The following is a 55,824-nucleotide window of genomic DNA, read 5'->3' as shown; positions in this document are numbered from 1 at the left end:
TGGGCGCCGACCTGGCCGCCGCCAAGGAGCGCGGCGACGTGGTGGCCACGCTCGCCGCCGCCGAGTACCGGATCTACGGCCGGTACGGCTTCGGCCCGGCGGCCGTGCTCACCGACCGCCGGGTGGACAAGCCGCGAGCCGGTCTCGACGCGCGCTGGACGCTGCCCGAGGCCGAGGGCACCGTGGCGTTCGTCGACGGGGCGGAGATCCGCAAGGAGGGTCCAGGGGTGCACGACCGGTTCCGGCGCACCAGGGCCGGCGCCGTCGACCTCAACTCGACGTTCTGGGAGCGGCAGACCGGTGAGCTGCGCTGGGAGCCGGACGGTTGGAAGGAGCCCTTCTACGCGCTGTTCCGGGATCCGGAGGGGGTGGCGCAGGGCGTCGTCGTCTTCGACGTCCAGGACGCCTGGAAGGACGGCCAGCCCGCCAACGTCGCCAAGGTCCGCAAGCTGTACACCGCGACGCCCGGCGCCGAGCGGGCGCTGTGGCGGTTCCTGCTCTCCCTGGACTGGGTGACCGAGCTGCGCGCCGACGAGCACGACCCGGACTCGCTGCTGCCGCTGCTGCTGCCGAACGCCCGCGCCGCCGCGATCACCGGCGAGTCGGACCTGCTGTGGATCAGGCCGCTCGACGTGCCGGCGATGCTCACCGCACGTCGTTACTCGGCCACCGGAGCGCTCGTGCTGGACATCCACGACCCCCTGGGGCTGTCCGACGGGCGCTACTTGTTGGATGTCTCGGAGGCCGGGGCGAGCTGTGAGCCGACCACCAGGAGCGCCGATCTGACGCTGGACACATGCGTGTTGTCGAGCCTTTACCTGGGCGACGCCTCTGCGGCGCGGCTGGCCGACGCCGGCCTGCTGGACGTGGAAACGACGGGAGCGCCGGACCGCGCGGACTCGCTCTTCCGCACGGGCCGACGCCCTTGGTGCCCGGACACCTTCTGATTCGCTACGCGGTCCGCACCGTCGTCAGACCGCTACCACGACCAATGTCACCAGCACCGTCGTGCCCACGCATGCGCAGGTGAAATTGCGCTTGCGCAGCCCTGTCCGCAGGATCAGCAGGCCGATCAGCCCCGGCAGACCCCACTGGATGTCGACTGCCCGCTCCACCGCGATGCCGAGGGCAGCCAAGGCGATCGTCGAAACCATCGTGACCTCTCCTCACATCACGTCAACCCGGGAGAACTTCCCGGAAGTTGTCTAAGTTGTACGCCAACTATACGCTTGTTTTCCCCAGTTGGCGGCCAACTAGAAACGTCCTCTTATCAACCTTCCGGATCTGGCCGAAAGTTGTATGGTGACGGCGTGAGTCAGGAGATCGCCCCGGACAGCGATGCCCCGGAACACCCCGGTGACCTGCTCTCTCCCGACCACCTGGCGGGGGTGCTGCGTGACCGGATACGCAAGGGGGAGCTGCGACAGAACGCCCGGCTGCCCACCCAACGGGCGCTGGTGGAGGAGTTCGGCACCAACCGGACCACCGTGCGCCAGGCACTGGCCATCCTGGAGCGGGAGGGGTACGTCAGTACCCGGGGGCGCGGCGCGCCGGCCCTGGTGGCCGCGCCGAGCCGGGACAGCCCACGGCCGGCCAGCGCCGAGGTGGCCGACCGGATCGCCGTCGCCTTCCACGCCGAGGACATCTCGATCGACGCGTTCTGTCTCACCACCGAGACCCTGAACTCGGCGCTCGCCGGCCCGCTGATCGCCATCTCGGCCGGCGAGCTGACGCCCCGCTCGATCTCCATCCGGGTGCTGCTGCCCAACCCGGACGCGCCGCTCGCCTACCCCCGGCTGGTCTCCGACCCCTCGGACCGCCGCCCCCTGGCACGGCTGCGGCAGATCACCAGGACCTTCTCCACCTCGCTGCGCCACCAGCTGACCTCGCTCGGCGAGATGCGGCTCGTCCCCAAGGTCAACGTCGAGATCAGGGCCGTGCCCATCACTCCCGTCCAGAAGCTCTATCTGCTCAACGGCACCGAGGTGCTCAGCGCCTACTACCAGGTGGTGCCCAGGGTGGTGGAGTACGAGGAGCAGCAGATGGAGATCTACGACGTCCTGGGCCTCAACTCGAAGGTTTTCAGGTCCTCCTCGGACACCGCGTTTGTTGAAGAGTCACAGCAGTGGTTCGAGTCCCTCTGGTCAACGCTTGCACAACCGCTCACACTCGGTTAGATGAGGGGACTCATCAGTAACGCTCACTGTGTTCTCTTCGACTTCGACGGTCCGGTGTGTCGCCTGTTCGCCGTCCGCTCCGCGGAGTCGATCGCCAGGCGGCTGCGCGAGCTCGCCACCGAGTTGGCCCTGTCGGCGCTGCTGACCGCCGACTTACGGGACTCGGCCGACCCGCACCACGTGCTGCGGGGGATCGCCGGGCAGCGCCCCGGCCTCGGAGTCGTACAGCGTCTGGAGGCGGCGCTCACCCGTGAGGAGGTCACCGCAGCCGCCTCGGCCCAGCCAACTCCCTACGCGGCGGCCCTGATAGCGGCCCTGTCCACCCGCGGCCGGCAGGTGGCGATCGCCACCAACAACTCGCCGCTGGCCGCCGAGCACTACCTCAACCAGCACAAGCTCTCGGGATACATCGGCGGTCGGGTACACGGCCGCACCCGGGACGTCACCAGACTCAAGCCGCACCCCGACTCGTTGCTGCGCGCTCTGGCCTCGACCAGAACCGCGCCCGGAAACGCCCTGATGATCGGCGACAGCATCGCCGACCTGGCCGCCGCGCGAGCCGCCGGCGTGCCGTTCCTCGGCTACGCCACCAGCCAGGCGGGCGGCGAGGACTTCCGGGTGGCCGGAGCAGAGCACGTGGTGACCTCGCTCGAGCAGGTGTTGACGGCGTTGATCACCCCGACACTGGGCTGAAGCAGGTCTTTTTGAGCCATCGGCAGCCGCACTGATCGGGGCGTACCGTGCTGTCACTCGTACCAACGGCTCCCGGGGGAAGCACATCATGAGCCAACCGCTGCCACGGCCCACCCTTCGCGGAAACCACCGCGACTGGGAGGTCGTGGAGGCGGAGGGCGAACTCGCGGCGCTCGGTCGGCTCAAGACCGGCCGAACTCGTCCCGGTGTCACCCGTTTTGACCCGCGCTGCTTCGTCAACGAGGAGGACGTGCTCATCGAGCTCGCCCTCCTCGGCATGCAACGCATCGCGCCCGTCTACAAGTTGGTGGGCGCGGACGACGAGCTCCGGGTGCACGGCTACATCGAGGGACAGCCGCTGTCCGCCATCCGACCTCCAGGAACGGCCCTGACCGGATCCGAACTAGCCCAGATCGTCAACCTGTTCGGCGAGCTGGCCACAATCCAGCCAAGCGCGTTCGCACTCGCGCACCGCTGTCCACCGGTGTTACGTCCGCACACGAGCACCCAGTTCCTCCAGACCCTGATCCGCTTCACCAGACGCCGGGTCTACGCCGTCCACCGCCCGCTGCTCCAGGACCTGTTCACGGCGCTGCGCATCGGGCCCACCGTCCTGTCCCCCAACGGGCCGCTGGCCCGCGAGGCGGCCAGGCTGACCGACCGCCCCTTCTGCCTGCTTCACGGCGATTTGCACCGCGACAACCTCATCGTGGCCGAGTCGGACGGCATGATGTGGACCATCGACTGGGAGCTGGCGCTGATCGGCGACCCGCTCTACGACCTCGCCACCCACCTCCATCTGATGCGCTACCCGCCCAAGCAGGAGCACGCGCTGCTGCTGCGCTGGGCCAGGGTGATGGACGCGGTGCTGCCCGGCAGCGCCGACGCCCTCGCCAGGGACCTGCCGCGCTACCTGGCGTACAAGCGGGTCCAGTCCGTGTTCACCGACGTGATCAGACAGGCCCACCTCGTGCAGGCCACCCCGCCGGCGCAGTTGGCCGAACAGCTGCCGCGCACCGTCGAGATGGTGCACGGCGCGATGCGGCGGGCCGCGCGGCCGATGGGGCTCGGCCGGGTGCCGAGCCCCAGGGCGGTCGAGGCCGCCTACGCCGCCTGGTACGTCAGCGCCCCTCCGGTCGCACCCGCGGCGCCACTCGACCGGGAGCGGCGGGCGGCCACCAGGCCGGGCGGCCCGTGACGACCGGCCGGCTCTTCTCACACCGCACCCGAACCTGCTCTGATAGACCGGACACGTCGAAGCCGGGGGGAGGCCTGCGCGGGTGGCCGGTGAGCGGGATTTCGTGGTCGAGCTGGCACGGGACGGCGAGGTGTTCCGCGTCGGGATCCGGTCGCCCGCCGGGGAGTTCACCGGCTCCGCCAGGCTCGACGCCCAGGAGATCAACGCCGATCTGGAGGCCGTCCAGGCCAACGTGCTGGCCTCCAGCGCGCGGGTCAGGTCGCTGGTCTCCGGTCTTGAACGCCCGCTGCGCCGGATCGGCAGCGAGCTCTTCCGACGGGTGCTCGGCGGCCCGGCCCAGGGGCTGCTGGCCGCCAGCCGCAACGAGGCCGAACGGCGCGGCGAGCCCTTCCGGATCGTGCTGCGCCTGCCGGCCGAGCTCGCGGTGCTGCCCTGGGAGTTGCTGTTCGACGACCATCGCGGGGAGTACGTGTGTCGGCGCAGCACCCTGGTGCGGTACGTCGACGCCCCGGAGACGGTGCGGCAGGTGGAGACGGCGGGCCCGTTACGGGTCCTCGGCATGACCGCGCTGCCAGGCAACCTGGCCGCGCTCGACGCCGGCACCGAGCGGGAGCAGCTCACGGAGGCGCTGGCACCGCTGCGGAAGCGAGGCCTGGTCGAACTCGACTGGGTGGCGGGCCAGGGGTGGAGCGATCTCATGGACGCCCTGCTGGCGGGCGGGCCCTACCACCTGTTCCACTTCATCGGGCACGGCGGCTTCGACACCGCGCGCGGGGAGGGCTTCGTCGCCTTCGCCGACGCCCGGGGCCGGGCCCAACTGATTCCGGCGCCGCGGCTGGCCGAACTCCTCACGTCCGCCCAGCCGTTGCCGCACCTGGTGGTGCTCAACAGTTGCAGCACCGCCACCGCGGTCGCCACGGACGTGTTCTCCAGCGTCGGCGCCACACTGGTCCGGCGGATCCCGTCGGTCATCGCGATGCAGTTCTCCATCACCGACGACGCCGCCAAGGAGTTCTCCCGGGCCTTCTACCATGCGCTGGCCTACAACCGCGGCATAGACGAGGCGGTGCGTCTGGCCCGCATCGCCGTCTCCTCCTGGCACCCCGACACGCTGGAGTGGATCACCCCGGTCCTGTACATGCGCAGCCGGGACACCCACCTGATCACGGTGAACAGGGGCCAACGCCAGCCCCCCGCCCCGCCGTCCCCCGACGTCACCGCCGGCACACAGCCCGCGCCCACTTCCGGCCGCCGCGCCGAGGCGGACACGGAGGCCGCGCCCGACGGGCCGGCCTCGCGGCACGAGGACGAGGCCACCGAGTCGCTGGCGGACCTCGACCGCGCCATCGAGCTCGACCCGGACGACGTCGCCGCGCTCACCGCGCGCGGCGAAATCCACCGCCTCGCGGGCCGCTACAACCAAGCCCTCGCAGACTTCGACCACGCCCTCCACCTCCAGCCCGACAGCGCCTACGCCCTCGGCAGCCGAGGACAAACCCACCGGGCCCTACGCCACGACGACGAAGCACTGGCCGACCTCTACCGCGCCATCGAACTCGATCCGAACCTCCCGTGGGCGCTGGTCGAGCGCGGCGAGATGCATCGGCGCGCCGGTCGCGGGGCCCAGGCCCTCGCGGACTTCGACCGCGCCATCGCGCTCGACCCCGACTTCGCCCGGGCCCTCGAACGGCGAGGATACGTCCATCGCGTGGCGGGCCGTTACGCCGAGGCGCTGGCGGACTACGACCGCGCCGTCGAGCTCCGGCCCGCCTCCGCCTCCGTCTTCGCCCACCGCGGCGAAACCCTCCGCCTCCTCAAGCGCTACTACGGGGCCCTGGTGGACCTCAACCGCGCCGTCGAGCTCAGCCCCGACTATGCCTGGGCCCTCATGCAGCGCGGCGAGATCCACCGGGCCCTCGGCCACGACGAGCAGGCGCTCGACGACTTCGAGCGCGCCCTCCGGATCAACCCGCGCAGCACCTGGACGCGCAGGCGCCGGGACGAGCTACGCGAGCGTGTCGAACGGCACCGCGCGGAGTGAGGCGGCCCGCGCCGCCCGGTGCGTCAGTGGCCCTCGAGCCGCACCCGCGGCAGCACCCGGCCGAGGCCGGCGGGCAGCCACCAGGCCGCGCGGCCCATCAGCCGCATGGCCGCCGGCACGATCAGGCACCTGATCACCACCGCGTCGACGAAGATCGCCACCGCCATGCCGAAGCCCATCTGCTGGAGCATCCGGTCGGCGCTGAACATGAAGGAGCCGAAGACGACGATCATGATGGCGCCCGCGGCCGTGATCACCGAACCGGTGTGCGCCAGGCCCTCCCGGACGGCCGCCCGGTGGTCGCCGCTCCGCACCCACTCCTCGTGGATCCTGGACACCAGGAAGATCTCGTAGTCCATCGAGAGCCCGAACGCGATGGCGAAGATCATCACCGGCATGAACGCCTCGATCGGGCCCGGCTCGACGCCGAACGCGCCCTCCTGGAAGACCAGGGTCATGGCGCCGAGCGCGGCACCGATGCTGAGCAGGTTGAGCAGCGCGGCCTTGAGCGGGATCAGCACCGAGCGGAACACCGCCATCAGCAGCAGCACGGAGACGCCGACCACGATGCCGACGAACAGCGGCATCCGCGCGCCGACGGTGGCCGCGTAGTCGTCGACGGCCGCCGTGGCACCGCCCACCAGGTAGTCGGCCCCGGTGTTCTCGGCGAGCGCGGGCAGCACGGCGTCGCGCAGCTCGGTCACCAGGTCGGCGGTCGCCTCGTCCTGCGGCGCCGAGTCGGGGAAGGCGATCACGGTGGCCACCGCGCCGTCCTCGGTCGGGATCGGCCCGACGGCCCCGGCGACGCCCGCGGTGCCGTTCAGCGTCTCCACGGCGGCGGCGCCGGCTGCGGTCGCGCCCTCGGTGCCGCCGTCGACGACCACCACGAGCGGTCCGTTGAAGCCCGGCCCGAAGCCCTCGGCGAGCAGGTCGTACGCCTGCCGGCTGGTGTTGGCCGCCGGGTCGTTGCCGGCGTCCGCGAAGCCGAGCCGCAGGCCGAGCGCGGGGGTGGCCAGCGCGCCGAGCGCCGCCACGGCCACCAGCAGCACCGCGACGGGCCGGCGCTGCACGGCGTCGGCGATCCGCCGCCACGTCCGCCCCTCGGTGGCCTTGCCGCGCGCGGCGCGCTTGGCGGCCTTGGCGGTGAACTGGCGGGCGAAGCGCTTCCCGAAGACGCCGAGCAGCGCGGGCAGCAGCGACAGCGAGGCGAGCACCGTCATCAGCACGGTGACGGCCACGGCGAGCGCGGTGCCCTGGAGCGAGCCGAGGCCGAGCGTCATCATGCCGAGCAGCGCCACGACCACGGTGCAGCCGGCGAAGAACACGGTGCGTCCCGCGGCGTCGAGCGCGGTGGCGGCGGCGCGCTCCGGGGTGACGCCGGCGATCAACTCGGTGCGGTAGCGGGCGAAGATCAGCAGCGCGTAGTCGATGCCGACGCCGAGGCCGACCAGCAGCATGACGTACGGCGTGTAGTCGGCGATGGTGAACGCGTGCGAGGCGAGCACCACCAGGCCGACGGCCGAGCCGACCGCGAACACCGCGGTGATCACCGGGAGTCCGGCGGCGATGACGGTGCCGAAGAGGAAGACGAGGATCACCAGGGCGGCCATGATGCCCATGCCCTCGGCGGCGCCGCCGCTCTCCTCGGTGAGCTCGCGGGCCGCGTCGCCGCCGAGCTCGACCTGGAGCCCGTCGCCCTGGGCGGTGCGCGCGGTGTCCAGGACGGCCTCGGTGTCGGCGAGCTCCATCCGCTCGGACGGCACGTCGAGGACGACGGTGGCGTAGCCGATCGTGCCGTCCTCGGACATCGCCGTGGGATCGTCGTAGGGGCTCACCACCCCGTCCACGCTGGGCAGTTCGGCGACCTCGGCCAGCATGGCGGCGACCCGCCGCTCGGCGTCGGGATCCCGCAGCCCGGCCGGGTCGTGCAGCACGACGCTGAGGGTGTCGCCGGCCTGGTCGGAGCCGTGCTCGGCCAGCAGCTCGGCGGCGCGCTGCGAGTCGGTACCGGGCAGCGCGTAGTCCTCGCGGTAGTCGTCGCCGAGGGCGGACGCGCCGGCCCAGACGCCGACCAGCACCAGCACCCAGAGGAGCAGGGCCACCGCCCGGTGCCGGGAGGAGAACCCGGCTATCCGGGCGAACGCGCCCGGCCGGTCCGGGGGTTGGGCTGAGGGTGGGGCGTCCGAGGTGGTCGGGGCGGCGGTACTCATGTGAGGTTCTCCTTGGAACTGTGCGAAGTGTGCGAAGTGTGCGAACTACGGACGGGTGGGCGGTCGGCGGCCCGGCGCAGCCAGTACTGGGCGGCCACCAGCAGGGGCAGGACGGCGACGATCGGCGGCAGTTGGACGAGCAGCGCGGTGCTGCCCGCGGCGTGCTCGGCCAGCGGCAGCCGGGAGCCGGCCAGCAGCGGCAGGCCCGCCATCACCGCCGAGGTGAGCACCCGGGTCGAGCCGGCGTTCCGGCCGCCGGTCAACTGCCAGGCGCGGCGGAGCGGTTCGCCGGTGAGGCGGCGGCCGGCCAGCCCCAGGCCGTGGGCGGCGAACAGGGCGGCGGCGCCCGCCGCAGTGATCGCGCCGGTGGCGGGCGGCGCGGGCGGGTAGCCGCCGCCCTCCGTGGCGACCAGCAGCGAGGCGAGCAGCCAGCCCCAGGCCCCGGCCAGCAGCCAACTGCCGCCGACCACCAGCGCGTCCAGGGCCCTGGCGTCCGACACCCGCCGCCACCACAGGCCGGCGTCCCGCAGCAGCCAGCCGGCCAGCAGCGGCACGAGCACCGGCAGCAGCCCGCTGAACAGCTCCCCCTCCAGGGCCGGGAAGCAGCCGACGAAGACCCCGGCCGCGGCGACCAGCCAGACCTCGTTGGCCATGAACAGCGGCCCGATGGCGGCGATCACGGCGCCCCGTTCCGACCGGTCGCGGCCGAGTGCCGGCAGCAGCATGCCGAGGCCGATGTCGGCGCCGCCCAGCACGAAGTACCCCGCGACGAAGACCCCGAGCACGAGCGCGGCCAGCGTCTCCACGGCGTCCTCCCTTCCGTCGTTGTCGGTGTGTGTGCCTCGGTGTGTGTGCCTCGGTGTGATGGCTCGGCGCGGCTCAGGACATCCGGAGGTCCTCCCTGCTCGGCCCCCGGCCGGCGGCGCGCAGCAGCAGCCACCAGTTGCCGGCGAGCAGCAGGGCGAAGAGCGGCACGAAGACCGCGAGCGAGAGCCGCATGGTGCCCGCGGACACCTGGGAGACGGCGTCCTCCGTGCGCAGCAGCCCGTACACCACCCAGGGCTGGCGGCCGGCCTCCCGGAAGACCCAGCCGGCGATCATGGCGACGAAGGGCAGCGGCACCATGGCCATCAGCGTCAGGTGCCAGATCCGGAGCCGCCGCACGGCCCACGGCCACCAGGCGAGCAGCGCGCTGGCCAGCAGCGGCAGCAGGAGCAGCGCGAAGACGAAGATCATCACCAGGCCCGCGCCCCGGGTCAGCGCCTCGTGCGGCAGGTAGTCGCCCGGGCCGAAGCGTTCGGTCAACTCAGCCTGGACGCGGTCGAGTTCGGCCTGGTCGCCCTCGAAGGTCGCGAGCTTGGCCGGCTGCCAGGTGCGGAGGGCGTTGAGCTGCACACCGCCGAACGCGACGGTGACGAAGAGCGCCGGCAGCGCGGTGTGGATCCCGATCCGCAGCGAGCGTGCGAAGAAGCCGTCGGGCTCGTCGGCGCGGCGCCTGAACAGGTGGTAGGCGCTGACGCCGGCCAGGAAGATCCCGGCGGTGAGCAGCGCGCCCGCGACGACGTGGCCGAACGCGACCAGCGTGTTGGGGTTGGTGAACAGCGCCACCGGGTCGGCCAGTTCGAGCCGGCCGTCGGCCGTCTCGGCGTGCCCGGTGGGGTGGTTGAGGAAGCCGTTGGCGACCAGGATCCAGTAGGCGGAGAGGTAGGCGGTGAGCGTGACCACCCACAGGGTGCCCAGGTGCACCCAGCGGTTGAAGCGGTCCCAGCCGAGCAGCCAGAGCGCGAGGAACGTCGCCTCGACGAAGAAGGCGAACACCGTCTCCAGCGCGAGCGAGGCGCCGAAGGCGTCACCCGCCTGGTGGCCGAGGCCGCTCCAGGCCATGCCGAGCTGGAACTCCATCAGGATGCCGGTGACGATGCCGACGCCGTAGTTGATGACGTACAGCCGGCCCCAGAACCTGACCATCCGCCGGTGGACGGCGTTCGTGCCGCGCAGGGTCGCCCAGGTCTGGAGCACGGCGAGCACGGTCGCGAGACCGAGGGTCAGCGACACGAAGAGAAAGTGCCCGCCGGCGGTCAGGGCGAACTGCCACCTGGCGAGGTCGAGGGTCTGGGCTTCCACGTCGTACACCCTCGCGGCCGGGTTCCGGGGCGCGCGTCCCCCGCCGGCCGACACCGGAGGTACCACCGGGGTTGCGTCCCGCGCGCCCCGCGTACCACCCAGGTAGCGTCCGCGTGCCGTTACCTTCACACACGTGACGGCGCCGCCCCGGACGGTGTCCTGGGCGGCGCCGTCACGTCACGCGCGTCGGGCGGCTACCGCGGTTGCCGCGGCTACTGGCCGTCGAAGAGCCAGACGGCCTGGGCGCCGGGGCCCACGGTCAGGGTCGACTGGCCGATCCGCTCGATGTGCTGGTAGTTCACGGACTCGTTCAGCGACATGGTGACCTGCCGCAGGCCGGCGTGCCGGCGCTCCACGACGTCGAACTGCACGGTGGTGAGGCCGTCCCGCAGGATGACGCCGGTGTCGGTGTGCTCGATGTCCAGGCCACCCGCCTCGAACAGCGGCAGCTGGGCGTCGAGGTCGCTCTGGGTGACGCCGACCTGGATGCGGGTGATGTCCCGCAGCTGGTGGTTCTGGTAGTCGTCCGAGTGGTAGCGGTCCCGGCTGACGTCGCCCGGGTAGCTCTCCGGGCCGGTGCCGCCGCGCGCGTCGGCGAAGTACTCGGGCCGGTACTCCATGGCCCACATGTCGAGGGAGTCGTACCCGGCGACGGGGACCCCGAGGCCGTCGAACCACGGCACGCGCACGCCGTCGCCGAAGTCGCGGGTCTGGCGGAACGTGTTGGGCGTCTCGATGCCCTGTTCCCGCAGGCCATCCGCCACCTGGGCGAGGTCGCCGGCGTTCTCGGTCGAGAACGCCACCGCGCTGGAGCCGAACTGGGCGTCCTGGCCCGGCAGGTCGCCCTCGCCGAACAGCTCGAGGTAGGTCTGCTGCCCGTACAGGTAGCGGCCGGTCCAGCTGTAGGTGGAACCGACGGTGTCGCGGACCTCGAAGTTCGAGAACTCCCGCAGGAACTCCGAGTTCTCGATGGCGTCAGCCGTCTCGTGGTCGAGCACCCCGTAGGAGTGATTATAAAAGAGCAGTTGCTCGTCGGCCGAGGACTGGTTCTCCCCGGTCTGCGCGCCCGCCTCGACGGTGGCGGTAAGGGCGATGGTGGCCGTCACGGTGAGGCCGACGGCGGCTCGTAACACATGCCGAATCATGGGCGTGATCATAAAGTGAAGATCGTCGCGAGAGAAGCTGCGAACGCAACTTTGTGCGAAGGTCCGAACCTTCGCCTCAGCTGAGCCAACCAGGCGTGATCATTCCGGACTCGTAGGCCAGGATGACGAGTTGGGCTCGGTCACGTACGTCCAGCTTGGTCATGATCCGACTCACATGTGTCTTCGCGGTTGCCGGGCTGAGCACCAGCCGCCGCGCGATCTCGTCGTTGGTCAGGCCGGCCCCGACGAGACCCATCACCTCGCGCTCCCGCTCGGTCAGCGCGTTGAGCCGGGGGCTGGGGTCCGGCTGCCGCGCCCGGCGGCTCGCGAACTCGGCGATCAGCCGCCGGGTGACCGCCGGCGCGATCAGCGCGTCGCCCCGCGCGCAGACCCGCACCCCGTGCAGCAGCTCCATCGGCTCGGTGTCCTTCACCAGGAACCCGGACGCGCCGGCGCGCAGCGCGCCGTAGACGTAGTCGTCCACGTCGAAGGTCGTCAGGATCACCACCCTGACCTCGGCCAGCCGCTCGTCCGCGACGATCGCCTCGGTGGCGGCCAGGCCGTCCATCTCCGGCATCCGGATGTCCATCAGCACCACGTCGGGCCGCGTCTCCCGGGCCAACGCCACGGCCTCCACACCGGTCGCGGCCTCGGCGACCACCTCGATGTCGTCCTCGTCCTCCAGGATCGACCGGAAACCGGCCCGGACCAGGCGCTGGTCGTCGGCGAGGAGAACACGTATCGGAGGTGTGGCCGTCATGCCGGCCAGCGTAGACGGGCGCCGCCGCGGCCGCCCCCGGTGAACCGGCGGCCGCCGGCGTGCGCACGTGCACCTAGGCCCTGTCCTGCCGATCTTGCCGGGCCCGCGTCGCCAGCTACGGCACCTCGCTGCGTTACCGAATCGCGCGAATACGGCGAGTATGAGCTGCGATCCGGCGCCTTGCGATCCACCGCATCTGACGACGCGGGCTGATCCGACAAGATCGACAGGACAGGACCTAGGGTGGGCCGCATGGGGGAATCCACCGACGAACTCGGCCTCGTGCCGCCGAACATCGCTCGTCGCCGCGCGCGCCTCGGGCTGGCCCTGCTGCTGCTCTGGCTGGTGCTGCCGCTGGCGCTCGCGCCGCTGCTGCCGTTCGTCGTCGTGGTCGCCTGGTGCCTGATCGCGGGCCCGGTCGCCCTGATCTATCCGCAGGAGGCGTTCCTCGCGCGGCGCCAGGTCGACCGCACGAAGCGGCACCTGTCGGCGCGCACCTGGACCGGCCGGCGGACGATCGACCTGCGGCAGCTGCGGAGCGTGCGGCTGTGGCCGTATCTGACCAGGAGCGACATCGGCAGCGTCGTCGTGGTGACGGACGCGCACGGCGTCCGGCTGGCGGTGAGGGGCGGGGCGGAGCTGCGGGCGCTGCGCCTCGCGCTGGGCCGCCGCCGGCACGGCGCGACGGTGACGCCCGCCGCCCACCGCCACGTCTTCGAGTCGCGGGGCACCAGCCTCCTCGGCACCTACCTCACCGTGCTGTTCGGACTCGGCCTCGGCACCCTGGCCTACTCGATGGCGGGCGCCGCGCTGGCCGGGTGAGCCCGGGCGCCGGCCGGCATCGTGGTGGTGAGGAGCTCGGCCAGCGGGTGCCAGGGCCGGTCGGCCGGGCCGGTCAGCGACAGGTGGCGGGTGACGGTCCCGCTGAGCGGCACCAGCACCAGCCGGTGGTCCAGCAGCCTCGCCGTCAGGCTCGGCATGATCGCGACGCCGATGCCGCCGCGGATCATGATGAGCAGCGTGCCCATGTCCCGGACCCGGTGGGCCGGGCGATGGGGGCACCTCCCTGGGAGCGCCTCCCAGCCTCCCCCAGACTCCGTCCGGGGGGACCCCCATGGCTGGGGGAGGGTCGTCGTCCAGATCGGCCAGCTCGATCCTGGCCTCGCCGGCCAGCGGGTGGTCGCGGCGGAGCAGCGCCTGGAACGTGTCGCTGGCCACCGGCACGCCGGGCGGCGGCTCCCGGCCGACCAGGACGGCGAGTTCGACGACGCCGGCCCGCAGCCACTCCTCGACCTCGTCGTCGTCGCCCTCCAACAGGACCACCCGCACCCCGGGGAAGTCCTCCTTCCAGCGGGCGAGGAGCGCGGGCAGCACGCCGAGGCAGGCCGTGGCGGTGGCGGCCAGCCGCACCGTGCCGGTCGGCTGCCGGTCGCGGCCGGCGGCCAGCGCGCAGAGCGCGGCGTGCGCCTCCACGGTGCGCCGGGCGTAGGGCAGGATCCGCTCGCCGAACGCCTCCACCGTCACCTACGTGACCCCGCTCTGTCCATCGCCCTCGGCACCCTGTTCCTCGCCGAACCCCTCACCTGGCGCACCGCCGCCGGCGGCCTCCTGGTCCTCAGCGGCGTCCTCCTGACCAGGGCACGCCCCGCCGCCCAGGTGCCGAGGCCAGCCCCGCAGTAACCGACACGGCATGGCCGGCGGCGGGTGCGCGGTGAGCGGGGCGGGGCGTGATATCGCCGTGGCATGGCCGTGCAAACCGTCACCTTTCGCCCCGCGTCGACGTCGGCCGCCAGGCCGACGCGGCGGCCGTTGGCCGTCGTGGCCTTCGGGTTCGCCGTGCTGTCCCTGCTGCTGGTGCCGCCGACGCTGGCGCTCGGCTGGGACGAGATCGTGTACGTCAGCCGCTGGCCGGAGTTCGGCCCGGCCGCGCCGTTCAGCGCGCCGCGGTCGCGGGGGGTGCCGCTGCTGGTCGCGCCGGTGGCGGCGGTCACCGACTCGGTGGTGGCGCTGCGCTGCTACCTCGCGGCGGCCGCCGGGCTCGCGCTCTACCTGGGGTACCGGCCGTGGGCGGCCCTCCTTCCCGGCCGCGCGGTGCTGCCGGCCGCCGCGGCGGCGTACGGCACGCTCTGGTTCGCGCTGTTCTACGGCGGCGCGGCCATGCCGAACCACTACGTGGCGATGGCGGCGGTCGGCGCGGTCGGCGCCTGCGTCCGTGGCCGGTGGACGGCGCTGGCCCTGGCGGTGGCGGCGGCCGGCCTGATGCGGGCGAGCGACGCCGTCTGGCTGGCGCTGCCGCTGTTCGCCTGGCCGCGGCGCGCGGGGCTCGCGCCCCTGGTCGCCGGCGTCGGCGGCGGCCTGCTGGCCGGCGTCGGGCCCTGGCTAGTGGAGGCGGAGCTCGGGTTCGGCGGGGTGTGGGCGCGGCTCCGGGAGGCCAGCGAGATCCAGGGCGGCACGGGGCTCACGTTCTCGCTGCTCGAACACGCCGCCGCGCTCGACGGCCCGCTGCTCTGCCGGCCGTGCGAGGGGGACCACGTCTCGTGGCCGATGCTCGGCTGGTGGCTGCTGCTGCCGCCGCTGACGGCGGCCGGCCTGTACGCCACCCGCCGGGCGCGGCCCGAGGCGCGGGCGGCGGTGCGGCTGGCCGTCGGCACGGCCGGCTCGCTGGCCTTCACCTACCTCTTCCTCATCGACTACGCCGCCACCCGCTTCCTGTTGCCCGCCTACGCGCTGCTGGCCGTTCCCGCGGCGCTCGGCCTCCGGTACCTCGCCGCGCGGCTGTCGTCCCGCGCCGTGCCGCTCGGGCTCACGGCGCTGGCGCTCGCCCAGCTGGCCGTCCAGTTCGACACGCTCCGCACCCACGCCAGGATCCAGGAGCGGGCCCGCGCCGACTGGGAGCGGGTCGCCGAGGCGCTGCGCGCGCACGACGTGCACCCCCCGTGCGTGCTCGGCGGCGGCCAGGCGATCCCGGTGGCGCACACGCTGGGCTGCCGGGCCGCCGAACCCGGCGAGACGCCGACCGCGTTCGTGCTGCGCGACGCCCCCGCGCCGCGCCGGGCGCGCGACTGGCCGGTGGTCGACGTCGGCGACACCTACAACCCCGACTGGCGGGTGGCCGTCCCGCCGACGCCCTGAGCCAGGACCCATCTTCCGGATCTTCGTGGGGCCGCGCCGCCATACACGGCACCTCGCCGCGTTACCGCATCGCGCGAAGCGACTGGGGGCTCTCCCCCGAGCACTCCGTGCAGGGGGCGCCCCCACCCCGAGCACTCCGTGCAGGGGGCGCCCCCACCCGGACGAAGTCCGGGGAGCACCGCGTCCGGGCGAGCCAAGACCTGATCCACGAAGATCCGGAAGACGGCCCCTACGCCGGCTCGTCCGGCAGCGGCAGCGGCAGCGGCAGTCGGGCGGCGACCCGGAAGCCGGTGCCGTCGGCGGCGTTCGCCGCCGTGAGGTCGCCGCCGAGCGCGCGGGTGCGGGCCACCATGCCGGCGATGCCGCTGCCGAGCGCGCCGGCGTCGGTCGCGCCCGCGCCGTCGTCGTCGACCCGCAGCCGCAGCTCGCCTGGCGCGTAGCTGAGGCGGACCTCGGCCCGGGCGGCGCCGGCGTGCCGGGTGACGTTGGTCAGCGACTCCTGGACGATGCGGTAGGCGGCGAGCGAGATCTGCGCCGGCACCACCGGCGGCTCGCCCTCGGTGGCCACGGTCACCCGGAGCCCGGCCACCGAGGCCCGCTCCGCCAGCTCGGCGACCCGCTCCAGACCGGCCGGGGCCGGCGCGGTCGGCGCCTCCTCGTCCACCTGCCGCAACACCCCGAGCGTGGCGCGCAGTTCGCGCAGCGCCTCCTTGCTGGCGTCCCGCACGGACTCCAGCGCCCCGGTCAACTCGGCCGTCTGGCCCGGGCGTTTGGCGCTCCGGTGCAGCGCGGCGGTGGACTGCACGTTGATCAGCGAGATGTTGTGGCCCAGCACGTCGTGCAGCTCGCGCGCTATCCGCAGCCGCTCCTCGGTCGCCGACTGCCGCGCCCGCACGTCCCGCTCCCGCTCGGCGGCCAGCATCCGCTGCTCCACCTCCGCCTGGTAGGCGCCCCGCACCCGCGTCGCGTGGCCCAGCGCGATCAGGCTCACCGCCCAGCCGCTGAGCATCGCGATGGACGCGTTGTCCACGTGCCGCTCCCCGGCGCCCGCGAACAGCTCGCCGTAGCCGAGGCCGATCATGGCCACTGCCACCAGCGTGACGGCGGACGCCAGCCGGCCCGCGCGGGCGACGGTGTAGAGCGCGATGACGAAGGCGAACATCGGCATGACGCCGTCCACCGTGGACAGCGGGTAGTAGGCGCCGGTGACCACCAGGGTGAGGGTGGCCACCCCCACCGGCCAGCGGTGCCGGACGCCGAACGCCGCCCAGATCCCGGCCCGCGTCAGCAGGTCGGCCGCGATGCCGCCAGGGCCCACGCCCGGCGCACGGAAGAACAGCGAGCCTGCCTCGACCACCAGCACCGCGCCGAGCAGCGCCATGGCCGCGTCCACCCGGAACCAGTCGCTCCGGAACCAGCGGCCGGCCGCGCCAGGGGACGTGCGGGGGAATATGAGGGGCATGCCCGCAAGAGTACGTAGGCTGGACGTCAGCAGCGCGGACCCGCTCCCGCCTGCCGTTCTACCGAGGAGGCGTCCCCTATGACCGGCCCGGCACCGGAGAGCAACGAGCCCGCGCACGACCCCGAGGTGCTCCAGCTCGCCGCCAAGGTCTTCGACCTGGCCAGGCAGGGCGACACGGACACCGTCGCCGCCTACGTGGACGCGGGCGTCCCGCCGAACCTGAGCAACGAGAAGGGCGACACGCTGCTGATGCTGGCCGCCTACCACGGGCACGCCGACACCGTGCGGGCGCTGCTCGAGCGCGGCGCCGACGCCAGGCGGGTCAACGACCAGGGGCAGACGCCGATCGCGGGCGCCGTGTTCAAGGGCGCATCCGACGTGGTGCGGGTGCTGCTCGACGCGGGCGCCGACCCGGCGGCCGGCCAGCCGTCGGCGATCGACACGGCCCGGATGTTCGGCAGGACCGAGCTGTTGGCGCTGTTCGGCGCGAGCTGACCTGCGGCGCCGAGCCGACCCGCGGCGCCGAGCCGACGAGACCCCAGCCGGTCGCAACGTCCGGCTACGCCGCGCCCGCCCCGGTGGGCTCGCCGCTCGCCACCCGGCCGGCCGGGCCCCCGTACGCCAGCCGCCGCAGCAGCGCCTCGGCCGGCCCGGGGCGGCCGCCGCCGAGGCGTTCCTGGCGGTCGGCGGCGAGCACCGTGAGCAGCCACACCGCGCCGGCGAACAGCGCCATCGTCGCGCTGGTCAGCCGCGCGCCGAGGCCGAGCCCCCAGGCGGCGAGCACCGGCGAGAACAGCAGCGAGTGGGCGAGGTAGCCGGAGAGCGAACGCTTGCCGAGCGCGGCCACGGCCCCCGCGGCCCGGCCCGGCGCTCGCCCGCGCCGCTGGAGGCGGGCGGCGAACAGCCCGAAGAGCGCCACGTAGCCGAGCCCGGCGAACGGGCCCGTGGCCTCGGCTATCGCCCGCAGCGCCCCGCCCTCGGACAGCGCGTCCGCCGGCACCGCCCACAGGCCGACGTGGGCCAGCGCGCCCGGCAGGCCGCCGAGCCAGCCGACCGTGACGCCGATCCCGGCCGTCCACCGCAGCAGCGCCAGATGCCGCTCCGGCTCCTCGAGCACCCGCCGGCGCGCCGCCCAGAAGCCGAGCAGCATCACCAGGAACATCGGCGCGCCCACGAAGCCGGCGGCCAGCGTCACGAACGCCCAGGTGGTGAGGCGGGTGCCGACGGCGGCCAGCGGATTCGTCTCGTCCGCCGCGTAGACCACGGCGGTGGGCTCGGTCGGCGCCTGCCCAAGACGCCCCAGGTCGCCGGCGGCGACGGCCTCGATGGCCGGCAGGGCCGCCAGCAGCAGCAGGCCGAAGGCCACCGCGGCGCCGATCAGCACGGCCCGGTCGCCGCGGCGGATGAACAGCCAGCCGAGCAGCAGGCTCGACACCCCGTAGGCGCCGGTGATGTCGCCGGCCATCAGGAACGCCGCGTGGCAGGCCCCGAAGACGATCAGCCACAGGCCGCGGCGGCGCAGCAGCCGCACCGCGGCGCGCGGGGTGGCGCCGCGCGCCGTCTGGCGGAGGTAGAGCTGGGTCATCCCGTAGCCGAAGAGGAAGGCGAACAGCGGGTAGATCCGCAGGTCGAGGCCGGCGATCATGACGAACTGCGCCACCCGGTCGGCCACCGATCCCTCGTCCGGATGCCAGCCGGAGGCGCCGTGCCTGGCGGCGTAGAGGTGGAAGCCGGTGTTGGAGAGACAGATCAGCAACAGCATGACGCCGCGCGCCAGATCGGGGGCCAACGCCCGCTCCGCCGCCCGCACCGGCCCGCGGGCCGCCGAGAAACTTCCCATGGTCCGACGCTAGGAGCGGGCCCGGGCGGCGGGCATCGGTCACCGGTCTCGTCCGCTGTCCACCAAAGTCGCCGTTTCGGCGCGCGGCTTGTCGGCCGAAGGAGAACAGCCGCGGACTGGCGGGGCGACCGTCAGCCGTCCACGAGTCCGTACAGGCGCCGCGCGTTCCCGCCGCCGATCAGCCCGGCGACGCGCGCCGCGTCCGCCGCCGCCCAGGACCGCTCCTTGACCCAGCCGTCGAGGAGTTCGCCGAGCCCGGCGGTGAAGGTGCGGGCGCCCACCAGGTACAGCTCGGGCAGCCCGTAGGCGTCGGTGGAGAACAGCAGCTTGCCGAACGGCGTCAGCTCCAGCGCCTCGGCCAGCACGGCCCGGGCCCTGGCGCCGGTGTGGCCGAGGGTGAGGCCGAGGTCGGCGTAGACGTGCGGGTAGACGGCGGCCAGGTAGCCGGCGCCCCGGTGGTAGGGGTAGCAGTGCAGCAACACCAGGCGGCAGCCGGTCGGTTGGAGGGCCCTGACGAGGTCGGTGAGCAGCAGCGGGTCGGCGTCCGGCAGCCGCAGGTCGGAGTCGCCGAAGCCGGTGTGGAGTTGCAGCGGCAGCCCGGTGCCGGCCGCGGACCACAGCAGGTAGCGCAGCAGCACCGGGTCGGTGAGCCTGGCCTGCCGCTCCTCGCGCTCGGCGAGCCAACGGCCGGCGGCGGCGCGGGCCTCGGCGGCGCTCGGCGGTTCCGGGTCGAGGGCGAGGCCGTGCCGGTAGGCGACCACGGACTTGAAGGCGACGGCGCCGCGCGCGGCCTCGGCGATCGCCTCGGTGAGCCGGCCGGGCAGCGCGGCGGCGTCCGGGCCCTGGTCGGCGACCGACTCGGCGACCGACTCGAGGCGGACGATCTCGCGCGCGGGCGCGCCGGCGGCCTCGGCCAGTTCGGCGGGGCCGAGCAGTTCACCCGGCAGCCCGGTGTCCACCAGCAGGGTGGCGAGGCCGGCGGCGCGCAGCAGCCGCCTGGTGACCTCGGGGGTGCCGAGCTCGCGCCGCCTGGCCAGGTAGACGTCGGGCGGGCAGTTGACCGGCAGGTCGAGCGCCGGGGCGCACCAGCGGCGGACGGCGAAGCCGAGTTGGCTGTCGAAGTGGCTGGTGCCCGGCGCGGGCGGCGCGTCGGACTCGGTGAGCAGCGAGCCGAAGTGGGCGGTGTCCACCGGCCCTTCGCGCAGCACCCCGTGGCAGTGCTGGTCGACGAGGTCCATGGGCGCTTCGTTGCTGTCCATCGCTCAGTAACGCTCCCTGGTGGCGGCGACGATCTCCTCGGGCGTGGCCTCGGCGAACAGCGCCACCTCGCCCTGTCGGACGGCGAGGATCGCCCCGTACAGCTCCTCGCCGAGCGCGGTGCGCAGCACGGCCGAGGACTCCAGCTGGTCGAGCGCGGCCGGCAGCGACTCGGGGAGCCTGGGCGGCGGGGAGACGTGCCGCTCGGCCGGGTCGCCGGAGACGGGGCGCGGCAGCGTCAGGCCGTCCCCGACCCCGGCCAGGCCGGCGGCGATGACGGCGCCGACGACGAGGTAGGGGTTGGCGGCGCCGTCGAAGCACTTGACCTCGGCGTTGGCCGCGTCCTGGTCGTCGGGGGCGCCGGTGACGAAGCGGACGGCGGCCTCCCGGTTCTCCAGCCCCCAGCACTGGAAGGCGCCGGCCCAGACGGACGGCCGCAGCCGCAGGTAACTGGCGGGCGAGGGCGCGCCGATGGCCAGCAGCGCGGGGAGTTCGCGCAGCACGCCGGCGAGAAACGCCTCGCAGACGCCGCTCATGCCGAACGGGCCGTCGCCGTCCCGGCAGGCGTTCTTGCCGCCGCGCCACAGGCTGAGGTGCAGGTGGCGGCCGTTGCCGAGCCCTGCGAGGTCGGCGACGGGGGCGAAGGAGGTGGCGAGGCCGTGGCGGTTCGAGACGGCGCGGACGGTCTCGCGGACGAGCACAGCGTCGTCGGCCGCGGTGACGGGGTCGGCGGGCCTGGCGGAGATCTCGAACTGTCCCGGCGAGTACTCGGGGTGGAGCTGGAGCAGCGAGAGCCCCTGGGCGGCGAACGCCTCGGTGAGGTCGCGGAGGTAGTCGGTGAGGCCGACGAGCCGGCTCATGCCGTAGGCGGGCCCGGCGCCGCCCGGCAGCGCGAGGCCGGCCGGCGACGGGGGGCCGGCCGCCGACGGGGGGCCGCCGGGCGGCCGGCCGTCACCGGAATCACCCTGACGAGTGACGGCCCATTCGGTCTCGAAGCCCATCCGCAGCTCGAGTCCGTGCTCGGCGAGCGCCCGCTCGGCCTGCCGGCGGGCGAACCCCCGCTGGCAGGCCACATAGGGGGCGCGGGTCTGCTCGTAGCGGTCGGCCGGCGCCCAGGCCCAGCCTGGCTGGCCGGCGAGCACGGTGAGCCGCTCCAGGTCGGGCACCAGGCGCAGGTCGCCGTCGGGGCCACCGATCCTGGGGCTGCTGGTGATGGAGTCGTCGACGAGGAAGACGTCGAAGACGGGCGACATGCCGACGCCGCGCCGCGCGGCGTCCGCGAGCCGCCGGACGGGCACGGCCTTGACGCGGGTGAGCCCCGCGTTGTCGACCCAGGTGAGTGCGACGGCGCTGACCCTGGCGGCGCTCAGTCGCTGCGTGAGCTGCTGTTCCGGCTCCATGCGGGCACAGCATGGCCGGCCCCGACGCGCCCCGCAACCGGCCGACTACCGCGTGTCAGTGTCGTCGCGGCACTTCGGGCGGCGCGGTCACGGCACCGAGGGCCCCGACAGGTAGGCGCCGTTCTCGTCGTAGGGCCACGCGTTGGCCACGCAGCCGTCGAGGCCCTTGATCTGCTGCATCATCGCGGGGGCCGGCTCGCCGGCGCCCGGGCAGCCCTCGTGGCCGTAGCCGAGGTAGTGGCCGACCTCGTGGTTGACGATCAGCGCCCGGTACTCCTCGACGGGCCCGGCGAACTGCGGCGACCCCTGCACCCAGCGGCGCAGGTTGACCACGACGGTCTGGGCGACGCTGCAGTTGACCTCGCCGCCGGTGTCGAGCCCGTACTGGCCGCAGATGGCGTCGACGGTGCCAGGGGTGGCGATCTGCACCACGAAGTCGGAGGGGCCGTCCTCGACGAGTTGGAACCCGGTGTCGCCGTCGGTGGTCCAGCCGCGCGGGTCGGCCAGGATGTCCCCGACCTCGGCGGCGGCCTCGTCGGGTTCGATCCCGATGCCGTCCTCGATCTGCAACCGGTAGGTGAGGACGCTGCTCCCGCCGACCGGGTCGCCGCCACCCGAGGCGGTGCGGAAGGTGCCGGGGCCGGTCTCCTGCACGGGTATTCGCTCCTCGTCGCCGGAGTCGACGTCCGACGGTTCGTCCGCCTCGCCACCCGATCCGTCGTCCGCCCCGTCCTCGCCCTCGGATCCCTCGGGAAGGGGCTCCTCCAACTCGGGCTCGGGCTCGGGGCCGTCCGCGGTCGGCGGGGGCGGCGAGGGCTCCATCTCGACCGGGGCGGTCGCCTCGTCGGTTCCGCCGGCCGACTCCGCGCGCACGTCGTCCCTGACCACCATCCGCAGCGCCACCACCGCGACGGCCAGGCCGAGCAGCAGCGCCGTGCCCCGCACCACGCGCACGGCACGGCGCGGGCGTCTACGCCGGCGCGAGCGCTGCCTCGACCGCGGAGACTTGAGGGCTCGGCTGCCCATGTGGTGGTTCCTTTCGCATGGTTCGCGTGGTTCATGTGTTGCTGCCGTGGCTCTTGTGGCCCCCGTGCGCCGGTGTCAGGTTATGACGCGCCCTCCTCGGCCAGCTCGGCGCCCTCGTCGAGGAGGTCGCGGACCTCGTCGTCGTTGGCCATCGCCACCAGGTCCTCCGCGCTCAGGACCAGCGGCGCCCCCGAGTTCGTCGCGGTGCTGACCAGGATCTCCGCGACGAGGTCCTGCTGCCGGAACGTCGCCCGCACGGAGACGTCGGCCCCGCCGTCCGACTCCGTCCAGACGGCGACCGGGGTCCCGTCGTCGAGCGCGTAGGACTGGCAGGCGCCGTCGAAACCGGCGTCCGAACAGGATCCGCCGGTGCCGCCCGGCGAGGGGGTGGCGCTGAGGCTGATCCGGTAGTCGCCGTTCTCCGTCTGACCGATGTACGTGGCCGAGTCGTCGACCAGACCCACGATGCTGCCGGCCCTCGCCGGCAGCAACCGGTCCAGCGTGTCCATGACCCGAGCCCGATAGACGTCGACGGGGTCGGCCACGTCCGCCGTCTCCGGGGTGGTCATGGGCGCCCCGGTCCCCCCGGTCGAGGTCCCGGACGCCACGGGGGACGCCGGCGTGGGGTCCGTGCCGCGCGGCACGTAGCCGACGACCAGGGCGGCCGTGACCGCGGCGACGGCGAGGCCGCCGCCCGCGGTGGCCAGCCGGATCCGGGCCCGGCGGCGCCGGCCCAGCGTGAGCGCCCGCGGAACCAGGTCGGCGGGGGGCGCCAGGCCGTCGACCGCCTGCTCCATCACCCGCCTGAGCGCTGGCTCCTCGGCGTGGAAGTCGTGCACGACACTGTCCCTTTCGCATGGTCTTCACAAATGGTCAGGTGGATCCGGCGCGCCGGCGCCGGATCGGGGTACGGCGGGGCTCGGCGTGGCCGGACGCGACGAGGCCGTCAACGACTCCGCTCGGCGCCGAGCCCCGCGTAGGGCTCGGCGTGCCACTCCTCGGCGTCGAGGCGGCCGCGCAGCAGTGCCAGGGAGCGGGAGCAGGTGCTCCTGACCGTGGACTGGCTGCACCGCATCAGCCCGGCCACGGTGGCCACGCTCAGGTCCTCCCAGTAGCGGAGTATGAGCATCGCCCGCGCCCTGGGCGGCAGTTCGCCCAGGGCGGCGAGCAACGTCACCCGGAGCGCCGGGTCCCCGGCGCCGGTCGGGTTGTCCTCGACTGCATGCGCGCGCCGGCTGAGCAGCCCCCTCCGCTGCTCGGCGAGGAAGGTACGGGTGAGCACGGTGCGGGCGTAGGCGTCGACGTTGTCGGCGCGGATCGCCCGCGGCCAGTAGCGCAGGAGCCGCACCAGGGTGTTCTGCACGAGGTCCTGCGCCCGGTGCGGGTCGCCGCAGAGCAGCACCGCCGTGCGGTAGAGCCGGTTCTGGCGGGCGCGCGCGTACTCCTCGAAATCCCGGTACTCGCCCATCCGCTCTCCGTTTCGAACCGTCGCGCCCGCGCGCGCCCACCACCCTCTATGACTCGCTGGGCACCACCGAACGCTGAATCACGGTTTCATAACGCGACGGCGCCCGCGCACCTCCCGAGGTTTCGGGGGTGCGCGGGCGCGTGGGCCGGCGCGGCTGGGACGCGGCTCAGACGGGCTCGACGACCGGGCGCTCGCCGCCGGCGGGGCCGCCGGCCTGGCCACCGGCCGGGGCGGCCTCGGCCTGCGGGCCGCCGCGCAGCGGGACCTCCTTGACGAACAGCGCCATCACGAACGCCGCCACCGCGATCAACCCGCCGACCAGGAAGGCGACATGGGTGCCCGAGGCGACCGCGTGCTCGTACGCCTCGCGCACCTGGTCGGGCAGCGCGGCCAGGCCGTCCGCGTCGAGCGCCGCGGTCTCCCTGGCGGCGCCGCCGGCCGCGGCGCCGCTGTCGGCCATCTCGTCCTGCACCCGCGAGGTGAACAGGGCGCCCATGATCGCGACGCCGAACGAGCTGCCCAGGGTGCGGAAGAGGGTGGAGGTGGACGAGGCCACGCCCATGTCCCTCATCTCCACGCTGTTCTGGGCGATCAGCATGGTGATCTGCATCAGGAAGCCCATGCCGGCGCCGAGCACCGCCATGTAGACGCCCGCGGTCAGCCGGTCCGTGTCGGTGTCCATGGTCGAGAGCAGCAGCATCCCGACGACGATCAGCACGCCGCCGGCGATCGGGTACATCCGGTAGCGGCCGGTCCTGGTCGTCGCCCGGCCCACCACCATGGACACCGCCATCATCGACAGCAGCATCGGGAGCAGCTGGAGCCCCGAGTTGGTGGCGGAGGCACCCTGCACCGCCTGCTGGAACAGCGGCAGGTAGAGCGTGCCGCCGAACATCACGAAGCCGACGAAGAAGCCGATCAGCGCGACGAGCGTGAAGTTGCGGTTGCGGAAGAGGTGCAGCGGCAGCACGGGCTCTGCCGCCCTGGTCTGCGACCAGACGAACGCGATCAGCGACGCCACGCCGAGCACCGAGAGACCGACGATCCGGCCGGAGCCCCACGGGTACTCGGTGCCGCCCCAGGTGGTGACGAGCACGATCGAGGTGATGCCGACGACCAGCAGCGTGGCGCCGAGGTAGTCGATGCTGGCCTGGGAGCGCCGCTTCGGCAGGTGCAGCACCAGCGTCACCATGGTGAGGGCGACGGCGCCGAGCGGCAGGTTGATGTAGAAGGTCCAGCGCCAGCCGAGGTGGTCGGTGATCAGGCCGCCGAGCGACGGGCCGCCGATCATGGCGAGCGCCATCGCGCCGGCCATCATGCCCTGGTAGCGGCCGCGCTCCCGGGGCGGGATCAGATCGCCGATGATCGCCATCACGCCGACCAGCAGACCGCCGGCGCCCAGGCCCTGGACGGCGCGGAACGCGATCAGCTGCCCCATGTCCTGGGCGAGCCCGGAGAGGGCCGAGCCGATCAGGAAGATCACGATGGAGGTCAGGAAGGCGCCCTTCCGACCGTACATGTCGCCGATCTTGCCCCAGATCGGCGTGGAGGCGGCGGTGGCCAGCGTGTACGCCGTGACCACCCAGGAGAGATGCTGGACACCGCCGAGTTCACCCACGATGGTGGGCATGGCGGTTCCGATGATCATGTTGTCCAACATGGCCAGCATGATCGCGATCAGTAGGGCCATCATGACCACGCGCGCGTTGCGCGGTGCCGCCAGCTGACTCTGCCCCTCGGCCTGATCCTGGGACACGATGCGCTCCTCCGTTGCCTTACCTGCCGACCGGCAAGTGGGTACTCTGGAGAAGGTAGAGCGGTAACTAGCCGGCCGTCAAGTAAGTAATGAGTAAAGTGGGAGCACATCGATGAGCGGCACGCGGCCTTCGCGCCGGTCCGACACCCGGCAGCGCATCCAGTCGGTCGCCCTGGACCTCTTCGCCGAGCAGGGCTACGAGAAGACCTCACTGCGCGAGATCGCCGAGCGCCTCGACGTCACCAAGGCCGCGCTGTACTACCACTTCAAGACCAAGGAAGACATCCTCACCAGCGTCTACGCCGACATGACCGGGCCGGTCGACGAGCTGATCGCCTGGGCGCGGGAGCAGCCGCCCACGTTGGAGACCAAGCTGGAGGTCCTGCGTCGCTACGGCGCCAGCCTGGGCGCGGCGCAGCCGCTCTTCCGCTTCATGCAGGAGAACCAGGCGACCCTGCGCGAACTCAAGATCCGCCACAGCCTGAAGGACCGGATGATCGACCTGGTCGGCGTGATGGTCCCCCCGGACGCCCCCCTCCCCACCCGGCTCCGGGCCATCACGGCCTTCATGAGCCTGCACGCCGGCGTCTTCGGCCTCGACGCGGTGGGCGGCTCCAGGGACGAGCGCATGGCCGCCTCCCTGGAGGTGGCCACCGAACTGATCACCACGGCCCACGCCCACACCACCGCCGACGGGGACGCCGAGCCCTCGCAACGGTGACGTGGCTGTGGGCCCTCGGGGGCGTCAGGCCAGGTCCGGCCGAAGCGAACGCAGGCCCTCCGCGATCAGGGACAGATTCTCGGCCTTACCCGACGCGACATCGATGACCAGCTCGTACGCCTCGACCTGATCGACGTCCGAGAAATCGACTCCGTTCAGGTCGAGGAAGACCACGGTGCACATCCACGCGGCGCCTTGGTACCACATGCTTCCCGCATCCGCCGCCTCGCGCCGGCTCAGCGGCGCCGCATCCGTCACTCGGTGTCCTTGGGATGCCGGAGCGACGCGTACATCACCCAGACGACCCGCCGTTCCCGATCGACGAGGTAGCGGACCCGGCCTCCGCTGGTGACCTCGAACTCCCACTGTTCGAGCTCTCGACCGTTGTGCCGATCTGTCGCCAGGTCTCCTCGTAGCCGATGCTGACGCTGGTGATGGGCCCGCGAGTGGGGAGCCATGCGCAGCACGTCCAGACAGCGGCGGGCGTTGGCGAGAGCGTGGCGGCAGAGCTCCTCCCATCCCTTGACGGCCTCACCGGTCCCGAAGCGGACATCCCATTCGTCGTGTGGCGGAGGGACCGTGACCCGATCGCCGCGCTTCGGGGTCACTCGACGACCTCGACGGGGCCGTAGTCACCCTCGGTGGGGCCGAGTGTGGCGCGGTACTCCTCCGGGTCCGCCTTGATGCGAGCGGTGGCGCGCCATCCGGCGATGACCTCCTGGGCGGAGTGGTCCGCCCCCAGTTCGGCGGCGTCGGAGAGGGCCTCGACCAGTTCCACCGTGAACGCGCGTACTTCGGCGTCTCTCAGATGCCTTATCCACGGGAAGACATCGGGCATGACCGTCACGAGCGCCTGGGCACTGGCGTCGCGCCTGAGCATCGCCAGGAACATCCGCGAGGTCGTGCCGAGATTGGCATCGCGTTGCTCCTCGCGGTCGGCGGCCGTCAGGTAGAAGTCGGGCGCGTCCCGATGCGTCACCCGGAGGCGCCCGGTGCGCGCCGCCCGCTCGGCCACGGCACGCGGATTACGGGAGAGGTCGGTGAACGTCACGGAGTCCGGGCGGGCGATGCTCATACGAACCAGCCTAATCAGATCGTGATCTGATGTCGACCGCCCCGGACCGCTCGGGGGGGCAACCGGCGCGCCGGCTTCAGCCGGGTCCGCGTACACTCCGGCGCGTGATCCCGGCCTCCCTCGTCCGCCTCGCCCCGGCGCGGGCCGCATGACGGCCGGCCCCGGGCGGCGCCGCGTGTTGGCGGCCCTCGCGACGCTCGCCGCCCCGCCGCTCCTGTCCGGCTGCGCGACCCCGCGCCGGCCACCGTCCGCACTGGTCTACCGCGGCCCGGCGGCGAGCCCTGGCTGCCCTGAGGCGGTGGCCGCCCTGTTGCGCGGCACACCTTCCCGGTTCACGGTGACTTACTGCGGCCCCGACGAGGAGACCCCGCTCTCGGCGCGCGCCCTGGCCGCGGCCGACGTCTACGCCCAACCGGGCGGCGGGGACGACGTGGACGCCGCCTGGGCCGAGCTGCGTCCGTTCGCCGACGACCTGAGGGACTGGGTACGCGGCGGCGGTCGCTACCTCGGCTTCTGCATGGGCGGCTACCTGGCCGGCCGTGACCCCGGCCTCGGCCTGCTCCCCGGTGACAGCGGCGGCTACATCGACAGCCCGGGAGCCTCGGTGACCACGGGCGAGGACACCGTCATCCGGCTGCGCTGGCGCGGCCGCCCCCGGCACGTCTACTTCCAGGACGGCCCCTACTTCCAGCTGGCCGATGACGCGTCGGCCACGGTGCTGGCCACCTACGACAACGGCCTACCCGCCGCCGTCGTCGCCCGCAGCGGCGCCGGCCGGGTCGGTGTCGTCGGCCCGCACCCCGAGGCCGACGCGTCCTGGTACGCCGACCACGGGCTGACCAACCCGGACGGCATCGGGTTCGACCTGGGCCACGACCTCGTCGAGACCCTCGCCGCCTGACGCCGAACCGGGATGCCGGGCTCGTTCGCGCTGATGAGCTTCGCCGACCGCGAGGACCCCGAGATCATCTCCGTGGACAGCATGGCCGGCGACCTCCTCCTGGTGGCGGAGGCCGAAGTCCGCGGGTACGGCGGCACGTTCGACAACCTCATGGCCGAGGCCGTCCGAGAAGCGCTCTGCTCGCGGCGAGTGCGACACTGGCGCGATGGTCGCCGAGAGCCTCGTGGCCGTGTCGACCAGACCGCCCGTCGACCTGTTCGTCGCCCGGACCGCCGGACCGGCTGACCGCACGGTGCTCGTGATCCACGGAGGTCCCGACTGGGACCACACCTACCTACGTAGCCCCCTCGTTCAGCTCGTGGGCCGGCACCGGATAGTCATGCCGGACCTACGCGGCTGCGGACGCTCCACCCGCGGCCTGGCCGACGACCAGTACACCCCGGCCGCCGCCACCAACGACCTCGTCGCCCTCATCGACACCGGGGTTTCTCCTACGGCGGCCTGATCGCCCAGCGTCTGGCCCTGGCCGCCCCCGATCGTGTCCGACGACTCGTCGTCGCCTCCAGCGGTGTCCTGCCCGTGCCGCCTGACGCCTTCGACGGCTGGCACGCACGCACCGAACTCCGTGCCGCCGAGGCGGATATCTGGGGCGATCACCGCCTGTCCGGGCCCGAGCTCACCCGCGCGGCAGCCCTGGCGGGCCGGCACCCTGCCCAGCCCTCGACACGAGGACGCGGCCCGGCAACTCGCCGCCCTCGACATCCCCGTGCTCCTGCTGCACGAACGACAGGACGTGATCTTTCCGGCAGCCGCCTAACGGGCCGGCCGAAGCGAACGCAGAGCCTCCGTGATCAAAGAGATGTTCTCGGCCTTGCCGGACGCGACATCCATGACCAGCTCGTACGCCTCATCCTGGTCGATGTCCGAGAAGTCGACTCCATTGATGTCGAGGAAGACCACGGCGCACATCCACCCGGCACGCTTGTTCCCGTCAACGAGTGGATGATTGACCACGAGCGACTGCAACAGCGCCGCCGCCTTCTCGTGGAGACCGGAATAGGCCTCGACCCCGAACAGCTGGGACTGCGGCCTGTGCAGCGCCGAAGACAGCAGACCGAGATCCCGCACCACGACGTCCTGAGCTCCACAGGCGAGCTCAGCCAGGTCCAACGCCTCCTGGATGGTCAGATACTTCACGGGCTACTCTCCGAGCCTGCGCAGCAAGTCAGCGTGTTTCGCCGCGTACTTGGCCCCGAGCTTGCGAACGGTCGCCCGATCCGCTTCTTCCACGAGATATCGCTCGACAGCCTGAACCACTATCGCGTGCATACTCCGCCCCTCCTGCTCGGCACGGAGCTTCAGAGCCTCTTGAACCTCGTCAGGCAGTCGCAGATTCATAGCCATACCAAAACCATACCGCCATCGGTACCATTTTGGTACCGCCACCGTCAGGGGCCGAAGTGCCAGGAGACGGTCGAGTCGTCGGCGACCAGCGCGGCCAGCAGGGCCAGGTCGGCGACGCCGAGCGTCGCGCCGGCCAGGGCGCGGCCGCGCCGGGTCGTGCCGCCGGTCAGGGCGAGTGCGGCGAGCACCAGGGCGAGCGGGCCCAGGATCAGGTTGAAGACCAGCAGGCCGACCAGGCCGGAGACGAAGGACCAGAGGGCCATCGAGTCGGCCGTCTCGACGTCCCGCGCCGCGCGGGCGCTCATCGCCGCCCCGTCGCCGCGGCGACCCGCCGCCGCTCCCGCAGGGCGAGCGCCACCAGATAGCCGCCGATCACGGCACCGGCCGCCAGCGAGGCGGCCGGCGGGATGTGGGCTGCCGTGCCGAGCAGGATCCCGAACACCGCCACCGCCACGACCAGGAAGAGCATCGGAGCCTCCAACCTACTCCCGGTAACCTACTACCAGTAGGGTAACCCGACCGCACCTACCGGCGGTAGGGTCACCCCGTGTCCAGGCAGCGGATGCCACGCGCCGAGCGCGCGGCGCAGATCCTCACCATCGCGGAGCGGCTGTTCACCGAGCGCGGCTACGCGCTCGCCACCATGGACGAACTGGCCGAACGCGCCGGGGTGTCCAAGCCGGTGATCTACGACCACTTCGACTCCAAGGAGCGGCTGCTGCTCACGCTCCTGGTCAGGGCCCGCGCCGAACTCCTCGACGCCACCAGCCGGGCCACGGCCGACGTCACAGAGCCGCGCGAGGCGCTGCGCGCCGCGCTGCTGGCGTTCTTCCGGTTCATCGACGACCACCGCGAGAGCTGGTCGGCCCTCAACCGGGAGTCCGCGCTGCTCTCCGGCGACGCGGGCCGCGAGGTCGAGGCGCTGCGCGCCCAACAGGCCGACGTGATGGCCGAGTTCCTGCTCCGCGACGGCCTGGCCCCGGATCCGGGCACGGCCGCCGCCTACGGCCAGATCGTGATCGGCGCGGGCGAGCGGCTGGCCCTCTGGCAGGAGGGCCGCCCCGAACTCACCGCCGAGGCCGCCACGGACCGCATGCTGGCCGTGCTCTGGCACGGCCTCGGCAAAGACCGCGCCCCGTAGGGGCGCGCGGCCCCGGCGGCCGGTCGCCAGGTACGGCGTCCGCCGCTCAACGCGCCCCCGTCAGGGCCGGCGGCCGCTCCCCCGGTCCCTCCCCCGGTTCCTGCCCGGGCCCCTCGGTCGGCGGCTCCACCCGCTCCGCCAGCTCGAACGCCCGGCCGATGGCGCGGGAGGCGGCGAAGCCGCCGAGTACCACGAGCACCCCGCCGGCCGCGTCCAGCAGGTAGTGGTTGCCGGTGCCCATGATGACCACCGTGGTCAGCAGCGGATAGCCGAAGCCGGCCACCCGCAGCCAGCCGTAGGGGGCGGTGCGCCAGAGCGTCACCGCGCACCACAGCGACCAGCCGACGTGCAGCGACGGCATGGCGGCGTAGGGGTTGGTGATGCCGGTGAGCGCGCCGTAGCGCGGGTCGTCGAGGTCCTGGACGCCGTTGGCCGTGTCGATGTAGCCGAGCCCCGGCATCAGCCGGGGCGGCGCCAGCGGGTAGAGCCAGAAGCCGACGAGGCCGAGCAGCGTGGTGAGGGCCAGCGCCCGGCGGCCGGCGCGGTAGGCGGCCGGGTGGCGCACCAGCAGCCAGCCGAGGATGGTCAGCGGGACGGCGAAGTGGAAGGAGGCGTAGGCGAAGTCCATCGCGTCGGCCAGCCAACCGACGTCCGCCACCGCGTGGTTGAGCCCGTGTTCCACGTCGATCCGCAGCGCGCGCTCGATGTCCAGGATCTGGTGGCCGTGCGCCTCGGCGGTCTCCCGGTCGCCCCGCGCCTCGCTGCGGACCCAGGAGTAGCAGAAGTATCCGACGCGGATCAGCAGCAGTTCGAGCAGCAGGTTGGGCCGGCCGGCCGCCCCGGCCCTGACCGGCCGGTCCCAGAGCGGGGAGGCGCGCGGCAGGAAGCGGATCGCGCCGGCCGCGGCGAGCGCGACCAGCAGCGGCGCGTTCTCGCCGATCGGCGCCAACGAGTCCAGCTTGGGCACCAGCACCGTGCCGTCGAAGACCAGCACCAGCGCCACCAGCGCGGGCCACACGGGACGGTCGGCGGTGCGCCGGCCGGCCCGGCCGGCGAGCGCCGCCAGCAGCCACAGCTGTCCTGACTCCCAGGCGGCCGGCGTGACGGCGAGGGCGGCGCAGCCCACCAGGCCGGCGGCGAGCAGCCGTTGGTCGTCGCGGGCCAGCCGGACGGCGCGGCGCAGCGCGACGGCGCAGACGGCGGCCGCGAGCAGCAGGAAGAGGGCCACCTCGGCGGGGCCGCGCAGCCCAAGACGCAGCAGCGCGCCGTGCAGCGACTGGTTGGCGAGGGCGTCGGCGGCCGTGCCGAGGCCGACGCCCGCGGTGTGGTGGAGCCAGTAGGCGACGGAGTCGGCCGGCCTGGCCGCCCAGGCCAGCGCGGTGGCGCCGGCGAACGCCACGCCGGTGGCGCGGGCGGCGCGGCGCCCGCCCGTGCACCAGAGCAGGGCGCCGAAGAGCAGCAGCGTCGGCTGGAACGCGGCGCCGAGGCCGATCAGCGCGCCGCCGCGGCCCTGGTGACGGCGGGCCAGCAGCCAGCCGGCCAGCGCGAGCACGAGCGCCGGCAGCCCGAGGCCGCCGTGCGTCACCAGCTCGCGCGCCGGGCGCGACAGGGCGAGCAGGATCAGCACGGCCGGCGCCACCAGCCTGGTGGGGCCAGGCACGGCGCGCGCCACCAGCAGGCCGAAGGCGGCGAGCAGCAACAGGGCGGCCAGCGTCCACCCGAGGTCCGCGGCGCGGCCGCCGGCCGCGCGCAGCGGGTCGAGCAGCAGCGCGGCCAACGGGGTGCCGGCGAAACCGCCCTCGTCGTAGAGGGGTTGGGCGGTGAGCCAGCGACCGAGGTCGGTCAGCCGCTCGTCCGACGTCCGCCGTAGCGCCTCCGCCACCTGCCAGGCCGTCAGCACGCCGGCCACCAGCCACAGCAGACCCGGGGTCAGCCGAGCCCGCGTCCTCTCCCGTACTCCGTCACGAGGTACCCCCACTCGCGCGTCCGTCCCGCCCACCCGCCACCTCTGCGCCGATGTCCCGCCGGCGTCGGCGAGATGAACAACCAGATGACAGCAAGCTACCTCTCGCCGTCCGGCGCGCCGGGACCGCCCACCGCGTGCCGCGGGGAAACCGGCCGCGGGGAAACCGGCCGCGGCTCCGCCCGGCCTACGGGCCGAGCGGTCCGCCGGCGGCGAGGGCCAGCGCGGCGAAGCGCTCGCCGATGCGCCGGTGGGTGGCGGCGTCCGGGTGGAGCTCGTCGGGCAGCGGCAGTTCGGCGTGGTCGGCCTCGCCGTAGAGCTCGCGGCCGTCCAGGAGCCGCAGCCGCGGGTCCTCCGCCGACCGCTGCCGCACGACGCGGGCCAGCTCCTCCCGGACGGCGGCGAGCGTCAGCTTCCCGGCGGCGCGCTCGGCCGGGTCGCCGGTGGCCCGGAACCGCAGCCGGCCCTCGGCCAGCGCGTCGAGGTCGAAAGCGGCGGGCCCCGGCGTGTCCTCGTGGATCGGGCAGTACAGCGGGGAGACGACCAGCAGCGGCGCGGTGGGGTGGCCGTCCCTGATGGTGTCGAGGAAGCCGTGCACGGCCGGGCCGAGGGCGCGCAGCCGCATCAGGTCGGCGTTGACGAGGTTGATGCCGATCTTGACGCTGATCAGGTCGGCCGGGGTGTCGCGCATCGCGCGGGCGGTGAACGGGTCGAGCAGGGCGCCGCCGCCGAAGCCGAGGTTGACCAGCTCCACGCCGGCGAGCGAGGCGGCCAGCGCGGGCCAGGTGGTGGTGGGGCCGGCGGCGTCCGAACCCTGGCTGATCGAGCTGCCGTGGTGCAGCCACACCTTGCGGCCCCGGTCGGGCAGCGGCTCGACGGGGGCGTCGGTGCGCAGCGCGACGAGTTCGGTGGTCTCGTTGTGCGGCAGCCAGATCTCGACGTCCTTGGGCCGGTCGGGCAGGTCCGCGAAGCGGAGGGTGGCGGCCGGCCCCCGCCGGTGCTCGGTGGCGCCGGTGGCCAGGTCGATGGTGAGGGTGTCGCCGCCGGTGGCCACGGTGGCCTGGCCGGCCGGCAGGCCGTCGACGAGCAGGTCGTAGCGGCCGGCCGGGCGGGGTGGCGCGCCGTCGTAGCTCCGCCTGGTGGGCAGCGTGTCGAGTTCGACGACGGTCGCCGCGGTGCGGAGGGCGAGGCGGACGCCGGACGGCTGGGACTCGGTCATGGCGAGCTGCGGGTCGGCGCACCGCGCGCGGGCCAGCGGCGGCAGCCGGTGCGGCAGCAGGCCGCGGGCGGTGCGCTCCAGGTCGAGGGCGCCGCGCAGCAGCTCGGCGGTGATGGGGGTGGTGATCAGCTGGGGGTGCTCGGCACGGTGCATCGTTCTCAGCCTGTCGATCTGTCGATCTGTCGATTGCCGTTCGGGGACGAAGTGGCCGACGGGGACGGCCACTCAGGGGGACGGCCGCTTCGGGGGCCGGTCGGGTCAGGGCGCGGGCCAGTTCCGCAGCAGGGCGTCGAGCGCGTCCAGCGTCCTGGCCCAGCTCTCGGCGGAGTCAGGGGCGCTGTGGTCGAAGCCGCCGGCGAGCTCCAGGCTGACGAAGCCGTGGAAGACGCTGCCGAGCAGCCGGACCGCGTGCGTCTCGTCCGGCTCGGCGAGCCGGTAGCCGCGCAGGATCGCCCGCGTCATCCGCGCGTGCCGGACGCCGGCGCTGGCGGCCGCCGTCTCCGGGTCGAGCCGCAGCCGGGCGGCGGCGTACCGGCCCGGATGCTCCCTGGCGTAGTCGCGGTAGACGTGGGCGAAGGCCGTCAGGGCGTCCTTGCCCGACCGTCCGGCCAGGGCCTCGGCGGCCCGGTCGGCCAGCTCCTCGAGGGCGAGCAGGGCGATCCGGGTCCTGAGCTCCTGGGAGTTCCGCAGGTGGGAGTAGAGGCTCGCGACCTTGACGTCGAACCGCCTGGCCAGCGCCGAGACGGTCACCTGGTCGAAGCCCACCTCGTCGGCGAGCTCCGCGCCCGCCCGCGTGAGGCGCTCCGCGGTCAGCCCTGCCCTCGCCATGCCACACCACCCTTTCGCCACCGGACGAAAGCCATCATGCGGCTACCTAATACCTTTAGGCAAGTGCTGAGGCGTACTAGGAGGGCGCCGGGCCCAGGGCCTGGACCGCGGCGTCGATCGCGGCGGCCAGGCGCTCCGGGGCATGGCCGGCGCGCTCCCGCACCCGCAGCCCGAGCACGGTGGTGAACAGCAGCTCCACGGCGGCTTCGACGTCGAGGTCGGCGGGCAGCTCGCCGCTGTCACGCCCCTCGGCCAGCAGCGAGCGCAGCGCCTGCCGGGTGACCTCGAAGGCGGCCTCGGTGCGCTGGAGGGCCTGGGCGTCGGCGGTGCCGAGTTCGGTGGCGGTGTTGACCACGAAGCAGCCCCGGCCCGACTCCTCGTCGGGCGGGCAGCCGACCAGCCACCGCAGCCACTCCCGCAGCACCTGGCGGACCGGGCCGCCGGCGGCGCCCAGCCACCGCTCGGCCTGGGCGGACTCGGTGGCCCGGTAGTGGTCGAGGGCCCGCAGGAACAGCGTGTGCTTGTCCTGGAACGTCCGGTACATGCTGCTCGGCGTGAGCCTGAGTTCGTCGCCCAGGTCACGCACCGAGGTGGCGTGGTAGCCGCGTCGCCAGAACAGCTCGGCCGCCCTGGCGACCGCGTCCCGCTCGTCGAACTGCCGGGGGCGTGCCATGCCCGCCACCCTACCGAACTTGTGGAGCGATCGCTCCCGTACTAGGGTCCCGCCTCGACGTATGGGAGCGATCGCTCCCGAAAGATGGAGGAGCCTCGGTGCCGCCCACGAACCAGATCCCCACCCCGACCACCACCCCGACGACCGGCCGACAGGCCGGGGAGAGGAGTCACTGGCCGGCGGTCGCCGCGGTGACCCTGGGCACCTTCCTGCTGGTGACCGCCGAGCAACTGCCGATCGGCCTGCTCACCGGCGTGGGTTCCGCGCTCTCGGTCTCCGAGGGGACGGCCGGGCTGATGGTGACGGTGCCCAGCCTGGTCGCCGCGGTCGCGGCACCGCTGGTGCCGGTACTCGTCGGCGCGCTGGACCGGCGCCTGCTGCTGCTCGGGCTGATGGGGCTGATGGCCCTCGCCAACGTGGCCTCGGCCCTGGCGCCGAACTTCGCCGTCCTGGTGTCCTCCCGGGTGCTGGTCGGGGTGGCGATCGGCGGCTTCTGGGCCGTCGCCAGCGGCCTGGCCGTCCGGTTGGTGGCCGCCAGGAACGTGCCACGGGCCACCGCGATCATCTTCGGCGGCGTCGGCGCCACGAACGTGTTCGGCGTCCCGATCGGCACCCTGGTCGGCGAGTTCACCGGCTGGCGCGTCGCCTTCGCGACGCTGAGCGCCCTGGCCCTCGTCGCGCTGCTCGCCCTGCTCGCCGTGCTGCCGTCGTTGGCCGCCAGCCGGCCCGTCAGGCCCCGCCTGTTGGCGGAACAGTTCCGCAACCCCGGCGTCCGGGTCGGCATCCTCGCGACCTTCCTCGTCGTCACCGGCCACTTCTCGGCCTACACCTTCGTGAGCCCGGCGCTTCAGGAGCTGTCGGGGATCGACGAACGACTCGTCGGCCCGCTGCTGTTCGGCTTCGGCCTGGCCGGCATGGTCGGCAACTTCGTCGCCGGCGCGGCGCTGGCGCGCCGTCCGCACCTGACGGTGCTGGTCATCGCCCTGGCCCTGGCGGCCGCGATGCCGCTCTACCTGCTGCTCGGCCGGGGTCCTGCCGGCGGCGCCGCACTGCTGATCGCCTGGGGCCTGGCCTTCGGCGGCGTGTCGGTCGGCCTGCAGACCTGGATGATCAGGACCGCGCCGCAGGCGGTGGAGGCGGCCTCCGCCCTGTGGGTGTCGGTGTTCAACCTGTCCATCGGCCTCGGCGCGCTGACCGGCGGCCTCGTCGTCGACTCGCTCTCCCTGCACGCCGTGCTGTGGCTCGGCGGCGCCTGCTCCCTGGCGGCCGCCCTGGCGGTCTGGAGCGCCCGCGTCGACGGGAACCTCCGCTGACGCCGGGTTCGGGTGTCGGGGTTCGGGTGTCGGGGTTCAGATGTCGACCCTGGACCGGTCGAGGGTCGCCGCCGAGCGCGTGACGAACTCCTTGCGGGGCGCCACGTCGCTGCCCATGAGCAGGTCGAACACCCGCTCCGCCGCCTCGAGGTCGGTGAGGTTGATCCGGCGCAGGGTGCGGCGGCGCGGGTCCATCGTCGTCTCGGCCAGTTGGTCGGCGTCCATCTCGCCGAGGCCCTTGTAGCGCTGGACGGACTCCCGGTACCGGATGTTCCGGCTCCGGAACTCCGCCAGCCGGTCGCGCAGTTCGCGGTCCGAGTAGGTGTAGACGTACCGGTCCTGGCCCCTCTTCGGACTGACCAACTCGACGCGGTGCAGCGGCGGCACCGCGGCGAACACCCGGCCCGCCTCGACCAGGGGCCGCAGGTAGCGCTGGAAGAGCGTCAGCAGCAGGCAGCGGATGTGGGAGCCGTCGGCGTCGGCGTCGGTCATCATGATGATCCGGCCGTAGCGGGCCGCGTCGAGATCGAAGGTCCGCCCGGAGCCCGCTCCGATCACCTGGATGATCGCGCCGCACTCGGCGTTCCTCAGCATGTCGGTCACGGGGGACCGCTGGACGTTGAGGATCTTGCCGCGGATCGGCAGCAGCGCCTGGAACTCGGACTTCCTGGCCAGCTTGGCCGTGCCGAGCGCGGAGTCGCCCTCGACGATGAACAGTTCGCCGCGGTCCCGGTCGTCGCTGCGGCAGTCGGCGAGCTTGGCGGGCAGCGAGGAGGACTCGAGGGCCGTCCTGCGGCGCTGGGCGTCCTTCTGCTGGCGGGCGGCGATCCGGGTGCGGGCGGCGGCGACGGCCTTCTCCAGGACGGCGCGGGCCTGGCCGGCGGCGTCCCGCTTGGTGGCGGTGAGGAACGCCCTGAGTTCCCCGGCGACCACCTGGTGCACGACGCGGCGGGCCGCCGAGGTGCCGAGGACCTCCTTGGTCTGGCCGGCGAACTGCGGCTCGGCCAGCCGCACGGTCACGACGGCGGTGAGCCCTTCGAGGGCGTCGTCCCTGGCGATGTCGTCCTCGGCGACCCGCAGCAGCTTCCTGGCGCGCAGGACCTCGTTCACCGTCCTGGTGACGGCCTGTTCGAAGCCGGCGAGGTGGGTGCCGCCCTTGGGGGTGGCGATGACGTTGACGAAGGACCGGAGCGTGGTGTCGTAGCCGGTGCCCCAGCGCATCGCCACGTCGACGCCGAGTTCGCGGGTGACCTCGGTGGGCGTCGTCCGACCCTGCTCGTCGAGGACGGGGACGGTCTCCCTGAAGGTGCCGAGGCCGGTGAGGCGGAGCACGTCGGAGAGGGGCCGGTCGTTCGCCAGGTACGCGCAGAACTCGCCGATCCCGCCGTCGTGGCGGAACGACTCCTCGCTCCTGCCGCCGCCCTCGCCGAGGCCGTACTCGTCGCGGACGACGATGGTCAGGCCCGGCATCAGGAAGGCCGTCTGGCGGGCGCGCTGGTGCAACGCGGCGAGGGAGAGTTCGGCGTCCGCCGGGAAGATCTGCCGGTCGGCGAAGTAGCGCACGCGGGTGCCGGTGCGCGACGCGGGGATTCCGGGCGTCCGGCGCAGGCCCCGGGCCGGGGTGAAGGGGGCGTCGGGCCCGGGGCCCGCGTAGCTGCCAGGGGTGCCGCGGCGGAAGCTGATGGCGTGGGTGTGGCCGTGCCGGTCGACCTCGATGTCGAGCCGGGCGGACAGGGCGTTGACCACCGAGGCACCGACGCCGTGCAGGCCGCCGGCGGCGACGTAGGAGCCGCCGCCGAACTTCCCGCCGGCGTGCAGCTTGGTGTAGGCGATCTCGACGCCCGACAGGCCGGTGCGGGGTTCGACGTCCACGGGGATGCCGCGGCCGTTGTCGGCGACCTCCACCGAGCCGTCGGCGTGCAGCACGACCTCGATGTGGTCGCAGACTCCGGCCAGGGCCTCGTCGACCGAGTTGTCGAAGATCTCCCACAGGCAGTGCGTCAGGCCACGGCTGTCGCTGGATCCGATGTACATGCCCGGGCGTTTGCGCACGGCCTCCAGCCCTTCGAGGACCACGAGGTGCCGTGCGGTGTAGTCGGAGCCGTCCTGCGGGCGGTCGCCCGTGGGCGGGGCGGGGAAGGTGCTCACGCGGTGCTCTCCTCGGCGGCGAACGGTGGGGGCGGGGCTGCCGACCTGGTCGGCCCGGGGCGGCGGGTCAGATGTCGAGGAAGCGGACGTCCCTGGCGTTGCGCTGGATGAAGTGGCGGCGCGCTTCGACGTCCTCGCCCATCAGGACGGAGAACAGGTCGTCGGCGACGGCCGCGTCGTCGAGGGTGACCTGGCCGAGGACCCGGTGCGCGGGGTCCATGGTGGTCACGCGCAGCTCCTCGGCGTTCATCTCGCCCAGGCCCTTGAAGCGCTGGATGGAGTCGTCCCTGGTGCGGCGGCCGGCCTGCCGGCCCCGTGCGAGGAGCAGGTCGCGTTCGCGGTCCGAGTAGGCGTACTCCACCTGCTCCCGGCCCCACTTGATCTTGTAGAGCGGCGGGCGGGAGAGGTGGACGTGGCCCTCCTCGATCAGCGGCCGCATGAAGCGGAAGAGGAAGGTCAGCAGCAGGGTGTTGATGTGCTGGCCGTCGACGTCCGCGTCCGCCATCAGGATGATCTTGTGATAGCGGAGCCTGGCGATGTCGAAGCCCTCGTGCACGTCCACGCCCAGCGCGGAGATGATCGCCTGGATCTCCTGGTTGTGGAGGATCCGGTCGATCCTGGCCTTCTCGACGTTGAGGATCTTGCCGCGGATCGGGAGGATCGCCTGGTACCGCGGGTCGCGGCCGGCCTTGGCGCTGCCGCCGGCCGAGTCGCCCTCGACGATGAAGATCTCGCACCTGGCGGCCTCGTTCGACTGGCAGTCGGCCAGCTTGCCCGGCAGCGCCGCGGACTCCAGCAGGCCCTTCCTGCGGGTCAGGTCGCGCGCCTTGCGGGCCGCGACCCGGGCGGTGGCCGCCTGGACGGCCTTGCGCACGATGTCGGCCGCCTCGTTGGGGTGGCGGCCGAACCAGTCGGTCAGGTGCTCGTGCGCGACCTTCTGCACGAAGGTCCGCGCCTCGGTGTTGCCCAGCTTGGTCTTGGTCTGGCCCTCGAACTGCGGCTCGCCCAGCTTGACCGAGATGATCGCGGTCAGCCCCTCGCGGATGTCCTCGCCCGCCAGGTTGCCGTCCTTCTCCCGCAGCAGCCTCCGCTCCCGCGCGTAGCGGTTGACGACGGTGGTCAGCGCCGTGCGGAAGCCCTCCTCGTGGGTGCCGCCCTCGTGGGTGTGGATGGCGTTGGCGTACGAGTAGACGCTGTCGGCGTACTGGCCGTTCCACTGCAGCGCGACCTCGACCGACAGCAGCCGCCCTGCGTCCTCGGCGCCGATGGAGATCACCGAGGGGTGGACCGGCTCGCCCTTGCGGGCGTTGAGGTGGGCGACGAAGTCGGTGATGCCGCCTTCGTAGCGGTAGGAGACCGTCCTCGCCGCCCGCTCCCCTGCCGGGTCCGAGCCGGCCCCGTCGGCCTCGTCGGCCGCGGCGGTGGCCCGGGCGGACGGGCGTTCGTCGGTCAGGGTCAGCGTGAGCCCCCGGTTGAGGAACGCCATCTCCTGAAAGCGCCTGGCCAGCGTCTCGAAGGAGTAGTCGGTGGTCTCGAAGATCGCGCCGTCCGCCCAGAAGGTCAGCGTGGTGCCCGTCCGTGCGGTGGCCTCGTGGCGGACGAGCGGGCCGGTGGGGGCGCCGTCCCGGTAGTCCTGCGTCCACCGGTGGCCGTCGGTCCTGATCTCCGCCGACAGCCGGGTCGACAGGGCGTTGACCACCGAGAGGCCCACGCCGTGCAGACCGCCGGAGACGGCGTAGCCCCCGCCGCCGAACTTCCCGCCCGCGTGCAGCACGGTCAGCACGACCTCGAGGGCCGGCCGCCTCTCCACCGGATGCGTCCCCACCGGGATGCCACGGCCGTTGTCGACCACCCGCACGCCGCCGTCGGCCAGGATCGTCACGTCGATCCGGTCGGCGACGCCGGCCAGCGCCTCGTCCACCGAGTTGTCCACGATCTCCTGCACGAGGTGGTGCAGCCCTCGCGCGCCCGTGGAGCCGATGTACATCCCGGGCCGCTTGCGTACGGCGTCGAGGCCGTCCAGGACGGTGATCGCGTGGGCGTCGTAGGACGGGTCGGTGTCGGTGCGGGTGTCGTGAGTGGTCACAGCTGCTCTCTCTCGGGCTGGGCAACCCAAAGAGGCCCCTGGGCCTGCGCGGCCCGGGACCAGTGGTTGCCGGAATGCCGCCCAGGATACCGAAGGCGCCCCACCATCACGGGGCACGAACACCTCCACACTCTCCCGTGCGCCCCGATCTCCCCCCGGAGCAATCCCCCCTGCCTGATTCCCGCGAAAACGCGCCTGCACGGCACACAGGGCCTTCCTGGCGCCTCGCCAGGCAGGGCAACAGGCACTTTCTTTCGGGGAGCGGCGACATTCGCACAAGACCGGAGGCCGGCGGCCCCGGCATCGTCCAGGACATGGGGAATCACCACGTCAAGCAGGCGCACGGGACGCACATGGTCCACGACGGCCCGCGGCAGGCGTCGCCGCTGGCGCTCATCCACGGCTCGGGGTCGTCGAGCGGCTCCTGGGGCCCGGCGGTGCCGGCACTCGCCGGCCGGCACCACGCCATCAGGATCGACCTACCGGGGCACGGCCAGCCCCCGCCCGCGTCGTCGTACGACGCGCCAGCACAGGCGGGCCGCCCGGCCGGTGCGCTCGCGCTGATCAGCAGCGGCCCGAGCCCCGACGCGCTCGTTCCACAGCCCGCCGCCCTCAGGGCCCTGATCGGAGCGTGCCCGAGCGCCTCGCCGCCCTCGACGTCCAGGTCCTGGTGATCTTCGGCGCCGCCGACCGCCGCTGGAATCCGTCGGCGGCGCACGACTACGCCACGGTGCCAACCGCGCGCGTCGAGCGGCCGCCCGACGTCGGGCACCTCCCGATGCTCGAAGCGCCGGCGACGACCAACGAGCCGCTGCTGGACTTTGATCTGTCTCGGTAAAGGTGGACCACGGTGGGGCTGTGGCCAGCCATGGTCCAGATTGAGTGAGACTCGTCGGTCGCATGCGTCTCACTCAACCTGAGGCGTCGGCATCGTTTGTCCGTGCTGAGCGACGGTCAGCGTTGGTCTGACAGCGCCTGGGTGATGGCCGCGACGTCCTGGTATTCGCGCCAGTGCACCACGCGGCCGTCCCGGACCCTTAGCACCAGAACGAACGCCGCGGCGGCTCGGCGGCCGGTCGTGGTAACGGAGCCCGCCACCTCGTATTCGGCGACGATCACCTCGGGGTCGGCGGTCTGGTGGACGGCGATGTCGTGGAACGCGTCGAAGCGGACGGGCAGGGCGTTTCTGCCTGCCGCTGTGAATGCGGCGCACTCCTCGCGCCCGACGACCCGGCGGCGCCGGTCTTGCGGAGCGAACGGCAGCTCGACCACGACGTCCTCGGCGCAGAGATCTTCGGTGAGACCGGGAGCCCCACCGAGGACGTTCTCGCGGAAGCGCTCGAAGACCTGCAAGGGGCTCAGTGTCGCGGAGGCACTGGTGGGCTCGGGCATGTGGGCCCTCTCTTGCGGAGAATTAATATGAGTGGCGACTCACAAACATTATGAGTCACCACTCATGTTGTCAACGAGAGAGATCAAACGTCATGACGCCTCACCCAGCCTCTGCCGTGCCCGAGGGCAGGCCGCTGCGTGCGGACGCGCGGCGCAATCGGGCCCGCATCCTCGCGGCCGCCGAGGCCGTCTTCGCCGAGAAAGGCGCGTCTGCCTCGACCGAGGAGGTGGCGGCGCGGGCTGGCGTGGCCTTCGGCACCGTCTTCCGGCACTTCCCGACCAAGAACGACCTGCTCGCGGCCATCATGAAGAACCTGCGCCAGAGGCTGACCGATCAGGCGAATGCGTCGATGGAGGAAGGGGACCCAGCCACCGCTCTGTTCACGTTCTTCGCGCTGGTGGTCGAGCAGGCAGCAGCGACCAGGACCGTGGTCGACCTGCTGGGGCAGAGCGGCGTCGAGGTCGAGCCGGACGAGCCGATCCAAGCCTTGGAGCAGGCCCTGCGTGACCTCCTTGCCCAGGGTCAGCGCGCAGGTGCCGTTCGCCCGGAGATTCGGGTAGCCGAGGTGATCGCGTTGCTCACCGCAGCCTGTCACGGCGCTCTTCGTGGCGCCTGGGACGACGGCCTCCGGCGCCGGACGCTGGCGATCATGTTCGCAGGGATGCGACCGATGGGTCAGGAAGATCGAGACAGCTCACCACTTGGTCAAGGTTGACTGAGACGTGGAGTCCGATGGTCCACAAAGATCGAGACTGGCCCACCTACGCCGAGACGGGACACTGCTGCTGGACTTCGCGGCGACGGCGACGGGGCGTGGATAGCTGCCGCAAGCAGGCCGCTTGCAATAGTTAGCATGGTGCGGCACGCTGGACGCATGGCTTCACTCGGTGTCGGCAACCTCGGCGAGTTCCTGCGGGAGCAGCGTCGCCAGGCGCGGCTGTCCCTGCGACAGCTGGCCGAGGCGGCCGGGGTGTCGAACCCGTACCTCAGCCAGATCGAGCGCGGGCTGCGCAAGCCGAGCGCGGAGATCCTCCAGCAGATCGCCAAGGGTCTGCGCATCTCCGCCGAGACGCTCTACGTCCAGGCCGGGATCCTCGACGAGCGTGCCCAGGACGACGCGGAGGGCGACCGGCCCGCCGCCGACGTGCGGGCGGCGGTGCGGGCGGATCCGCACCTTGACGAGCTCCAGAAGCAGGCGCTGCTCCAGATCTACGACTCGTTCCGGCGGGAGCACCAGCAGGCACCCACCCAGCAGGCAGCCACTCATCAGGAACGCACGCACAAGGAGAACCCTCGATGACCATCACGGACGACCTCAGGAAGACCCTGTCCAACTCCACCCCGCTCTACGTGGCCGCCGGCACCGCCGACCTGGCCGCGCAGAAGCTGCGCGAGCTGCCGGCCACCTTCGAGCGGCTGCGCGAGCAGGCGCCCGAGCGGCTGCCGAGGCTGCGCGAGCAGGCCCAGCACGCGGCGATGCAGGGCGTGGGCATCGCCCTCGAGTACGCGGTGAAGGCCCGCGAGACCTACGACGTGCTGGCCGAGCGCGGTCGCACGGTGGTGGACGCCCGCCGCGCCGCCGGCGACGACGAGCCCGAGGTGACGGTCGAGCGCGCCGAGCAGGTGCCGGTCACCGAGCCGGAGCCGGTGCGCGAGCCGGCGGCCGCCGCCGAGACCGAGACCGAGCCCACCGCCGAGGTGCCCCGGCAGCGCCGGTCCTCGACCACCAGGAAGTCGACCGTCAGGAAGGCCCCGCCGAAGGCGTGAGCCGGCTCAGCCCGTGGCACGCCCCCTACCAGGGGGGCAGGCCACGGGCCGGTCCCGGGCCCTCGCGACCATTACCCGCGCGGGCCCCGGCCCAGTACCGTGGACGGTAACCCTCGGCGTTGACGACTTGGTGGTGGACAGCATGCTCCTGTCAGGCTTCAGCTCAGTGATCAGCTTCATCTTCCTCGGGTTGCTGCTGCTCAGTGCCTTCGCGCTGGTGCACGCCGCGCTCCAGCGGGAGGACGCCTACCGGGCGGCCGGCAAGCAGACCAAGCCGTTCTGGTTGATCATCCTCGGCATCACGGTGGCCGCCCAGCTGCTGCTGCCCATGATGCTCCTGGTGCTCGCGGGCGCGGTGGCCACCATCGTGTACCTGGTGGACGTCCGGCCGGCCCTACAGGCGGTCACCGGCCGTGGCCGCGGCCACGGTGGCGGCTGGAGCAGCAGCGACGGTCCGTATGGGCCCTATAACGGAAATCGCTGACCCTTCCTCCCAACGTGGCCCTGGCCGGAATCTGCCTCTAGCATCAGCGGGGACACCCGTCGATGAACGCCAGAGGAACCGTAGTGCGATTTCGCCTGACCCCCAGGGAGACCAGCTTCTACGAACTGTTCGCCATGGCCGCCGACAACGTGCTGAGCGGCTCGAAGCTGCTCATGGAACTCCTGGGGGCCGACGCCGCTACGCGCGTCGAGATCGCCGAACGGATGCGCGCCGCCGAGCACGCCGGGGACGACGCGACGCACGCCATCCTGCACCAGCTGAACTCGTCCTTCATCACGCCCTTCGACCGTGAGGACGTGTACCGGCTGGCCTCCACCCTGGACGACATCATGGACTTCATGGAGGAGGCCGTCGACCTGGTCGTCCTCTACGAGATCGACGAGCTGCCCAGGGGCGTCGAGGAACAGATCGAGGTGCTGAACCGGGCCGCCGAGCTCACCGCCGAGGCGATGCCCAGACTGCGCACCATGGAGCAGCTCAGCGAGTACTGGATCGAGGTCAACCGCCTGGAGAACCAGGCCGACCGGGCCCACCGCAAGCTGCTCGCCCACCTCTTCAGCGGCTCCTACGAGGCCATAGAGGTGATGAAGCTGAAGCAGGTCGTGGACGTGCTGGAAGAGGCTGCCGACGCCTTCGAGACGGTGGCCAACACGGTGGAGACGATCGTGGTCAAGGAGTCCTGATCCCACCGTGGACACGTTCGGCCTCATAGTCGTCGTCTGTACGGCGCTCCTCTTCACCTACACCAACGGCTTCCACGACTCCGCGAACGCCGTCGCCACCTCCATCTCCACCCGCGCCCTGACCCCCCGCGTGGCGCTCGGCATGGCCGCGCTGATGAACCTGGCGGGCGCCTTCCTCGGCAGCGGCGTCGCCAGGACGGTCAGCGAGGGCATCATCGACACCCCCACCGGCGACGGCGGGATGGTCATCCTGTTCGCGGCGCTGCTCGGGGCCATCGGCTGGAACATGGCGACCTGGTATCTCGGACTGCCCTCGTCCTCCTCGAACGCGCTCTTCGGCGGCATGATCGGCGCCGCGCTGGCGGCCGCCTCGGCCGTGCACTGGGACGGGGTCCTCACCAAGGTCGTCCTCCCGATGTTCGTCTCGCCGCTGATCGGCCTGGTGCTCGGCTACCTGGTGATGGTGGCCACCCTCTGGCTGTTCAGGAAGGCGAACCCGCGCCGGGCGCACCGCGGCTTCCGGATGGCCCAGACCGTCTCGGCGGCCGGCATGGCGCTGGGCCACGGCCTCCAGGACGCGCAGAAGACGATGGGCGTGGTGGTGCTCGCGCTGGTGATCGCCGACGTGCAGGACGAGGCGGACTCCATTCCCACCTGGGTCAAGCTGGCCTGCGCCGGCATGCTCTCGCTCGGCACCTACGTCGGCGGCTGGCGGATCATGCGCACGCTGGGCCGCCGGATCATCGAGCTCGACCCGCCCCGCGGCTTCGCCGCCGAGTCCACGGCGGCCTCGGTGCTCTACTCCGCCTCCTACATCTTCAACGCGCCCGTCTCCACGACCCAGGTGATCTCCTCGGCGATCATGGGCGTGGGCGCCACCCGGCGGATCAGCGCGGTGCGGTGGCGGGTGGTGCGGCACATCGTGGCCAGCTGGTTCATCACGATGCCGGCGGCCGGCCTCGTCGCCGCGCTGGTCTACACGGTGACCCGGGCGCTGCTCGGCTGAGGCCGCCCGGCCCGGTCACCCGACGCCATGACGCGTACACACACAATCACCGCGACTTCCTCACGATTCCTTTGACAGCATTCTGGCCCCTTAGGCACGTCTTACATCGGGGGCCACTCCAAGGTCCCCGAATTCATCTAGCAAGGGGGCCAGTTGAGAAAGCGAACACAGCGATCGCGCGCTGCCGTCGTCGCCTGCGCGGCGGTGGCCGCCGCCCTGACCGGGGGGTTAACGGCGCCGGCGACGGCGTCGGATGGGCTGTCCGGCGGCACGTTCGGCCGGTCGGCCGAGCAGGGCCGGGGCGGTGAGCGGATCGCGCTGATCACGGGTGACCAGGTCATCGTCGGCGCCGAGGGCGAGGTGACCGGCCTGATCCGCGGTGAGGGCCGGGAGAACATCCCCGTCCGGGTGCTGGAGATCGACGGCGCCACCCACGTGATACCGGCCGACGCGCAGCGGCTGATCGCGGACGGCACGCTGGACCGGCGGCTGTTCAACGTCACCGAGCTGAGCCGCGACGAGTACCGGCAGCGGGACGGCCTCGGCGTCATCGTCACCTACAGCGGCGAGCGGCAGGCCAACCTGCTGCGCGCCCAGGACGACGAGGCGACGACGCTGGACGCCATCGGCGGCGAGGCGCTGACCGTGGCCGACGGCGAGCTCGCCGGCCTGTGGAACGCCCTGACCGAGCCCACCGGCGACGAGCAGCGGCTGGCCGCCGCGCCGCAGGTCGAGTCGATCGCGCTGGACGGCCTCGTGCAGGCGACGCTGGACACCAGCGTGCCGCAGATCGGCGTCCCCGAGGCGTGGGAGGCCGGCTACGACGGTGAGGGCATCACCATCGCGGTCCTGGACACCGGCATCTCGGACGACCACGAGGACGTCACCCCGCAGGTCGTCGCGGAGCAGAACTTCTCCGACTCCGAGGACGCCGACGACCACTTCGGGCACGGCACCCACGTCGCCTCCATCGCCGCCGGCACCGGCGCGCACTCGGGCGGCACCTACACCGGTGTCGCGCCGGGCGCCAGGCTGCTCGACGGCAAGGTGCTCGACGACTCGGGTGGCGGCTGGGAGTCCGACATCATCGAGGGCATGGAGTGGGCGGTCGAACAGGGCGCCGACGTCATCAACATGTCGCTCGGCGGCGGTGAGTACCTGGAGATCGACCCGATGGAGGAGGCCGTCAACACCCTCTCCGCCTCCTCGGACGCGCTGTTCGTGATCGCGGCCGGCAACAGCGGCCCGTCGGAGAACACCCTCGGTTCCCCGGGCACCGCGGACGCGGCCCTGACCGTGGGCGCCGTCGACAAGCAGGACCAGCTGGCGGACTTCTCCTCCGTCGGCGGCCGGCTCCGCGACGCGGCCGTCAAGCCCGACGTCACCGCGCCGGGCGTCGACATCGGCGCCGCCGCCGCGCCGGGCAGCGTCATCGAGGGCGACGGCATCCCGGTCGCCGACGGCTACGTGGCGATCTCCGGCACCTCGATGGCCACCCCGCACGTCGCGGGCGCCGCCGCCATCCTGGCGCAGGCCCACCCCGACTGGACCGGCGAGCAGATCAAGGCCGCGCTCACCGGCTCCGCCGTCTCCACCGGCGACTACACGGCGAACCAGCAGGGCACCGGGCGCATCGACGTGCCGGGGGCCCTCGCCCAGACCGTGATCGCCGAGACGGCCTCGCTGAACTTCGGCATCGTGCCCTTCCCGCACGACGACGCCGAGCCCGTCACCGAGGAGTTGACGTACCGCAACCTCGGCGACGAGGACATCACCCTGGACCTGTCGCTCGAGGGCCGCGCCCCCGACGGCAGCGCCGCGCCCGAGGGCGTCTTCGCCCTGGGTGCCGACCAGGTGACCGTCCCGGCGGGTGGCACCGCCACCGTCCCGGTCACCGCCTCCACCGCGGCGGGTGACCAGTTCGGCGCCTACACCCTGCACGTCACCGCCACCGGCGGCGACGAGACCGTCAGGACCTCGGGCGCCATCCTCCGCGAGGAGGAGAAGTTCGACCTCACCATCGAGGTCACAGGGCGTGACGGCCAGCCCACCGCCGCCTGGGACACCCTGCTGTTCGGCCTCGACGGCGACGAGTTCACCTTCCTCTCCGGCGGGGAGGACGGCACCGCCACGATCCGGCTGCCCGAGGGGCGCTACCTCACCGAGACCGGCGTCCTCGTCGGCGACGAGGAGCTGACCGGCATCGACATGCTGCTGCAGCCCGGCATCGCACTGACCGAGGACACCACGGTCACCCTGGACGCCAACGACGCCAGGCCCATCCAGCTGACCGGCCCGGACTACGCGGCCGAGCAGACCGACGTGAGCGCCTACTACTTCATCGAGACCGAGGCCTCGGGCCTCTCCTCGTCGTGGTCGGGCGGCACGCTGGGGAACGAGTTCCGCACCGCGCAGGTCGGCGACGTCCCCGACGACGTGGCGTTCTCGGCCTCCGCCACCGCCAACTGGATGAACGACGACCGCGAGTACTACCTGGCGGACAGCCGGGAGGGCTCGTTCTACACCGGCCTGCGCAAGCGGGTCAGCTCCTACGAACTCGCGCAGATCACCACCCACCAGGGCGCCTCGCTGCCGGACCGGAACGGCTTCCTGTTCACCAGCCCGGCGAACGGCGGCGCCACCGCCTACGCGGTGCAACTGCCCCGCACCACCGAGGTGTTCGTGCAGGCGGCGGCCGGCCCCTGGACCCAGGACTTCTGGCAGATCGATCCCGAGGAGAACATCGACGCCAACTACTGGGCCGACCCGTTCGACTTCGAGGCCGGTGAGACCTACGAGACCACCTTCAACGTGGGTGTCTTCGGCCCGGCGATCAACGAGGGCCAGGGCCTGTTCCGGGCCGGGAACGAGCTGTTCGGCATCGTCAACCCGTTCGCCGACGGTGCCAGCCACACCGGCGACAGCATGTTCGACTCCGCCTCGACCACCGTCTACCGGAACGGCGAGGAGTACGCGACGGCCGAGGACTACCTCGACTGGGTGAGCTTCGAACTGCCCGACGACGAGGCCGAGTACGAGGTGGTCACCACCGCCAGCCGGGACGGCATCGGCGCCTCGGTGACCACCGAGGTCACCGCCTCCTACACCTTCACCTCGGCCAACCCGGGCGAGGACGAGCAGGTGCAGCTTCCGGCCAGCGCCATCCGGTTCACCCCGGAGCTGGCTCTGGACAGCACCGCCCCCGGCGGTGACACCGTCCAGGTTCCGGTGACCGTGCAGGGCTCGGCCGCGGACGGGAACCTGGAGTCGCTGACCGTCTCCGTCTCCTACGACGGCGGCGAGACCTGGACCGAGACCCCGGTCGAGGACGGCGCCATCACCGTCACCAACCCCGAGGCCGGCGGCACCGTCTCCTTCCAGGCCGAGGCCGTCGACGGCCAGGGCAACGTCACCAGCCAGACCCTGATCGACGCCTACCGCACCGTCTGAGGCCGACAACCGGCCAGAACCACAAGCCGGCCCGCCACGGAGTGGCGGGCCGGCGCCTTCGGGTCACGCGCGGAACCCACGGAAGGCACACGCGACCCACACGGATCGCGAAGTAACACCTCCCGCCCCATCGGACAACTGCCTTCGACAGGGGACACGGGAGCCCCACTCCACCTACAGAGGAGACCAGTTGAGAAAGCGAACACAGCGATCGCGCGCTGCCGTCGTCGCCTGCGCGGCGGTGGCCGCCGCCCTGACCGGGGGGTTAACGGCGCCGGCGACGGCGTCGGACGGGCTGTCCGGCGGCACGTTCGGCCGGTCGGCCGAGCAGGGCCGGGGCGGCGAGCGGATCGCGCTGATCACCGGTGACCAGGTCATCGTCGACGCCGACGGCGGGGTCACCGGCCTGATCCGCGCCGAGGGCCGGGAGAACATCCCCGTCCAGCTGCTCGAGATCGACGGCGCCACCCATGTCATCCCGGCCGACGCGCAGCGGCTGATAGCCGACGGCGCCCTGGACCGGCGGCTGTTCAACGTCACCGAGCTGAGCCGCGACGAGTACCGGCAGCGGGACGGCCTCGGCGTCATCGTCACCTACACCGGCGAACGGCAGGCCAACCTGCTGCGCACCCAGGACGACGACGCCACCCCGCTCGACGCCGTCAACGGCGAAGCACTGACCGTGGCCGACGACGAGCTCGCCGGCCTGTGGAACACACTCACCCAGCCCACCGGCGACACCCAGCGACTGGCCGCCGCACCGCGCGTCGAGTCCATCGCGCTGGACGGCCACGTCCAGGCGACCCTCGACACCAGCGTCCCGCAGATCGGCGCCCCCGAGGCGTGGGAGAACGGCTACGACGGCGAGGGCACCACCATCGCCGTCCTCGACACCGGCATCAGCGCCAACCACGAGGACGTCACCCCCCAGGTCGTCGCGGAGCAGAACTTCTCCGACGCGGACGACACCGACGACCACTTCGGGCACGGCACCCACGTCGCCTCCATCGCCGCCGGCACCGGCGCGCACTCGGGCGGCACCTACACCGGTGTCGCGCCCGGCGCCCGCCTCCTGAACGGCAAGGTGCTCGACGACACGGGCGGCGGCTGGGAGTCCGACATCATCGAGGGCATGGAGTGGGCCGTCGAACAGGGCGCCGACATCATCAACATGTCTCTGGGCGGGCCGGAGTCGACGACGGTCGACCCGATGGAGGAGGCCGTCAACACCCTCTCCGCCTCCTCCGACGCGCTGTTCGTGATCGCCGCCGGCAACTCGGGGCCGGGGGAGAACACCCTCGGTTCCCCCGGCACCGCCGACGCGGCCCTGACCGTGGGCGCCGTCGACAAGCAGGACCAACTCGCCGACTTCTCCTCCGTCGGCGGTCGACTCCGCGACGCCGCCGTCAAACCCGACGTCACCGCGCCGGGCGTCGACATCGGCGCCGCCGCCTCCCCGGGCAGCATCATCGAGGCCGACGGCACCCCCGTCGCCGACGGCTACGTCGCCATCTCCGGCACCTCCATGGCCACCCCACACGTCGCCGGCGCCGCCGCCATCCTCGCCCAGGCCCACCCCGACTGGACCGGCGAACAGCTCAAGGCCGCCCTCACCGGCTCCGCCGTCTCCACCGGCGACTACACGGCCAACCAGCAGGGCACGGGCCGGATCGACATCCCCGCCGCCCTCGCGCAGACCGTCATCGCCGAGACCCCGTCGCTGAACTTCGGCATCGTGCCCTTCCCGCACGACGACGCGGAGCCGGTCACCGAGGAGCTGACCTACCGCAACCTCGGCGACCAGGACATCACCCTCGACCTCTCGTTCGAGGGCCGCGCCCCCGACGGCTCCGCCGCACCCGAGGGCGTCTTCACCCTCGGCGCCGACCAGGTCACCGTCCCCGCCGGCTCCACCGCCACCGTCCCCGTCACCGCCGACACCACGACCGGCGACCAGTACGGCGCCTACACCCTGCACGTCACCGCCACCGGCGACGAGCAGACGGTGCGCACCTCGGGCGCCGTCCTCCGCGAGGAGGAGAAGTTCGACCTCACCATCGAGGTCACAGGCCGCGACGACCAGCCGACCGCCGACTGGGACGCCGTGCTGATGGGCCTCGACGACGCCGGGTTCCTCGACGTGTCCGGCGGGGAGGACGGCACGGCCACGGCGCGGCTGCCCGAGGGGCGGTACTACCTACAGACCATCGTCTTCACCGGGGGCGAGGAAACGAACGGCCTCGACCTGCTGTTGCGGCCCGATGTCGAGCTCACCGAGGACACCACGGTCACCGTGGACGCCAACGACGCCAGGCCGATCGAGCTGACCAGCCCGGACTCCGCGGCCGAGCAGACCGACCTGAGCCTCTACTACGACATCGAGACCGAGGAGACCGCCCTCTCCGCGGCGTGGTGGGTCGGCTCGCTGGGGAACGAGTTCCGCACGGCGCAGGTCGGTGACGTCCCGGACGATGTCGCGTTCTCGGCCAGCGTGGCCACCACCTGGGTCAACGACGACCGCGAGTACTACCTGACGGACAGCAGGGAGGGCTCGTTCTACACCGGCCTGCGCAGGCAGGTGAGCTCCGAGGAACTGGCCCAGATCACCACCCACCAGGGTGCCTCACTGCCGGACCGGTACGGCTTCCTGATGATCGGCCCGGCGGACGGCGGGGCCTCGGCCACGGCCACGCAACTGCCCCGCACCACCGAGGTGTTCGTGCAGACGTCGGCCGGCCCCTGGGTCCAGGAGCTCTGGCAGGTCGACTCCGAGTACAACGACGAGGCCTACTACGTGACCGGGCCCGTCGACTACGAGGCCGGCGAGACCTACGAGACCACCTTCAACGTGGGTGTCTTCGGCCCGGCGATCAACGACGGCCAGGGCCTGTTCCGGGCCGGGAACGAGCTGTTCGGCATCGTCAACCTGTTCGCCGACAGCGCGGGCCACACCGGTGACAGCCTGTTCGACTCCGCCTCGACCACCGTCTACCGGAACGGCGAGGAGTACGCGACGGCCGCCGACTACCTCGACTGGGTGAGCTTCGAACTGCCCGACGACGAGGCCGAGTACGAGGTGGTCACCACCGCCAACCGGGACGGCATCGGCGCCTCGGTGACCACCGAGGTCACCGCCTCCTACACCTTCACCTCGGCCAACCCCGGCGAGGACGAGCAGGTGCGACTCCCCGCCAGCGCCATCCGGTTCACCCCGGAACTGGCCCTCGACTCCACCGCCCCGGCGGGCGAGTCCTTCCAGGTTCCGGTGACCGTGCAGGGCTCGGCCACCGGTGACAACCTCGGCTCGCTGACCGTCTCCGTCTCCCACGACGGCGGCGAGACCTGGACCGAGACCCCGGTCCAGGACGGCACCATCACCGTCACCAACCCGGCCGCCGGAGGCACCGTCTCCTTCCAGGCCGAAGCCGTCGACACCCAGGGCAACACCACCACCCAGACCATCATCGACGCCTACCGCACCAGCTGACTCCCACCCGCGCCCGGCCCGCCACGGCGGGCCGGGCGCCCCGGCCTCAGCCGAAGCGTCCTGAGATGTAGTCCTCGGTGGCCGGCACGGACGGGTTGGAGAATATCTTCGCCGTCGCGTCCACCTCGATCAGCCGGCCGGGCTCCCCCACCTTCGCCAGGTTGAAGAACGCCGTCCGGTCCGAGACCCGCGCCGCCTGCTGCATGTTGTGGGTGACGATCACGATGGTGTACTCGGCCTTGAGCTTGGCGATCAGGTCCTCGATCGCCAGCGTGGAGATCGGGTCGAGCGCCGAGCACGGCTCGTCCATCAGCAGCACGTCGGGCGCGACCGCCGTGGCCCTGGCGATGCACAGCCGCTGCTGCTGGCCGCCGGAGAGCCCGGAGCCCGACTTGTGCAGCCGGTCCTTGACCTCGTTCCACAGGTTGGCGTCCCGCAGGTTCTTCTCCACGACGGCGTCCAGCTCGGACTTCCGCATCCGCCGGCCCCCGTAGAGCCGGAGCCCGGACGCCACGTTGTCGTAGACCGACATGGTGGGGAACGGGTTCGGCCGCTGGAACACCATGCCGATGGTGCGCCGCACCGCCACCGGGTCGACCCCGGGCCCGTACAGGTCCTCGTTGTCGAGCTGGACCTTGCCCTCGACCCGGCCGCCTGGCGTCACCTCGTGCATCCGGTTGAGGGTGCGCAGAAACGTGGACTTCCCGCAGCCGGACGGGCCGATGAAGGCCGTCACGGCCTGGGGCTCCACGTGCAGCGTGATGTCCTCGATCGCCTTGTGGGTGCCGTAGTAGGCGGTCAGCCCGCTGACGTCGATGCGCTTGGCCATCTGCCCGGCCTCTCCCTTCCGCTCAGCGGTCCGACTTCGGTGCCTTCCAGCGTGCCACGGCCCTGGCCGCGAGGTTCAGCAGCATCACGAAGGCGATCAGCACCAGCGCCGCCGCCCAGGCCCGGTCGTAGGACGACGCGGTGCCGGCCCCCCACTGCTCGTAGACGTAGAGCGGCAGCGAGGACTGGGCGCCCTGGAACGGGTTGGCGTTGATCATCGCGTTGCCGAAGACCAGCAGGATGATCGGCGCGGTCTCGCCGGCGATCCTGGCCAGCGCCAGCATCACCCCGGTGGTGATGCCGCCGAGCGCGGTGGGCAGCACCACCTTGACGATGGTGCGCCACTTCGGCACCCCGAGCGCCAGCGACGCCTCGCGCAGCTCCTCGGGCACCAGCTTCAGCATCTCCTCGGTGGACCGCACCACGATCGGCATCATCAGCACCGCGAGCGCCAGGGCGCCGGCGAGGCCCGAGTAGCCGAAGCCGAGCGTCATGATCCACAGGCTGAGGACGAACAGGCCGGCCACGATCGACGGGATGCCGGTCATGACGTCCACGAAGAAGGTGATCGCCCGCGCCAGCCGGCCGCGCCCGTACTCCACCAGGTAGATCGCGGTGAGCAGGCCGATCGGGATGGCCAGCACCGAGGCGATCAGCACCTGCTGCACGGTGCCGAGCAGCGCGTGGTAGACGCCGCCGCCCGACTGCCAGCTCAGCACCCCGTTCATCGAGTGGCTCAGGAAGTGCCAGCTGATGCCGGACACCCCCTGCGACACCGTCTCCCAGACCAGCGCCGCGAGCGGCAGCACGGCGACCGCGAAGCACGCCCACACCAGCAGCGCCGCCAGCCGGTCGACGGCCAGCCGCCGGCCCTCTATCGCGTAGGTCAGCGCGAAGGTGGTCGAGACGAACAGCACGCCGGCGATCAGCCCCCACTGCACCCGGCTGCTGAGCCCGGCGACCAGGCCGACGCCGATGCCGAAGGAGAGCGAGCCCACCAGCACCGCGCCCAGCGCCCAGCGGGGCAGCCTGGTCGGGCGGAGCACCGGCCTGGCCACCGGCGGCGGCGCGGCGGCGGTGGCCACCGTGGGCCCGCTCATCCGGCGTTCCCCGCGTACTCGCGGCGCCTGGCGATGATCAGCCGGGCGGCGCCGTTGACCAGCAGCGTCAGCACGAACAGCACGAGACCCGAGGCGATCAGCGCGTCCCGGCCCATCGAGGTGGCCTCCTTGAACTGGCTGGCGATGTTCTGCGCGAAGGTGCCGCCGCCGGACTCCAGCAGGCTGGCGTTGATCAGGAAGCTGGGCGAGAGCACGGTCGCCACCGCCATCGTCTCACCGAGCGCCCGGCCGAGCCCGAGCATCGTGGCGCTGATGATCCCGGAGCGGCCGAAGGGCAGCACCGTGGTGGTGATCACCTCCCAGCGGGTGGCGCCGAGCGCCAGCGCCGCCTCCTGGTGGGCGCGGGGCGTCTGCCGGAAGATCTCCCGGGTGACGCTGGTGATGATCGGCAGGATCATGATCGCGAGCAGGATGCCGACGCTC

54 protein-coding genes and 2 pseudogenes (2 of these 56 only partly in view) are annotated in these 55,824 nt (G+C 72.6%); 23 read left to right on the top strand and 33 right to left on the bottom strand.

Annotated features, from left to right (window positions below; genetic code table 11):
* A protein-coding gene (locus ACYVPE_RS06375) for a GNAT family N-acetyltransferase (protein ID WP_461032412.1) crosses the window boundary here: on the top strand, positions 1 to 947 show its 3' portion. It extends 301 nt beyond the left edge of the window; only the last 947 of its 1,248 coding nucleotides appear in the window; its start codon lies beyond the left edge, outside the window; its stop codon occupies positions 945 to 947.
* Between the two features lie 24 nt (positions 948 to 971).
* Here the strand turns inward: ACYVPE_RS06375 and ACYVPE_RS06370 are convergent, their stop codons facing one another.
* A complete protein-coding gene (locus ACYVPE_RS06370; protein WP_165956117.1) occupies positions 972 to 1,154 on the bottom strand; it encodes a hypothetical protein in 183 nt (60 codons plus the stop codon).
* 156 nt (positions 1,155 to 1,310) lie between these two features.
* Between ACYVPE_RS06370 and ACYVPE_RS06365 the strand changes: the two genes are divergently transcribed.
* The 4 genes from ACYVPE_RS06365 (at position 1,311) to ACYVPE_RS06350 (ending at position 6,109) form a co-directional block, all read left to right on the top strand.
* Positions 1,311 to 2,177 (top strand): GntR family transcriptional regulator, encoded by an 867-nt coding sequence (locus tag ACYVPE_RS06365; RefSeq protein ID WP_461032411.1) that lies wholly within the window; start codon positions 1,311 to 1,313, stop codon positions 2,175 to 2,177.
* Entirely contained in the window at positions 2,178 to 2,870 is a 693-nt protein-coding gene (locus ACYVPE_RS06360) for an HAD family hydrolase (protein WP_461032410.1), read from the top strand.
* An 88-nt stretch (positions 2,871 to 2,958) separates the two neighbouring features.
* A complete protein-coding gene (locus ACYVPE_RS06355) occupies positions 2,959 to 4,068 on the top strand; it encodes a phosphotransferase (RefSeq protein WP_461032409.1) in 1,110 nt (369 codons plus the stop codon).
* Between the two features lie 82 nt (positions 4,069 to 4,150).
* A complete protein-coding gene (locus tag ACYVPE_RS06350) occupies positions 4,151 to 6,109 on the top strand; it encodes a CHAT domain-containing tetratricopeptide repeat protein (RefSeq protein WP_461032408.1) in 1,959 nt (652 codons plus the stop codon).
* Between the two features lie 23 nt (positions 6,110 to 6,132).
* On the opposite strand, the gene ACYVPE_RS06345 is transcribed toward ACYVPE_RS06350, so the two are convergent.
* The 5 genes from ACYVPE_RS06345 to ACYVPE_RS06325 form a co-directional block, all read right to left on the bottom strand.
* Complete coding sequence (locus ACYVPE_RS06345; protein ID WP_461032407.1) at positions 6,133 to 8,319, bottom strand: MMPL family transporter; 2,187 nt, start codon at positions 8,317 to 8,319, stop codon at positions 6,133 to 6,135.
* Positions 8,316 to 9,125 (bottom strand): cytochrome d ubiquinol oxidase subunit II, encoded by an 810-nt coding sequence (locus ACYVPE_RS06340; RefSeq protein WP_461032406.1) that lies wholly within the window; start codon positions 9,123 to 9,125, stop codon positions 8,316 to 8,318. The genes ACYVPE_RS06345 and ACYVPE_RS06340 overlap by 4 nt, the downstream gene beginning before the upstream one ends.
* 73 nt (positions 9,126 to 9,198) lie before the next feature.
* Positions 9,199 to 10,443, bottom strand: coding sequence for a cytochrome ubiquinol oxidase subunit I (locus ACYVPE_RS06335; RefSeq protein ID WP_461032405.1), 1,245 nt, complete (start codon positions 10,441 to 10,443; stop codon positions 9,199 to 9,201).
* Between the two features lie 212 nt (positions 10,444 to 10,655).
* Positions 10,656 to 11,588, bottom strand: coding sequence for a DUF5829 family protein (locus tag ACYVPE_RS06330; RefSeq protein WP_461032404.1), 933 nt, complete (start codon positions 11,586 to 11,588; stop codon positions 10,656 to 10,658).
* Between the two features lie 76 nt (positions 11,589 to 11,664).
* Positions 11,665 to 12,348: a response regulator gene (locus ACYVPE_RS06325; protein ID WP_461032434.1), complete on the bottom strand. Its 684-nt coding sequence runs from the start codon at positions 12,346 to 12,348 to the stop codon at positions 11,665 to 11,667.
* A 252-nt stretch (positions 12,349 to 12,600) separates the two neighbouring features.
* On the opposite strand from ACYVPE_RS06325, the gene ACYVPE_RS06320 reads away from it, so the two are divergent.
* Positions 12,601 to 13,170, top strand: coding sequence for a hypothetical protein (locus ACYVPE_RS06320; protein ID WP_461032403.1), 570 nt, complete (start codon positions 12,601 to 12,603; stop codon positions 13,168 to 13,170).
* Here the strand turns inward: ACYVPE_RS06320 and ACYVPE_RS06315 are convergent.
* Entirely contained in the window at positions 13,137 to 13,376 is a 240-nt protein-coding gene (locus tag ACYVPE_RS06315; protein ID WP_461032402.1) for a LysR substrate-binding domain-containing protein, read from the bottom strand. The two genes, ACYVPE_RS06320 and ACYVPE_RS06315, sit on opposite strands and share 34 nt — an antisense overlap.
* Positions 13,377 to 13,533: 157 nt before the next feature.
* Positions 13,534 to 13,722, bottom strand: a pseudogene (locus ACYVPE_RS06310) (LysR family transcriptional regulator substrate-binding protein); the annotation flags it as partial.
* Between the two features lie 369 nt (positions 13,723 to 14,091).
* On the opposite strand from ACYVPE_RS06310, the gene ACYVPE_RS06305 reads away from it, so the two are divergent.
* Complete coding sequence (locus tag ACYVPE_RS06305) at positions 14,092 to 15,480, top strand: hypothetical protein (RefSeq protein ID WP_461032401.1); 1,389 nt, start codon at positions 14,092 to 14,094, stop codon at positions 15,478 to 15,480.
* Positions 15,481 to 15,709: 229 nt separating this feature from the next.
* Here the strand turns inward: ACYVPE_RS06305 and ACYVPE_RS06300 are convergent, their stop codons facing one another.
* On the bottom strand, positions 15,710 to 16,942 hold the full coding sequence (locus ACYVPE_RS06300; protein WP_461032400.1) for a sensor histidine kinase: 1,233 nt from the start codon (positions 16,940 to 16,942) through the stop codon (positions 15,710 to 15,712).
* Between the two features lie 78 nt (positions 16,943 to 17,020).
* Here ACYVPE_RS06300 and ACYVPE_RS06295 point away from each other — a divergent pair, with 78 nt between their 5' ends.
* Positions 17,021 to 17,437, top strand: coding sequence for an ankyrin repeat domain-containing protein (locus tag ACYVPE_RS06295; protein WP_461032399.1), 417 nt, complete (start codon positions 17,021 to 17,023; stop codon positions 17,435 to 17,437).
* 64 nt (positions 17,438 to 17,501) lie between these two features.
* On the opposite strand, the gene ACYVPE_RS06290 is transcribed toward ACYVPE_RS06295, so the two are convergent.
* The 7 genes from ACYVPE_RS06290 to ACYVPE_RS06260 form a co-directional block, all read right to left on the bottom strand.
* Positions 17,502 to 18,782, bottom strand: coding sequence for a DUF418 domain-containing protein (locus ACYVPE_RS06290; RefSeq protein WP_461032398.1), 1,281 nt, complete (start codon positions 18,780 to 18,782; stop codon positions 17,502 to 17,504).
* Between the two features lie 131 nt (positions 18,783 to 18,913).
* Positions 18,914 to 20,041, bottom strand: a complete 1,128-nt coding sequence (locus ACYVPE_RS06285; RefSeq protein WP_461032397.1) for an amidohydrolase family protein — start codon at positions 20,039 to 20,041, stop codon at positions 18,914 to 18,916.
* A 3-nt stretch (positions 20,042 to 20,044) separates the two neighbouring features.
* Positions 20,045 to 21,439 (bottom strand): type I glutamate--ammonia ligase, encoded by a 1,395-nt coding sequence (locus ACYVPE_RS06280; protein ID WP_461032396.1) that lies wholly within the window; start codon positions 21,437 to 21,439, stop codon positions 20,045 to 20,047.
* An 87-nt stretch (positions 21,440 to 21,526) separates the two neighbouring features.
* On the bottom strand, positions 21,527 to 22,393 hold the full coding sequence (locus tag ACYVPE_RS06275; protein WP_461032395.1) for a DUF3152 domain-containing protein: 867 nt from the start codon (positions 22,391 to 22,393) through the stop codon (positions 21,527 to 21,529).
* A 152-nt stretch (positions 22,394 to 22,545) separates the two neighbouring features.
* Positions 22,546 to 23,304, bottom strand: a complete 759-nt coding sequence (locus tag ACYVPE_RS06270) for a hypothetical protein (protein WP_461032394.1) — start codon at positions 23,302 to 23,304, stop codon at positions 22,546 to 22,548.
* Between the two features lie 107 nt (positions 23,305 to 23,411).
* A complete protein-coding gene (locus ACYVPE_RS06265; RefSeq protein WP_461032393.1) occupies positions 23,412 to 23,933 on the bottom strand; it encodes a SigE family RNA polymerase sigma factor in 522 nt (173 codons plus the stop codon).
* Between the two features lie 166 nt (positions 23,934 to 24,099).
* Positions 24,100 to 25,626 carry an MDR family MFS transporter gene (locus ACYVPE_RS06260; protein WP_461032433.1) on the bottom strand — a complete coding sequence of 509 codons (1,527 nt, stop codon included), beginning with the start codon at positions 25,624 to 25,626 and terminating at the stop codon, positions 24,100 to 24,102.
* Positions 25,627 to 25,801: 175 nt separating this feature from the next.
* On the opposite strand from ACYVPE_RS06260, the gene ACYVPE_RS06255 reads away from it, so the two are divergent.
* Positions 25,802 to 26,410, top strand: coding sequence for a TetR/AcrR family transcriptional regulator (locus ACYVPE_RS06255; protein ID WP_461032392.1), 609 nt, complete (start codon positions 25,802 to 25,804; stop codon positions 26,408 to 26,410).
* Between the two features lie 24 nt (positions 26,411 to 26,434).
* On the opposite strand, the gene ACYVPE_RS06250 is transcribed toward ACYVPE_RS06255, so the two are convergent.
* The 3 genes from ACYVPE_RS06250 to ACYVPE_RS06240 are packed head-to-tail and all read right to left on the bottom strand — an operon-like array spanning position 26,435 to position 27,485.
* Positions 26,435 to 26,668: a hypothetical protein gene (locus ACYVPE_RS06250; protein ID WP_461032391.1), complete on the bottom strand. Its 234-nt coding sequence runs from the start codon at positions 26,666 to 26,668 to the stop codon at positions 26,435 to 26,437.
* On the bottom strand, positions 26,665 to 27,018 hold the full coding sequence (locus ACYVPE_RS06245; protein WP_461032390.1) for a hypothetical protein: 354 nt from the start codon (positions 27,016 to 27,018) through the stop codon (positions 26,665 to 26,667). The genes ACYVPE_RS06250 and ACYVPE_RS06245 overlap by 4 nt, the downstream gene beginning before the upstream one ends.
* Positions 27,015 to 27,485, bottom strand: coding sequence for a prevent-host-death family protein (locus ACYVPE_RS06240; RefSeq protein WP_461032389.1), 471 nt, complete (start codon positions 27,483 to 27,485; stop codon positions 27,015 to 27,017). Before ACYVPE_RS06240 ends, ACYVPE_RS06245 begins: the two co-directional genes overlap by 4 nt.
* A gap of 148 nt (positions 27,486 to 27,633) precedes the next feature.
* Between ACYVPE_RS06240 and ACYVPE_RS06235 the strand changes: the two genes are divergently transcribed.
* From ACYVPE_RS06235 to ACYVPE_RS06225, 3 genes are read left to right on the top strand one after another with little or no spacing between them, the layout of a single operon-like run.
* A complete protein-coding gene (locus ACYVPE_RS06235) occupies positions 27,634 to 28,386 on the top strand; it encodes a BPL-N domain-containing protein (protein WP_461032388.1) in 753 nt (250 codons plus the stop codon).
* 12 nt (positions 28,387 to 28,398) lie between these two features.
* Positions 28,399 to 28,671 (top strand): Scr1 family TA system antitoxin-like transcriptional regulator, encoded by a 273-nt coding sequence (locus tag ACYVPE_RS06230; RefSeq protein ID WP_461032387.1) that lies wholly within the window; start codon positions 28,399 to 28,401, stop codon positions 28,669 to 28,671.
* Positions 28,592 to 28,891 (top strand): alpha/beta fold hydrolase, encoded by a 300-nt coding sequence (locus ACYVPE_RS06225; RefSeq protein ID WP_461032386.1) that lies wholly within the window; start codon positions 28,592 to 28,594, stop codon positions 28,889 to 28,891. Before ACYVPE_RS06230 ends, ACYVPE_RS06225 begins: the two co-directional genes overlap by 80 nt.
* 308 nt (positions 28,892 to 29,199) lie before the next feature.
* Here ACYVPE_RS06225 and ACYVPE_RS06220 read toward each other — a convergent pair whose 3' ends face one another.
* The 4 genes from ACYVPE_RS06220 to ACYVPE_RS06205 are packed head-to-tail and all read right to left on the bottom strand — an operon-like array spanning position 29,200 to position 30,259.
* Complete coding sequence (locus tag ACYVPE_RS06220) at positions 29,200 to 29,583, bottom strand: type II toxin-antitoxin system death-on-curing family toxin (protein WP_461032385.1); 384 nt, start codon at positions 29,581 to 29,583, stop codon at positions 29,200 to 29,202.
* A 3-nt stretch (positions 29,584 to 29,586) separates the two neighbouring features.
* Positions 29,587 to 29,784: an Arc family DNA-binding protein gene (locus ACYVPE_RS06215; protein WP_461032432.1), complete on the bottom strand. Its 198-nt coding sequence runs from the start codon at positions 29,782 to 29,784 to the stop codon at positions 29,587 to 29,589.
* A 50-nt stretch (positions 29,785 to 29,834) separates the two neighbouring features.
* Complete coding sequence (locus tag ACYVPE_RS06210; protein ID WP_461032384.1) at positions 29,835 to 30,095, bottom strand: DUF4190 domain-containing protein; 261 nt, start codon at positions 30,093 to 30,095, stop codon at positions 29,835 to 29,837.
* On the bottom strand, positions 30,092 to 30,259 hold the full coding sequence (locus ACYVPE_RS06205) for a hypothetical protein (RefSeq protein WP_461032383.1): 168 nt from the start codon (positions 30,257 to 30,259) through the stop codon (positions 30,092 to 30,094). The genes ACYVPE_RS06210 and ACYVPE_RS06205 overlap by 4 nt, the downstream gene beginning before the upstream one ends.
* Positions 30,260 to 30,337: 78 nt before the next feature.
* Between ACYVPE_RS06205 and ACYVPE_RS06200 the strand changes: the two genes are divergently transcribed.
* Complete coding sequence (locus ACYVPE_RS06200) at positions 30,338 to 30,931, top strand: TetR/AcrR family transcriptional regulator (protein ID WP_461032382.1); 594 nt, start codon at positions 30,338 to 30,340, stop codon at positions 30,929 to 30,931.
* Positions 30,932 to 30,977: 46 nt separating this feature from the next.
* Here the strand turns inward: ACYVPE_RS06200 and ACYVPE_RS06195 are convergent, their stop codons facing one another.
* The 4 genes from ACYVPE_RS06195 to ACYVPE_RS06180 all read right to left on the bottom strand — a co-directional run bounded on the left by ACYVPE_RS06195 (position 30,978) and on the right by ACYVPE_RS06180 (position 35,614).
* The gene (locus ACYVPE_RS06195) at positions 30,978 to 32,840 is read right to left on the bottom strand and encodes a bifunctional glycosyltransferase 87/phosphatase PAP2 family protein (protein WP_461032381.1); all 1,863 of its coding nucleotides are present in this window, start codon (positions 32,838 to 32,840) and stop codon (positions 30,978 to 30,980) included.
* 241 nt (positions 32,841 to 33,081) lie between these two features.
* Entirely contained in the window at positions 33,082 to 34,266 is a 1,185-nt protein-coding gene (locus ACYVPE_RS06190) for a GDSL-type esterase/lipase family protein (RefSeq protein WP_461032380.1), read from the bottom strand.
* A gap of 105 nt (positions 34,267 to 34,371) precedes the next feature.
* Positions 34,372 to 34,941: a TetR/AcrR family transcriptional regulator gene (locus tag ACYVPE_RS06185; protein ID WP_461032379.1), complete on the bottom strand. Its 570-nt coding sequence runs from the start codon at positions 34,939 to 34,941 to the stop codon at positions 34,372 to 34,374.
* A 76-nt stretch (positions 34,942 to 35,017) separates the two neighbouring features.
* Positions 35,018 to 35,614, bottom strand: a complete 597-nt coding sequence (locus ACYVPE_RS06180) for a TetR/AcrR family transcriptional regulator (protein ID WP_461032378.1) — start codon at positions 35,612 to 35,614, stop codon at positions 35,018 to 35,020.
* A gap of 116 nt (positions 35,615 to 35,730) precedes the next feature.
* On the opposite strand from ACYVPE_RS06180, the gene ACYVPE_RS06175 reads away from it, so the two are divergent.
* Entirely contained in the window at positions 35,731 to 36,927 is a 1,197-nt protein-coding gene (locus ACYVPE_RS06175) for an MFS transporter (protein ID WP_461032431.1), read from the top strand.
* A gap of 36 nt (positions 36,928 to 36,963) precedes the next feature.
* Here the strand turns inward: ACYVPE_RS06175 and ACYVPE_RS06170 are convergent, their stop codons facing one another.
* Positions 36,964 to 39,075 carry a DNA gyrase/topoisomerase IV subunit B gene (locus ACYVPE_RS06170; protein WP_461032377.1) on the bottom strand — a complete coding sequence of 704 codons (2,112 nt, stop codon included), beginning with the start codon at positions 39,073 to 39,075 and terminating at the stop codon, positions 36,964 to 36,966.
* A 67-nt stretch (positions 39,076 to 39,142) separates the two neighbouring features.
* Positions 39,143 to 41,161 (bottom strand): DNA topoisomerase (ATP-hydrolyzing) subunit B, encoded by a 2,019-nt coding sequence (gene gyrB / locus ACYVPE_RS06165; RefSeq protein ID WP_461032376.1) that lies wholly within the window; start codon positions 41,159 to 41,161, stop codon positions 39,143 to 39,145.
* A gap of 353 nt (positions 41,162 to 41,514) precedes the next feature.
* On the opposite strand from gyrB, the pseudogene ACYVPE_RS06160 reads away from it, so the two are divergent.
* Positions 41,515 to 41,999 (top strand): annotated as a pseudogene (locus ACYVPE_RS06160) (alpha/beta fold hydrolase).
* Positions 42,000 to 42,115: 116 nt separating this feature from the next.
* On the opposite strand, the gene ACYVPE_RS06155 reads toward ACYVPE_RS06160, so the two are convergent.
* Positions 42,116 to 42,553, bottom strand: coding sequence for a nuclear transport factor 2 family protein (locus ACYVPE_RS06155; protein WP_461032375.1), 438 nt, complete (start codon positions 42,551 to 42,553; stop codon positions 42,116 to 42,118).
* A 116-nt stretch (positions 42,554 to 42,669) separates the two neighbouring features.
* On the opposite strand from ACYVPE_RS06155, the gene ACYVPE_RS06150 reads away from it, so the two are divergent.
* The 8 genes from ACYVPE_RS06150 (at position 42,670) to ACYVPE_RS06115 (ending at position 53,452) form a co-directional block, all read left to right on the top strand.
* Positions 42,670 to 43,269 carry a TetR/AcrR family transcriptional regulator gene (locus ACYVPE_RS06150; protein ID WP_461032374.1) on the top strand — a complete coding sequence of 200 codons (600 nt, stop codon included), beginning with the start codon at positions 42,670 to 42,672 and terminating at the stop codon, positions 43,267 to 43,269.
* 159 nt (positions 43,270 to 43,428) lie between these two features.
* Positions 43,429 to 43,854, top strand: a complete 426-nt coding sequence (locus tag ACYVPE_RS06145; protein ID WP_461032373.1) for a helix-turn-helix domain-containing protein — start codon at positions 43,429 to 43,431, stop codon at positions 43,852 to 43,854.
* Positions 43,851 to 44,321, top strand: coding sequence for a hypothetical protein (locus ACYVPE_RS06140; RefSeq protein ID WP_461032372.1), 471 nt, complete (start codon positions 43,851 to 43,853; stop codon positions 44,319 to 44,321). The genes ACYVPE_RS06145 and ACYVPE_RS06140 overlap by 4 nt, the downstream gene beginning before the upstream one ends.
* A 142-nt stretch (positions 44,322 to 44,463) precedes the next feature.
* Positions 44,464 to 44,805, top strand: coding sequence for a DUF2516 family protein (locus ACYVPE_RS06135; protein ID WP_461032371.1), 342 nt, complete (start codon positions 44,464 to 44,466; stop codon positions 44,803 to 44,805).
* A gap of 83 nt (positions 44,806 to 44,888) precedes the next feature.
* Positions 44,889 to 45,509, top strand: a complete 621-nt coding sequence (locus ACYVPE_RS06130) for a DUF47 domain-containing protein (protein ID WP_461032370.1) — start codon at positions 44,889 to 44,891, stop codon at positions 45,507 to 45,509.
* A gap of 7 nt (positions 45,510 to 45,516) precedes the next feature.
* Positions 45,517 to 46,515 (top strand): inorganic phosphate transporter, encoded by a 999-nt coding sequence (locus tag ACYVPE_RS06125; protein ID WP_461032369.1) that lies wholly within the window; start codon positions 45,517 to 45,519, stop codon positions 46,513 to 46,515.
* A 153-nt stretch (positions 46,516 to 46,668) separates the two neighbouring features.
* Complete coding sequence (locus tag ACYVPE_RS06120; RefSeq protein ID WP_461032368.1) at positions 46,669 to 49,965, top strand: S8 family serine peptidase; 3,297 nt, start codon at positions 46,669 to 46,671, stop codon at positions 49,963 to 49,965.
* A gap of 190 nt (positions 49,966 to 50,155) precedes the next feature.
* Positions 50,156 to 53,452 carry a S8 family peptidase gene (locus ACYVPE_RS06115; RefSeq protein ID WP_461032367.1) on the top strand — a complete coding sequence of 1,099 codons (3,297 nt, stop codon included), beginning with the start codon at positions 50,156 to 50,158 and terminating at the stop codon, positions 53,450 to 53,452.
* Between the two features lie 46 nt (positions 53,453 to 53,498).
* Here the strand turns inward: ACYVPE_RS06115 and pstB are convergent, their stop codons facing one another.
* The 3 genes in view from pstB to pstC are tightly spaced (at most 22 nt apart) and all read right to left on the bottom strand, a layout consistent with a single transcriptional unit that may run on beyond the window.
* Entirely contained in the window at positions 53,499 to 54,281 is a 783-nt protein-coding gene (gene pstB / locus ACYVPE_RS06110) for a phosphate ABC transporter ATP-binding protein PstB (RefSeq protein WP_461032366.1), read from the bottom strand.
* 22 nt (positions 54,282 to 54,303) lie between these two features.
* Positions 54,304 to 55,380, bottom strand: a complete 1,077-nt coding sequence (gene pstA, locus ACYVPE_RS06105; RefSeq protein WP_461032365.1) for a phosphate ABC transporter permease PstA — start codon at positions 55,378 to 55,380, stop codon at positions 54,304 to 54,306.
* Positions 55,377 to 55,824: the final stretch of a phosphate ABC transporter permease subunit PstC gene (pstC, locus tag ACYVPE_RS06100; protein WP_461032364.1), read on the bottom strand. Its footprint extends 524 nt past the window's final position; 448 of the gene's 972 nt are visible here — the last part of the coding sequence; its start codon lies off the right edge, out of view — the gene reads right to left on this strand; it ends in the stop codon at positions 55,377 to 55,379. The genes pstA and pstC overlap by 4 nt, the downstream gene beginning before the upstream one ends.

The organism is Streptomyces mayteni (assembly GCF_054783955.1).
The sequence above is the reverse complement of the archived record's forward strand: the minus strand, read 5'-3'. Positions and strand labels throughout refer to the sequence as shown.

Coding starts and splice junctions, on each gene's coding strand:
- ACYVPE_RS06370 (WP_165956117.1), bottom strand. CDS start 1,154: ATGGTTTCGACGATCGCCTTGGCTGCCCTCGGCATCGCGGTGGAGCGG.
- ACYVPE_RS06360 (WP_461032410.1), top strand. CDS start 2,178: ATGAGGGGACTCATCAGTAACGCTCACTGTGTTCTCTTCGACTTCGAC.
- ACYVPE_RS06355 (WP_461032409.1), top strand. CDS start 2,959: ATGAGCCAACCGCTGCCACGGCCCACCCTTCGCGGAAACCACCGCGAC.
- ACYVPE_RS06345 (WP_461032407.1), bottom strand. CDS start 8,319: ATGAGTACCGCCGCCCCGACCACCTCGGACGCCCCACCCTCAGCCCAA.
- ACYVPE_RS06330 (WP_461032404.1), bottom strand. CDS start 11,588: ATGATTCGGCATGTGTTACGAGCCGCCGTCGGCCTCACCGTGACGGCC.
- ACYVPE_RS06325 (WP_461032434.1), bottom strand. CDS start 12,348: ATGACGGCCACACCTCCGATACGTGTTCTCCTCGCCGACGACCAGCGC.
- ACYVPE_RS06320 (WP_461032403.1), top strand. CDS start 12,601: ATGGGGGAATCCACCGACGAACTCGGCCTCGTGCCGCCGAACATCGCT.
- ACYVPE_RS06315 (WP_461032402.1), bottom strand. CDS start 13,376: ATGGGCACGCTGCTCATCATGATCCGCGGCGGCATCGGCGTCGCGATC.
- ACYVPE_RS06305 (WP_461032401.1), top strand. CDS start 14,092: ATGGCCGTGCAAACCGTCACCTTTCGCCCCGCGTCGACGTCGGCCGCC.
- ACYVPE_RS06300 (WP_461032400.1), bottom strand. CDS start 16,942: ATGCCCCTCATATTCCCCCGCACGTCCCCTGGCGCGGCCGGCCGCTGG.
- ACYVPE_RS06295 (WP_461032399.1), top strand. CDS start 17,021: ATGACCGGCCCGGCACCGGAGAGCAACGAGCCCGCGCACGACCCCGAG.
- ACYVPE_RS06290 (WP_461032398.1), bottom strand. CDS start 18,782: ATGGGAAGTTTCTCGGCGGCCCGCGGGCCGGTGCGGGCGGCGGAGCGG.
- ACYVPE_RS06285 (WP_461032397.1), bottom strand. CDS start 20,041: ATGGACAGCAACGAAGCGCCCATGGACCTCGTCGACCAGCACTGCCAC.
- ACYVPE_RS06280 (WP_461032396.1), bottom strand. CDS start 21,439: ATGGAGCCGGAACAGCAGCTCACGCAGCGACTGAGCGCCGCCAGGGTC.
- ACYVPE_RS06265 (WP_461032393.1), bottom strand. CDS start 23,933: ATGGGCGAGTACCGGGATTTCGAGGAGTACGCGCGCGCCCGCCAGAAC.
- ACYVPE_RS06260 (WP_461032433.1), bottom strand. CDS start 25,626: ATGATGGCCCTACTGATCGCGATCATGCTGGCCATGTTGGACAACATG.
- ACYVPE_RS06255 (WP_461032392.1), top strand. CDS start 25,802: ATGAGCGGCACGCGGCCTTCGCGCCGGTCCGACACCCGGCAGCGCATC.
- ACYVPE_RS06240 (WP_461032389.1), bottom strand. CDS start 27,485: ATGAGCATCGCCCGCCCGGACTCCGTGACGTTCACCGACCTCTCCCGT.
- ACYVPE_RS06235 (WP_461032388.1), top strand. CDS start 27,634: ATGACGGCCGGCCCCGGGCGGCGCCGCGTGTTGGCGGCCCTCGCGACG.
- ACYVPE_RS06230 (WP_461032387.1), top strand. CDS start 28,399: ATGCCGGGCTCGTTCGCGCTGATGAGCTTCGCCGACCGCGAGGACCCC.
- ACYVPE_RS06225 (WP_461032386.1), top strand. CDS start 28,592: ATGGTCGCCGAGAGCCTCGTGGCCGTGTCGACCAGACCGCCCGTCGAC.
- ACYVPE_RS06215 (WP_461032432.1), bottom strand. CDS start 29,784: ATGAATCTGCGACTGCCTGACGAGGTTCAAGAGGCTCTGAAGCTCCGT.
- ACYVPE_RS06210 (WP_461032384.1), bottom strand. CDS start 30,095: ATGAGCGCCCGCGCGGCGCGGGACGTCGAGACGGCCGACTCGATGGCC.
- ACYVPE_RS06205 (WP_461032383.1), bottom strand. CDS start 30,259: ATGCTCTTCCTGGTCGTGGCGGTGGCGGTGTTCGGGATCCTGCTCGGC.
- ACYVPE_RS06190 (WP_461032380.1), bottom strand. CDS start 34,266: ATGCACCGTGCCGAGCACCCCCAGCTGATCACCACCCCCATCACCGCC.
- ACYVPE_RS06185 (WP_461032379.1), bottom strand. CDS start 34,941: ATGGCGAGGGCAGGGCTGACCGCGGAGCGCCTCACGCGGGCGGGCGCG.
- ACYVPE_RS06180 (WP_461032378.1), bottom strand. CDS start 35,614: ATGGCACGCCCCCGGCAGTTCGACGAGCGGGACGCGGTCGCCAGGGCG.
- ACYVPE_RS06155 (WP_461032375.1), bottom strand. CDS start 42,553: ATGCCCGAGCCCACCAGTGCCTCCGCGACACTGAGCCCCTTGCAGGTC.
- ACYVPE_RS06145 (WP_461032373.1), top strand. CDS start 43,429: ATGGCTTCACTCGGTGTCGGCAACCTCGGCGAGTTCCTGCGGGAGCAG.
- ACYVPE_RS06140 (WP_461032372.1), top strand. CDS start 43,851: ATGACCATCACGGACGACCTCAGGAAGACCCTGTCCAACTCCACCCCG.
- ACYVPE_RS06135 (WP_461032371.1), top strand. CDS start 44,464: ATGCTCCTGTCAGGCTTCAGCTCAGTGATCAGCTTCATCTTCCTCGGG.
- pstB (WP_461032366.1), bottom strand. CDS start 54,281: ATGGCCAAGCGCATCGACGTCAGCGGGCTGACCGCCTACTACGGCACC.
- pstA (WP_461032365.1), bottom strand. CDS start 55,380: ATGAGCGGGCCCACGGTGGCCACCGCCGCCGCGCCGCCGCCGGTGGCC.